At 43.0% G+C, this 57671-nt stretch carries 63 protein-coding genes (2 of these 63 cut by a window edge); 9 read left to right on the forward strand and 54 right to left on the reverse strand.

The genetic code is table 11. The features are described 5' to 3' along the window. Positions 1–817, forward strand: the 3' portion of a protein-coding gene (locus tag SLH55_RS00285) for a glycine--tRNA ligase (RefSeq protein ID WP_219169628.1). 557 nt of this gene lie to the left of the window's left edge; 817 of the gene's 1374 nt are visible here — the last part of the coding sequence; the start codon falls outside the window, past its left edge; its stop codon occupies positions 815–817. Between the two features lie 703 nt (positions 818–1520). On the opposite strand, the gene recO is transcribed toward SLH55_RS00285, so the two are convergent. From recO to rpsU, 15 genes are all read right to left on the reverse strand, one after another. Further along, positions 1521–2273, reverse strand: coding sequence for a DNA repair protein RecO (gene recO / locus SLH55_RS00290; protein WP_219168128.1), 753 nt, complete (start codon positions 2271–2273; stop codon positions 1521–1523). 45 nt (positions 2274–2318) lie between these two features. Beyond that, on the reverse strand, positions 2319–2462 hold the full coding sequence (locus SLH55_RS00295; RefSeq protein WP_082386398.1) for a YqzL family protein: 144 nt from the start codon (positions 2460–2462) through the stop codon (positions 2319–2321). Between the two features lie 106 nt (positions 2463–2568). After that, positions 2569–3489: a GTPase Era gene (gene era / locus SLH55_RS00300; protein WP_219168127.1), complete on the reverse strand. Its 921-nt coding sequence runs from the start codon at positions 3487–3489 to the stop codon at positions 2569–2571. Beyond that, positions 3482–3880 (reverse strand): cytidine deaminase, encoded by a 399-nt coding sequence (locus SLH55_RS00305; RefSeq protein ID WP_219168126.1) that lies wholly within the window; start codon positions 3878–3880, stop codon positions 3482–3484. The genes era and SLH55_RS00305 overlap by 8 nt, the downstream gene beginning before the upstream one ends. A gap of 242 nt (positions 3881–4122) precedes the next feature. Then, on the reverse strand, positions 4123–4515 hold the full coding sequence (locus tag SLH55_RS00310; protein ID WP_226673170.1) for a diacylglycerol kinase: 393 nt from the start codon (positions 4513–4515) through the stop codon (positions 4123–4125). Continuing rightward, the gene (gene ybeY / locus SLH55_RS00315; protein ID WP_219168124.1) at positions 4490–4963 is read right to left on the reverse strand and encodes an rRNA maturation RNase YbeY; all 474 of its coding nucleotides are present in this window, start codon (positions 4961–4963) and stop codon (positions 4490–4492) included. The genes SLH55_RS00310 and ybeY overlap by 26 nt, the downstream gene beginning before the upstream one ends. A 3-nt stretch (positions 4964–4966) precedes the next feature. Next, positions 4967–7123, reverse strand: a complete 2157-nt coding sequence (locus SLH55_RS00320; RefSeq protein WP_219168123.1) for an HD family phosphohydrolase — start codon at positions 7121–7123, stop codon at positions 4967–4969. Positions 7124–7304: 181 nt separating this feature from the next. Further along, positions 7305–8264, reverse strand: a complete 960-nt coding sequence (locus tag SLH55_RS00325; protein WP_219168122.1) for a PhoH family protein — start codon at positions 8262–8264, stop codon at positions 7305–7307. A 3-nt stretch (positions 8265–8267) separates the two neighbouring features. Beyond that, complete coding sequence (gene yqfD, locus SLH55_RS00330; RefSeq protein ID WP_219168121.1) at positions 8268–9455, reverse strand: sporulation protein YqfD; 1188 nt, start codon at positions 9453–9455, stop codon at positions 8268–8270. 11 nt (positions 9456–9466) lie between these two features. Then, the gene (gene yqfC, locus SLH55_RS00335; protein ID WP_219168120.1) at positions 9467–9751 is read right to left on the reverse strand and encodes a sporulation protein YqfC; all 285 of its coding nucleotides are present in this window, start codon (positions 9749–9751) and stop codon (positions 9467–9469) included. A gap of 57 nt (positions 9752–9808) precedes the next feature. Further along, complete coding sequence (locus tag SLH55_RS00340) at positions 9809–10270, reverse strand: hypothetical protein (RefSeq protein WP_219168119.1); 462 nt, start codon at positions 10268–10270, stop codon at positions 9809–9811. A gap of 30 nt (positions 10271–10300) precedes the next feature. Then, positions 10301–11296, reverse strand: a complete 996-nt coding sequence (gene floA / locus SLH55_RS00345; protein ID WP_219168132.1) for a flotillin-like protein FloA — start codon at positions 11294–11296, stop codon at positions 10301–10303. A 27-nt stretch (positions 11297–11323) separates the two neighbouring features. Then, positions 11324–12634, reverse strand: coding sequence for an NfeD family protein (locus tag SLH55_RS00350; protein WP_219168118.1), 1311 nt, complete (start codon positions 12632–12634; stop codon positions 11324–11326). 150 nt (positions 12635–12784) lie between these two features. Further along, complete coding sequence (locus SLH55_RS00355; RefSeq protein ID WP_219168117.1) at positions 12785–13231, reverse strand: GatB/YqeY domain-containing protein; 447 nt, start codon at positions 13229–13231, stop codon at positions 12785–12787. A 14-nt stretch (positions 13232–13245) separates the two neighbouring features. Then, positions 13246–13419, reverse strand: coding sequence for a 30S ribosomal protein S21 (gene rpsU / locus SLH55_RS00360; protein WP_032087602.1), 174 nt, complete (start codon positions 13417–13419; stop codon positions 13246–13248). Between the two features lie 336 nt (positions 13420–13755). Between rpsU and SLH55_RS00365 the strand changes: the two genes are divergently transcribed. Beyond that, the gene (locus SLH55_RS00365) at positions 13756–14688 is read left to right on the forward strand and encodes a Na/Pi symporter (RefSeq protein WP_219168116.1); all 933 of its coding nucleotides are present in this window, start codon (positions 13756–13758) and stop codon (positions 14686–14688) included. A 34-nt stretch (positions 14689–14722) separates the two neighbouring features. Here SLH55_RS00365 and deoC read toward each other — a convergent pair whose 3' ends face one another. The 14 genes from deoC to gpr form a co-directional block, all read right to left on the reverse strand. Continuing rightward, a complete protein-coding gene (gene deoC / locus SLH55_RS00370; RefSeq protein ID WP_219168115.1) occupies positions 14723–15394 on the reverse strand; it encodes a deoxyribose-phosphate aldolase in 672 nt (223 codons plus the stop codon). 169 nt (positions 15395–15563) lie between these two features. Further along, the gene (locus SLH55_RS00375) at positions 15564–17225 is read right to left on the reverse strand and encodes a glycoside hydrolase family 13 protein (RefSeq protein WP_219168114.1); all 1662 of its coding nucleotides are present in this window, start codon (positions 17223–17225) and stop codon (positions 15564–15566) included. Positions 17226–17463: 238 nt separating this feature from the next. Beyond that, a complete protein-coding gene (mtaB, locus tag SLH55_RS00380) occupies positions 17464–18798 on the reverse strand; it encodes a tRNA (N(6)-L-threonylcarbamoyladenosine(37)-C(2))-methylthiotransferase MtaB (protein WP_219168113.1) in 1335 nt (444 codons plus the stop codon). 5 nt (positions 18799–18803) lie between these two features. Beyond that, on the reverse strand, positions 18804–19550 hold the full coding sequence (locus SLH55_RS00385) for a 16S rRNA (uracil(1498)-N(3))-methyltransferase (RefSeq protein ID WP_320322270.1): 747 nt from the start codon (positions 19548–19550) through the stop codon (positions 18804–18806). A 31-nt stretch (positions 19551–19581) separates the two neighbouring features. After that, a complete protein-coding gene (gene prmA / locus SLH55_RS00390; protein ID WP_219168111.1) occupies positions 19582–20523 on the reverse strand; it encodes a 50S ribosomal protein L11 methyltransferase in 942 nt (313 codons plus the stop codon). 23 nt (positions 20524–20546) lie between these two features. Next, the gene (gene dnaJ / locus SLH55_RS00395; RefSeq protein ID WP_219168110.1) at positions 20547–21674 is read right to left on the reverse strand and encodes a molecular chaperone DnaJ; all 1128 of its coding nucleotides are present in this window, start codon (positions 21672–21674) and stop codon (positions 20547–20549) included. Between the two features lie 191 nt (positions 21675–21865). Further along, positions 21866–23695, reverse strand: a complete 1830-nt coding sequence (gene dnaK, locus SLH55_RS00400; RefSeq protein ID WP_219168109.1) for a molecular chaperone DnaK — start codon at positions 23693–23695, stop codon at positions 21866–21868. A gap of 39 nt (positions 23696–23734) precedes the next feature. After that, entirely contained in the window at positions 23735–24298 is a 564-nt protein-coding gene (gene grpE, locus SLH55_RS00405) for a nucleotide exchange factor GrpE (protein ID WP_219168108.1), read from the reverse strand. 118 nt (positions 24299–24416) lie between these two features. Next, complete coding sequence (gene hrcA, locus SLH55_RS00410; RefSeq protein WP_219168131.1) at positions 24417–25451, reverse strand: heat-inducible transcriptional repressor HrcA; 1035 nt, start codon at positions 25449–25451, stop codon at positions 24417–24419. 333 nt (positions 25452–25784) lie between these two features. Next, complete coding sequence (gene hemW, locus SLH55_RS00415; protein WP_219168107.1) at positions 25785–26915, reverse strand: radical SAM family heme chaperone HemW; 1131 nt, start codon at positions 26913–26915, stop codon at positions 25785–25787. A gap of 91 nt (positions 26916–27006) precedes the next feature. Beyond that, positions 27007–28839, reverse strand: a complete 1833-nt coding sequence (gene lepA / locus SLH55_RS00420) for a translation elongation factor 4 (RefSeq protein WP_413787073.1) — start codon at positions 28837–28839, stop codon at positions 27007–27009. A gap of 185 nt (positions 28840–29024) precedes the next feature. Continuing rightward, positions 29025–29360, reverse strand: a complete 336-nt coding sequence (locus tag SLH55_RS00425; RefSeq protein ID WP_219168106.1) for a DUF3679 domain-containing protein — start codon at positions 29358–29360, stop codon at positions 29025–29027. A gap of 19 nt (positions 29361–29379) precedes the next feature. After that, complete coding sequence (spoIIP, locus tag SLH55_RS00430) at positions 29380–30588, reverse strand: stage II sporulation protein P (RefSeq protein ID WP_219168105.1); 1209 nt, start codon at positions 30586–30588, stop codon at positions 29380–29382. Positions 30589–30905: 317 nt separating this feature from the next. Continuing rightward, positions 30906–32015 carry a GPR endopeptidase gene (gene gpr / locus SLH55_RS00435; protein WP_219168104.1) on the reverse strand — a complete coding sequence of 370 codons (1110 nt, stop codon included), beginning with the start codon at positions 32013–32015 and terminating at the stop codon, positions 30906–30908. A gap of 201 nt (positions 32016–32216) precedes the next feature. On the opposite strand from gpr, the gene rpsT reads away from it, so the two are divergent. Beyond that, the gene (gene rpsT, locus SLH55_RS00440) at positions 32217–32468 is read left to right on the forward strand and encodes a 30S ribosomal protein S20 (protein ID WP_034757447.1); all 252 of its coding nucleotides are present in this window, start codon (positions 32217–32219) and stop codon (positions 32466–32468) included. Between the two features lie 41 nt (positions 32469–32509). On the opposite strand, the gene holA is transcribed toward rpsT, so the two are convergent. Then, positions 32510–33538 (reverse strand): DNA polymerase III subunit delta, encoded by a 1029-nt coding sequence (gene holA / locus SLH55_RS00445; RefSeq protein WP_219168103.1) that lies wholly within the window; start codon positions 33536–33538, stop codon positions 32510–32512. A gap of 294 nt (positions 33539–33832) precedes the next feature. On the opposite strand from holA, the gene SLH55_RS00450 reads away from it, so the two are divergent. Continuing rightward, on the forward strand, positions 33833–33967 hold the full coding sequence (locus SLH55_RS00450; protein ID WP_034757445.1) for a YqzM family protein: 135 nt from the start codon (positions 33833–33835) through the stop codon (positions 33965–33967). A 151-nt stretch (positions 33968–34118) separates the two neighbouring features. On the opposite strand, the gene SLH55_RS00455 is transcribed toward SLH55_RS00450, so the two are convergent. From SLH55_RS00455 to SLH55_RS00465, 3 genes are all read right to left on the reverse strand, one after another. After that, a complete protein-coding gene (locus SLH55_RS00455; RefSeq protein WP_320322271.1) occupies positions 34119–36371 on the reverse strand; it encodes a DNA internalization-related competence protein ComEC/Rec2 in 2253 nt (750 codons plus the stop codon). Positions 36372–36387: 16 nt separating this feature from the next. Then, complete coding sequence (locus SLH55_RS00460) at positions 36388–36951, reverse strand: ComE operon protein 2 (RefSeq protein ID WP_219168101.1); 564 nt, start codon at positions 36949–36951, stop codon at positions 36388–36390. A gap of 80 nt (positions 36952–37031) precedes the next feature. After that, positions 37032–37637 (reverse strand): helix-hairpin-helix domain-containing protein, encoded by a 606-nt coding sequence (locus tag SLH55_RS00465; RefSeq protein ID WP_219168100.1) that lies wholly within the window; start codon positions 37635–37637, stop codon positions 37032–37034. A 79-nt stretch (positions 37638–37716) separates the two neighbouring features. Between SLH55_RS00465 and comER the strand changes: the two genes are divergently transcribed. After that, the gene (comER, locus tag SLH55_RS00470; RefSeq protein ID WP_219168099.1) at positions 37717–38538 is read left to right on the forward strand and encodes a late competence protein ComER; all 822 of its coding nucleotides are present in this window, start codon (positions 37717–37719) and stop codon (positions 38536–38538) included. Positions 38539–38645: 107 nt separating this feature from the next. On the opposite strand, the gene SLH55_RS00475 is transcribed toward comER, so the two are convergent. Genes SLH55_RS00475 through SLH55_RS00510 form a run of 8 tightly spaced genes read right to left on the reverse strand, consistent with a single transcriptional unit; the run spans position 38646 to position 43645 of the window. Beyond that, positions 38646–39392, reverse strand: a complete 747-nt coding sequence (locus SLH55_RS00475) for a class I SAM-dependent DNA methyltransferase (protein WP_320322272.1) — start codon at positions 39390–39392, stop codon at positions 38646–38648. Continuing rightward, positions 39393–39746: a ribosome silencing factor gene (gene rsfS, locus SLH55_RS00480; protein ID WP_098353151.1), complete on the reverse strand. Its 354-nt coding sequence runs from the start codon at positions 39744–39746 to the stop codon at positions 39393–39395. 4 nt (positions 39747–39750) lie between these two features. Continuing rightward, a complete protein-coding gene (gene yqeK / locus SLH55_RS00485) occupies positions 39751–40317 on the reverse strand; it encodes a bis(5'-nucleosyl)-tetraphosphatase (symmetrical) YqeK (RefSeq protein WP_219168097.1) in 567 nt (188 codons plus the stop codon). Continuing rightward, on the reverse strand, positions 40310–40876 hold the full coding sequence (locus SLH55_RS00490) for a nicotinate-nucleotide adenylyltransferase (RefSeq protein ID WP_320322273.1): 567 nt from the start codon (positions 40874–40876) through the stop codon (positions 40310–40312). The genes yqeK and SLH55_RS00490 overlap by 8 nt, the downstream gene beginning before the upstream one ends. A gap of 14 nt (positions 40877–40890) precedes the next feature. Beyond that, the gene (gene yhbY / locus SLH55_RS00495; RefSeq protein ID WP_219168095.1) at positions 40891–41184 is read right to left on the reverse strand and encodes a ribosome assembly RNA-binding protein YhbY; all 294 of its coding nucleotides are present in this window, start codon (positions 41182–41184) and stop codon (positions 40891–40893) included. Beyond that, positions 41171–42016 (reverse strand): shikimate dehydrogenase, encoded by an 846-nt coding sequence (aroE, locus tag SLH55_RS00500; RefSeq protein ID WP_320322274.1) that lies wholly within the window; start codon positions 42014–42016, stop codon positions 41171–41173. The genes yhbY and aroE overlap by 14 nt, the downstream gene beginning before the upstream one ends. Positions 42017–42026: 10 nt before the next feature. After that, complete coding sequence (yqeH, locus tag SLH55_RS00505; protein WP_219168094.1) at positions 42027–43127, reverse strand: ribosome biogenesis GTPase YqeH; 1101 nt, start codon at positions 43125–43127, stop codon at positions 42027–42029. Then, the gene (locus SLH55_RS00510; protein ID WP_219168093.1) at positions 43124–43645 is read right to left on the reverse strand and encodes a YqeG family HAD IIIA-type phosphatase; all 522 of its coding nucleotides are present in this window, start codon (positions 43643–43645) and stop codon (positions 43124–43126) included. Before SLH55_RS00510 ends, yqeH begins: the two co-directional genes overlap by 4 nt. 447 nt (positions 43646–44092) lie before the next feature. On the opposite strand from SLH55_RS00510, the gene SLH55_RS00515 reads away from it, so the two are divergent. Together SLH55_RS00515 and pssA are read left to right on the forward strand one after the other, a co-directional pair. Then, positions 44093–44233, forward strand: coding sequence for a sporulation histidine kinase inhibitor Sda (locus SLH55_RS00515; RefSeq protein WP_206850132.1), 141 nt, complete (start codon positions 44093–44095; stop codon positions 44231–44233). Between the two features lie 299 nt (positions 44234–44532). Beyond that, positions 44533–45072: a CDP-diacylglycerol--serine O-phosphatidyltransferase gene (gene pssA / locus SLH55_RS00520; protein ID WP_219168092.1), complete on the forward strand. Its 540-nt coding sequence runs from the start codon at positions 44533–44535 to the stop codon at positions 45070–45072. A gap of 451 nt (positions 45073–45523) precedes the next feature. On the opposite strand, the gene SLH55_RS00525 is transcribed toward pssA, so the two are convergent. After that, on the reverse strand, positions 45524–45667 hold the full coding sequence (locus SLH55_RS00525) for a hypothetical protein (protein ID WP_320322275.1): 144 nt from the start codon (positions 45665–45667) through the stop codon (positions 45524–45526). 196 nt (positions 45668–45863) lie between these two features. Here SLH55_RS00525 and sigK point away from each other — a divergent pair, with 196 nt between their 5' ends. Then, on the forward strand, positions 45864–46580 hold the full coding sequence (gene sigK, locus SLH55_RS00530; RefSeq protein ID WP_044339577.1) for an RNA polymerase sporulation sigma factor SigK: 717 nt from the start codon (positions 45864–45866) through the stop codon (positions 46578–46580). Positions 46581–47058: 478 nt separating this feature from the next. Here sigK and SLH55_RS00535 read toward each other — a convergent pair whose 3' ends face one another. From SLH55_RS00535 to SLH55_RS00560, 6 genes are all read right to left on the reverse strand, one after another. Continuing rightward, positions 47059–47199, reverse strand: a complete 141-nt coding sequence (locus tag SLH55_RS00535; RefSeq protein ID WP_206850137.1) for a YrzI family small protein — start codon at positions 47197–47199, stop codon at positions 47059–47061. Between the two features lie 375 nt (positions 47200–47574). Continuing rightward, positions 47575–47808: a YrhC family protein gene (locus SLH55_RS00540; RefSeq protein ID WP_219166891.1), complete on the reverse strand. Its 234-nt coding sequence runs from the start codon at positions 47806–47808 to the stop codon at positions 47575–47577. 102 nt (positions 47809–47910) lie between these two features. After that, positions 47911–49047, reverse strand: coding sequence for a bifunctional cystathionine gamma-lyase/homocysteine desulfhydrase (locus SLH55_RS00545; protein WP_219166890.1), 1137 nt, complete (start codon positions 49045–49047; stop codon positions 47911–47913). 2 nt (positions 49048–49049) lie between these two features. Continuing rightward, positions 49050–49973, reverse strand: a complete 924-nt coding sequence (locus SLH55_RS00550) for a cysteine synthase family protein (protein ID WP_320322276.1) — start codon at positions 49971–49973, stop codon at positions 49050–49052. A gap of 137 nt (positions 49974–50110) precedes the next feature. Further along, complete coding sequence (gene mtnN / locus SLH55_RS00555; RefSeq protein WP_320322277.1) at positions 50111–50803, reverse strand: 5'-methylthioadenosine/S-adenosylhomocysteine nucleosidase; 693 nt, start codon at positions 50801–50803, stop codon at positions 50111–50113. A gap of 16 nt (positions 50804–50819) precedes the next feature. Further along, positions 50820–51458, reverse strand: a complete 639-nt coding sequence (locus SLH55_RS00560; RefSeq protein ID WP_320322278.1) for a class I SAM-dependent methyltransferase — start codon at positions 51456–51458, stop codon at positions 50820–50822. 185 nt (positions 51459–51643) lie between these two features. On the opposite strand from SLH55_RS00560, the gene SLH55_RS00565 reads away from it, so the two are divergent. Then, on the forward strand, positions 51644–51850 hold the full coding sequence (locus SLH55_RS00565; protein WP_206850163.1) for a DUF2536 family protein: 207 nt from the start codon (positions 51644–51646) through the stop codon (positions 51848–51850). Positions 51851–52136: 286 nt separating this feature from the next. Here SLH55_RS00565 and SLH55_RS00570 read toward each other — a convergent pair whose 3' ends face one another. The 6 genes from SLH55_RS00570 to SLH55_RS00595 all read right to left on the reverse strand — a co-directional run. Further along, on the reverse strand, positions 52137–52847 hold the full coding sequence (locus SLH55_RS00570) for a YrrS family protein (RefSeq protein WP_320322279.1): 711 nt from the start codon (positions 52845–52847) through the stop codon (positions 52137–52139). Positions 52848–52957: 110 nt separating this feature from the next. After that, entirely contained in the window at positions 52958–54715 is a 1758-nt protein-coding gene (locus SLH55_RS00575) for a peptidoglycan D,D-transpeptidase FtsI family protein (protein ID WP_320322280.1), read from the reverse strand. A 100-nt stretch (positions 54716–54815) separates the two neighbouring features. Continuing rightward, entirely contained in the window at positions 54816–55292 is a 477-nt protein-coding gene (gene greA / locus SLH55_RS00580) for a transcription elongation factor GreA (protein ID WP_034760526.1), read from the reverse strand. 171 nt (positions 55293–55463) lie between these two features. Further along, positions 55464–56099, reverse strand: coding sequence for a uridine kinase (gene udk, locus SLH55_RS00585; protein WP_219166884.1), 636 nt, complete (start codon positions 56097–56099; stop codon positions 55464–55466). A 5-nt stretch (positions 56100–56104) separates the two neighbouring features. Further along, positions 56105–57382, reverse strand: a complete 1278-nt coding sequence (locus SLH55_RS00590; protein ID WP_219166883.1) for a peptidase U32 family protein — start codon at positions 57380–57382, stop codon at positions 56105–56107. 34 nt (positions 57383–57416) lie between these two features. Continuing rightward, a protein-coding gene (locus SLH55_RS00595) for a peptidase U32 family protein (RefSeq protein WP_219166927.1) crosses the window boundary here: on the reverse strand, positions 57417–57671 show its 3' end. 675 nt of this gene lie beyond the right edge of the window; 255 of the gene's 930 nt are visible here — the last part of the coding sequence; its start codon lies off the right edge, out of view — the gene reads right to left on this strand; the stop codon is at positions 57417–57419.

A 57671-nucleotide genomic window follows, 5' to 3' on the forward strand; every position in this document is an offset into this window, starting at 1 on the left:
GCGCAAAAAAATGCCATTTGGTATTGCACAAGTAGGAAAAAGCTTCCGCAATGAAATCACACCGGGTAACTTTACATTTAGAACGCGTGAATTTGAGCAAATGGAACTGGAATTCTTCTGTAAGCCAGGAGAAGATCTGGAGTGGTTCTCGTATTGGCGTGAATTCTGTAAAAACTGGTTACTCAACCTTGGCATGAGTGAAGACAACATGAGACTGCGTGATCATGACAAAGATGAATTATCTCACTACAGCAATGCAACAACGGATATCGAATACAAATTCCCGTTTGGCTGGGGAGAGCTATGGGGCGTGGCAGATCGCACGGACTTCGACCTTAAGCGTCATATGGAACATTCAAATGAGGACTTCCACTACATGGATCCACAAACCAATGAAAAATATGTACCATACTGCATCGAGCCTTCACTGGGGGCGGATCGCGTGACCCTTGCATTCCTTTGTGATGCATATGAAGAAGAAGAGCTAGAGAATGATTCACGTACCGTTTTACGCTTCCATCCGGCACTGGCTCCATTCAAGGCGGCTGTCCTGCCACTTTCGAAAAAGCTTTCTGACGATGCCTTCAAAGTATACGAAGAGCTTTCTCAGGATCTGATGATCGACTTCGACGAAACGGCATCCATTGGTAAACGCTACCGCCGTCAAGACGAAATCGGGACACCATTCTGCATCACCTTCGATTTTGATTCCGTAGAAGACGGTCAAGTAACCGTTCGTGACCGTGACACAATGGATCAAGTCAGAATGCCAATCAGTGAAGTAAAAGCGTTCTTGCAGGAGAAAATTAAGTTTTAAAAACCTAAAGCGCAGGCGGCTTGCTCAGCCCCGACAAGCATATCTAAAAAATCCCTGAAGGCGTTTTTTGCCTTTGGGGATTTTTTAGATATGACCTCGAGGGGCTAGCCGCCGGAGCTAGCAGACACCTAAAGCGGAGGCGGCTCGTTCAGAGGCGACAAGCATAAGACGGCCCTGCCGGAAAGGCGTTCTTTGCCTTTTTGGCAGGGTTGACTTATGACCTCGAGCCTCTAGCCGCCGGAGCTAGCAGCCACCTAAAGCGCAGGCGGCTCGTTCAGAGGCGACAAGCATAAGACGGCCCTGCCGGAAAGGCGTTCTTTGCCTTTTTGGCAGGGTTGACTTATGACCTCGAGCCTCTAGCCGCCGGAGCTAGCAGACACCTAAAGCGCAGGCGGTTTGTTCAGAGGCGACAAGCATAAGACGGCCCTGCCGGAAAGGCGTTCTTTGCCTTTTTGGCAGGGTTGACTTATGACCTCGAGCCTCTAGCCGCCGGAGCTAGCAGACACCTAAAGCGCAGGCGGCTTGCTCAGCCCCGACAAGCATATCTGGAAAATCCCTGAAGGCGTTTTTTGCCTTTGGGGATTTTTTAGATATGAACTGAATTCTAGCCTCTAAGCCTCGTAGCTAACAGTAGCCATAAAAAATCAGGCCCATCCACAAAAGTGAATGGGCCTTTCTATATCACAAGCAGCATTTATAAATCCTAGAATAAGTCCTTAAGGTTATCCATTTGGTCTAAAAACCTTCTGGACTTTAATGTTAAACCTGAATTTTCATCGTAATAAGTCCTGATTACCCGTTTTAATTGACGTTTTGTTTCATCTTTCACCGAAATATTCCCCAACCGATTGATATCAAAATAATAAAAAACCCTGAGAAGTTTCACAGTACCTTGCGATAACGGTAAATGATGAGGATCTTCACTTAGACATCGATGACAGATGAATCCATTTTCCTTAAACGAAAACGCAAATTCCCCATCGCTCTCCCCGCAAACGGAGCACCCGTTCAGATGAGGATACAACCCTAATACCGGGAGCATCTTCATTTCAAATATATGCATAAGGATTTCCGGGTCGTAGTCTTCGTTTAGGTAGTGAAGAGTCTTATAAAGCAATTCAAACAGAAAGGGATTAGGCTTCTTGTCCTCGGTCGCTTTATCAAGGAGGTCTACGATGTATGTAGCATATGCCGTCTTGAACAGATCCTCCTTCACATGTCTCAGCGATTCGGCCATCTCTCCCTGTTGCAGGGTACCCAGTCCACTTCCTTTGATAAAAAGGAAATAACCATATGTAAACAATTGTGAAATGGCGGATAGACGGCTATTAGGTTTCTTTGCCCCTCTAGCCATCAATCCAATCTTTCCGAATTCCCTTGTGTATATGGTAACAATTTTGTTCGACTCACCGTAATGATTCGTTCGAATGACAATCCCTTCACATTTCTGCAGCATACAGCCACCTCCCGATATCAATCCACCCGGGTGATGACAAACTTATCACGTTAAAGGGAAATCTACTTCCGCTGTTTCTTCTTCAAAGCTGTAAGGATCTTCAAACGTCTCCTTTTCAAGCTCCTTAAAAAGGAGATAGGTGTCTATACTACCCGTTTGCGAAAAAAATTTCCATGTTAAGTCTAACATAAAAAACCCACCTTTCTGGATTTAAACTAGCAAGACTTCATAAGCTTTCTTGTGATTAGAATGAGCATTTTATCTCTAAAACATGTGGCCTAAATATTGTTAATTATCAATATTCGTCGTCGCTGAAGCCAAAGTCACGAAGGTTCGAGGATCGGTTTCGCCAATCTTTTTGCACCTTCACCCAAAGTTCCAGGTAAACCTTTGATCCCAAAAGGTTCTCAATGTCTACACGGGAACGCTTTCCTACTTCCTTGAGCATGGATCCCTGCTTGCCGATGACAATTCCTTTTTGTGAGTCTCTTTCCACAATGATCGTGGCGATGACGTCAATAAGATCCTTCTCTTGCTTTCTCTCCATCTTATCGATCACTACTGCAATACTGTGGGGAATCTCTTCCCTGGTCAAGTGCAGGACTTTCTCACGGATAAGTTCTGATACAATAAATCGTTCAGGATGATCCGTAATTTGATCGGCAGGATAGAATTGAGGTCCTTCAGGTAATAGGTCCTTCAATAACTGCAGAAGATGATCTACGTTATTTCCTTCCAATGCGGAAATCGGTACAGTCGCCGCAAACGGAAACAGGTCATTGTATTGTTGAATCATAGGAAGTAATTCATCGGGATGGATTTGGTCTATCTTATTAAGAATGAGGAAGACTGGTGTTTTCACACCTTTCAGCTTCTCTATGATGAAATGATCTCCCTTTCCCAATCCTTCTTCGACATTCACCATGAACAAGATGACGTCCACTTCTTTTAAAGTGTTCTGAGCAATCTTCATCATGAAGTCTCCCAGTTTATGTTTCGGTTTGTGAATTCCAGGAGTATCGATGAATATCATCTGGGCATCATCTGTCGTGTAAACTCCCTGAACTTTGTTTCGTGTTGTTTGAGGCTTATCACTCATGATGGCGATCTTCTGACCGATGACCCTGTTCAAGAAAGTGGATTTCCCGACGTTAGGTCGTCCGATAATGGAAATAAAGCCTGATTTGTATTCTTTATTACTGCCTATATTACTCATTTAAATCCTCCGGTGAAAATGCTCCTGGTAATAGTTCTGCTACGGTTAATTCTTCTACATCGCCTTTGAGATTCGTCAGGACGACTTTCATTTCTTTAGGACATAGCTCCGAAATGACTTGTCGACATGCTCCACAAGGAGGAACAGGTCTTGCCGTGTCTGCCACAACCGCAATCATAGAATAGTCTGTATCGCCTTCTGAATAAGCCTTGAATAAAGCTGTTCTTTCAGCACAGTTACACATGCTGTAGGCTGCGTTTTCAATATTACAACCGTGATAGACCTTACCACTTTTTGACAGAAGAGCAGCTCCCACCTTGAATTTACTATAAGGTACGTATGCTTTTTCTCTCGCTAGTTTAGCTTCTTGTATCATTTGTTCTGCATTCATTAATTTAACTCTCCTTTTAACCCTTACACATTCATTTTACTACAATTTTCATAAAAGAAAATGGGCTGTTATCATTTTGTAATAAAATAGTTAGATAATTCAAACTATTTATCGATATTGCACTTTGCTCCACTTATTCTATACAAGTATAAGAACGTTTTCAAATGAATTAAGGGCTGCAGGGCAGAATTCGTAAAAATTCTTTCCTGCAGCCCTTATTTTTCGCTCATAATACCTGTAAATTAGATGATCAAATTCAAAAGCTTTGGAAGAAAGATAATGGTCCCCACAATCGCCGTACATATCGCGAAGAGAAGGACGGCAGCTGACGCCAGGTCTTTCGCAGCCTTGGCAAGTGGATGAAACTCATCAACGGAAAGATCTACTGCCTTTTCAATCGCAGTATTCATCGTTTCAAGGGCAAGCACCGTAAAGACCAGTATGATCAGTACGGCCCATTCCATTGCCGATACCGAAAGAATATAAGCAAGGAAGAAAACGATCACTCCAACACATGCATGAATCCTGAAATTCTGTTCCGTCGCCCAAACGGATTTCATCCCTTCCGCAGCATACCCAAAGGATTTTAAGAACCTGAATAAGCCGAACTTAGTCTCTTTTGAGTCCATATTCATCCAGAATGTCCTTTTGTTTCTCAAACATCTGCTTTTCTTCCTCTTCCTCCATATGGTCATAGCCCAATAAATGGAGGAATCCGTGAAGGGCAAGGAAACCAAGCTCACGTGATACTGAATGATTGTATTCTTCCGCCTGTTCTTTCGTCCGGTCAATGGAAATGATGATATCTCCAAGTACACGCGGGATCTCTCCCCCGATGATTTCGATCTCATCTTCACCCAATTCTTCCAGGGCGAATGAAATCACATCTGTCGGTTGGTCCTTATCCCTGTATTCCCTGTTGATTTCCTGGATCCGTTCATTGGTCACGAAGGTTACGGAGACTTCGCTTTCGTCCTCGATCCCTTCTTTTTCAGCTGCAAAATTCAAGATATTTTGAACCAGCTGTGTTTGTTCGTCTGTCAGTGATTCAGTTTCATCTATAAAGTCGATCAATAATGGCATGCTTTATTCTCCTTTTGCTTGTAGTTCCGGATATTCGATTCTTGGATGAAATATTCCATTTAATGTCTCACACAATGACCTCTTAACTGTTTCCAACTGTTTTAATGATATATCACACTCGTTGAACTGCCCGTCCTGCAGACGGTCTTGTACGATTGAGTGGACGAGCTGCTGAATTTCAGTCTGAGTGGGTGATTTCTTCGACCTGACAGCCGCTTCCACACTGTCGGCAATGCTGATGACAGCCGCTTCCCTTGTCTGTGGTTTAGGTCCTGGATAACGATAATCATCTTCCTTAACATCTTTCCCTTGTTCTTTCGCCTTATAATAGAAAAATTTCAGGAGGGTCGTACCATGATGCTGCTCGGCGATGTCGACGATTTCCTTCGGCAGTTTATGTTTCCGGAGCATCTCAGCTCCATCCGAAGCATGACTAATAATAACATCCCTACTTGTTTCAGGCGAGACCCGATCATGGGGATTACCCATATTCAGCTGATTCTCGATAAAGAAATGCGGTCGTTTAGACTTGCCGACATCGTGATAGTAACACCCGACCCTCGCCAACAATCCATTTGCCCCAATGGATTCACAAGCTGCTTCCGCAAGGTTTGCCACCATCACACTATGATGATAGGTACCCGGAGCGTCGGTCAGCAGTTTCTTTAAGAGTGGCTGTGTTGGACTTGACAACTCTACCAGCCTCATGGAGGACAGGATACCGAAACCTGCTTCAAAGAACGGGAGGAAACCGATTGTCAGGATGGAAGAGCTGATTCCCGATACAAGGGCAAACACAAGGTAATAGACATATTCGCTATTCGAGTAAGACGTACCGCTTAATAGAATTAGGAAGCCCAGGATGAGGATATTGACCAGAGCTACGTAAATTCCCGCCCTCAAAATATTCGAACGCTGATTGCGGTTCATTAGGAAAAGAATCCCCGAGACGCCGCTGAATAAAGTATAAATCGCTATTTCGATGTCAATGGATCCAGAGAACTGTTGATGAAAGACGATGCTCGAACACGCTGAGAGGATGAACACCATCATCATGGCAATCCGCTCATTTAAGAGGATCCTCAATATCATACCTGTAAACGCTGCAGGGAAGATGAAAGCAATATCATTGATCTCAAGCTGCTCGATCAGTCCCACAATCTTCATGATCAAGAGGGAAATGACGAATACGATACTCGTCAGGATCAAGTAATTCTGCTTTCGCTCCTCTGACACTTCGAGGGTATAAAAGAAATAATACAGTGAACTGATCACTACGAGCACAAAGAGGGCCAGCCCGACGTATGGCCTAAAGGAAAATGTATTTTCCACCATTCCCAAAGACTTCAGGATACTGTATTTTTTAGGAGTGATGAGGTCCCCGTCTTCAACGATGACCCCGCCTTCGATGATTTCCACCTTTTCGACGTTTGCCTCGGCGAGCTTCTTTAACTCATCCGTCTTTTCAGCATCATAGTAAAGCGTCGGCTCTAAAGCGACTTTTCCAAGTTTAACGGCAGCGGTTGACAGCTCGCCTTTGAATGAATAATTGGTGATCCGTTGTTCTAAATTTAATTTCGCTTCATTTAGCGCTTCCTCTTTTACGCCGTTTTCCATAATGATCTTCATTTGTGTGGACACGATGGTCTCTACACGGGAGAGGTCGTCTTCTGACGCCTCCAGCAGTGACTTCAACACATCATCACTCAAACTGTTGGTTACATTATTATTTTTATCTTTGGGCAATTTTGCTTTTAGCAGTTTCAGCTGATCATTAATATTCAGATTCGGCGGTGGCTTTAAATCGTCTTCCACCACCTTCTGTTCAGACTCTTTTTTCACTTCAGTAACGCTTTCCATAAGAGAGTGAAGCAGCGATATGGAGTTGTCGATCGCCCCTTCTTTAGGGGTATATACATCCGCCACTTCCGCCTTCGCTTCTTCCTTCTTCTTGGCAGTGGCCTCTTCATCGACAAATTTCTTAGGAGCCCTGATCGTTGTAGGTGCATCTTCATACAAATTAATATCCAGCGTTTTGGGTTTCACATTTCCATATAGTACACCGAACACAATGATACCCAATAACACAAATAGAAGATTGGTAAACAACCGGTAGCTTAGAAAGCTCCTTATCTTAAGTAGAAATGGGTGAGTTTGCATAAAGAACCCCCTGTTATGTATAGACAATTTCGGTTTATTCAAAAACATGTAGCAATTATGTAAAATGATAACAGTTTTTGACTTATTTATCTATGTTTAACCCATTAAAAAAAGATTGATCCAGATACATGCCGCTGCATTTCGGGAGGGCATGGACCTATCGGATCAATCTCTGTTTAGCTTATTTTTCATTTGCTTCATAGGCATCGATAATTTTCGCGACCAACGGATGTCGAACAACATCAGCTTGATCGAGATAAATGAACGATACTCCCTTGACATCCTTTAATATTCTTTCAGAAGATATTAACCCCGACTCGCTTCCCCTCGGCAGATCAACCTGGGAACGGTCTCCCGTGATGATCATCTTTGAATCAAAGCCCAGTCTGGTCAAGAACATTTTCATTTGTGCCTTTGTTGTATTCTGTGCCTCATCCAGGATCACGAACGCATCATCCAGTGTACGGCCCCTCATATAGGCAAGGGGAGCGATCTCAATGGTCCCTCTTTCGATCAAGCGTACGGTATGCTCTGCTCCCAAGACATCATGCAAGGCATCATAAAGGGGACGGAGATATGGATCTACCTTTTCCTTCAAGTCACCAGGGAGGAATCCGAGGCTTTCCCCAGCTTCTACAGCCGGCCTTGTCAGGATAATCTTCTTGACCTGCCCATTTTTAAGGGCATGAACGGCCATGACCACAGCTAAATACGTCTTTCCTGTGCCTGCAGGACCGATCCCGAACACCATATCATGTTTCTTGATGGATTGAATGTATTGCCGCTGCCCAAGGGTTTTGACCCGTATGGATTTACCTTTTGCGTTCTTAGTGATTTCTTCATTGTACAACTCTGTAAAGTATTCAAGCGTCCCTTGTCTGCCCATCTCGATGGCATAGTGGACGTCACGCTGGCCGATATTGATCCCTTTGCGGATCACGGCCACCAGTCGATCAGAAATATCAAGAGCGAGACTTACATCTTCTTCTTTACCCGAAACCAGCAATTCTTCGCCTCTTGTTACAATCGAAACGTGTAATTCCTGTTCTATTAATTTAAGGTGAGAATCTGAAACGCCAAACAAAGCGATAGCTTCATTAGGGTTTTCAAGTTGTAATTTCATTAAGATTTCATCTGACATTCGTTAGTCTCCTTGAATAATTGGTTGTCCTACTGCAATATTTTCGATTACTTTGAAGTGAATGGTTACCCTAACTTTACCATTCTCAACCTTTTCTTGCAAAATTTTTTCGTCTCTGATTTCTGCATCTTCCGGGAGGCTGGATTCAAGGTTACTCTTGGCAAGCTTCTTGGCCGCAATGATGGCTTCTGACTTCGTATAGGTTCTTTCCACATCCTCTTTTTCTTTCATGCTTCTATCCATATAATAAACAGGGAGCTCCCACTTAAGAAATCGGAGGGTTTTTTTATTTTCTTCCACTATAATGTCCTTGAATTCCGTTTTCCCGAATCCCCATATCGGGATATCAAGTGAACCTATCCCCAGATAATGTTTTCTCTTCTCATTGCCACTGAACACGATAAATCGTGACTTTAACGGTAGTTCCACTGACGTCTTATACCATGTTTCCCCCAGAATCTTCGCTTTGGCCGACACACCTTTGGGATCCTTTTCATTCCCGATCAAACCGGAAACAAGGAGCTGACCTTTACTGACGTAGTCATTCACGTTCACCTGTGGATCTCCTTCTTCTACAAACATGTTTGTAATGATAGCTTTCTTTGCTGCGACGATGTGCTGCAGGCCAGTGGATTCAGAAGGCTCTGGTGCGTTCTTCTCCACTACTTGAAAGTGGAAGGTTGTCCCTTGTAATTCCACCCCTACCCACGTAATATTATTCATTCTGAAAGATAATTCCCGTTGAATGTTCTCCACATCGGGTATCGAGAACTGCATCTTCCCCTTGGAAACACCCATTTCCTTCAGTTCCTTCCGTATACTGTGTTCGGTTTGAGGAGACGCACCCTTTATCTGTATGTCCCACACCATATTGGAGAGAAGGAATACGATGACGAAGAATGCCAATCCACCTATCATAAATCCGGAATTCTTTACTGATCGCTTGAATAGAAAAGGGACACCCTGACCCCTTAGAAATGTCGCTTTACACCCTGATCCCCGAACCGCTCTTCTGAAGTTATGTACATCGTCTAAGGATAAGTAAAAGGTGATGGTCTCAGTCCCCGCTCTCCTTACATTCCAAACCGTGATATCGGCACGAAGCAGTTGATTGATGACCCGTTCGGCTAATCTGCCTTCCATTTTCACAAATACCTTTCCCCTCAGAAAGGTAAACCATTGATTCTTCAAATCCGTCCCTCCTATTGTTCTAAATAGATCACTTCTACAATTTTTCCCTGAAGGAGAATTTCTTCCGGAAGAATCATCTTGATGACAAATTGTTCCCCTTTTATCAGCACCTGACCCTGCTTTAACAGAAGCCGCACCTCTCGATCTGTGAAGGTCAAAAGCCCCCGGTGGTTTTCTATATAGATATGAATTTGTCCAATCATTGTGACGCGAGGAAGGTCCATCATGACATCTTCGGGTAAATCCATCTTCTGTGTCATCCACTTACGCATATGGTGTATAAAACTTTTCGCCATAAAAAAAGAACCCCCTTTCATCTCATATTTATGAAATGAAAAGGGGTTTCATCACTGTTATTTTTGATGATGACGTTTTTTTGATCTTGGAGGACCAAATACCTCCGAGTAAATAAATCCTTTTACGATATCATCTTCATTTTTGAAATCAAGTTTGAGGGAACGGCTACCATCGCGAATCTTCGCGGCCCGGGTATGATGAGCTTCAAGCTTCCTTGAATAACGCTCTTCCTGTTCCTTGAGGCTGGTTGATTCCGCCGCCCTCTTCTTATCTTCTAAACGGGCTTGAATAGAGGATACAACCTCTTTCATCGGCTCCCTGGATGATCTGGGCTTATTCTGTCTCGTTCTTTCACGTTCTCTTTCTGTTCCCCTCCCCCGACTATCATGCGCGGGCGGAGAAGGCGGAGAGGCTGTTTGAATCGGTTTCTGCCTCGGCTTATTGGAGGGTGGCTGTTTCACTTTATTGAATATGGATGTGATGAGTCCTATCAATATAGCAATGATCAATGGTTCCATGGAGAAAACTCCTTTCTAAACAAAGGGAGATTACTTATCGTTTTTTGGATCTTTTTTATCCCCTGTCAGTTTTCCAATCGAGTCTCTCATCTCTGTATCAGCATCGATGTTCTTCAGGTTCATATAGTCCATCACACCGATGTTGCCTGATCTTAGGGCTTCAGCCATGGCGAGTGGGACTTCTGCTTCCGCTTCCACAACCTTCGCTCTCATTTCTTCTACCCTTGCTTTCATTTCCTGCTCATTGGCAACGGCCATTGCTCTTCTTTCTTCCGCTTTTGCCTGAGCGATGTTCTTATCTGCCTCTGCTTGCTCTGTTTGCAGTTCAGCACCGATATTCTTACCGATATCAACGTCGGCGATATCAATCGAGAGAATTTCAAATGCAGTACCTGCATCCAGACCTTTTGAAAGAACCGTTTGAGAAATCAAATCCGGGTTTTCCAGTACCTTTTTGTGATTGTCGGATGAACCGATCGTAGATACAATCCCTTCCCCTACACGGGCAACGATCGTCTCTTCACCGGCACCCCCGACCAGGCGGTCTATATTTGCACGAACCGTAATACGCGCTTTGGCTTTCACTTCAATACCATCCATAGCTACACCGGCAATGAATGGTGTTTCGATCACTTTTGGGTTAACACTCATTTGAACCGCTTCCAATACGTCACGACCTGCAAGGTCAATGGCAGCACAGCGTTCAAACGTCAATTCGATGTTTGCACGATGAGCAGCAATTAACGCATTAACGACCCTGTCTACATTCCCCCCGGCAAGATAGTGGCTCTCAAGCTGATTGATCGTGACCGTAATCCCTGCCTTATGCGCTTTAATTAATGGATTGATTACACGACTTGGGATAACACGTCTCAATCTCATCCCCACTAGTGTAAAAATGCTGATTCTAACGCCTGCTGCAATAGCTGAAATCCACAGCATGACTGGTACAAATGTAAATAAAACAGCTAAAACGATAATCCCCACCACAATTGCAACGAGGAGTAAAATCGTACTTGGTCCTATAACCATAATTTCTTACCTCCTAAAGTATTATGAAATGTCTCTTACTACAATCCTTGAACCTTCAACCTTAACAATCTTAACCTTTTCACCTGCTTTGATAAAGCCGCCTTCTGTTACAGCATCAATTCTTTCTTCTTCCACTATCACAGTACCGGATGGTCTTAGAGGCGTTTTCGTTACGCCCTCTTTCCCAATCAAGTCCAATCGATTGGCATTTGAAACATATCCGCTTTCCGTGCTGGTGGAATCGTTTAAAATGATTTTGTTAAAAAATTTCATTTTTTTACCAAACACCTTTACAAAGATAATCACTGTCGCAGCTGCAATCAATAAAGCGATCAGAACCGATATCCCCATCTGCATCATATCGCCCCCAGCCAACATAATACTTCCAAGGATCGCACCTATCCCGAGTCCCCCGGATATTCCGCCAGGCAGGAAGAACTCCGCCACAATCAGAATAATACCAATGACAAAAAGGATAATGGTTTCGTATCCAGCAAGCCCTGCAACCAAGTGTCCATAAAAGAATAATACAAGGGATATCAGGCCGATAGAACCGGCAATTCCAAATCCCGGTGAATACAGCTCTACAATCAACCCAATGCTTGCAAGGGACAGAAGGATCGGTACGACAACAGGATTCGTGATGAAACGGGCGAGTTTTTCCGCAAACGTTTCTTCCACCTGCTTTACAGAGGATTTTTCCACTCCGATCGTTTCATACAATTCATCGAGGTCTTTGACAGTCCCTTCAGAATAACCGATTTCCTTTGCTTCCTTTGAACCCAACGTTAAGAGTTCGCCTTTTTCAATCCCGAGTTCTTCAATGACGATTGACTCATCTGCCATGGCCAATGCATATTGAGGATCTCTCCCATTCGATTCGGCAGCACTTTTCATGGCCGACAGCCAATAGCTTTGAGCCTTCTTATCGGCGGCATTTCCCGCTTGATCTATGACAGCTGCAGCCCCCATTTGTCCGTTGGGCACCATATAGATTTCATCTGCATGAAGGGAAATGAATGCTCCCGCTGAAAGCGCATGATTGTTCACAAATGCAATCGTCCTCGTATCGATGCCATCCATGAGTTGACCGATATCACCGGCGGCATCCACCAATCCCCCAGGTGTATCAATATCAAAAATGATCAGTTCAGCATCGTGGTCTTCCGCATCTTTGATCGCTCTTTCCAAAAATGCATGAAGCCCTCTTTCAACCTCTTTTTGAATGGGAATCACATATACCCGATCCGCATCTTTAGCAGAACCGACAAGCGGCTGCAGAAAGCTGCACCCAAGGATCACGATTAATAAAGCAAGTATACCTCTCCTCAACTTAACCCCCTCGTTTCAGGTAATATTCCTTGATACTCTATGTACGGATGACCTATTAGAAAAGTTTCATCATTTTTGAAAATTTTCATCTTTACTGAAATCGGTTTTAAAAAAACCGGAAAGCATCGAAGCTTTCCGGTTTCTTTAATCTTATGATAGATGTTGAAGAACAAGTTTGTTGACGAGAGCTCCATCGGCTTTCCCTTTTAATTTAGGCATGATTGCCCCCATCACTTTGCCCATGTCCGCTTTAGAAGTAGCACCTACCTCCGTTACCGTCTGTTGGACAATAGCAGAGACTTCTTCTTCTGAAAGCTGTTTAGGCATATATATTTCGACGTAAGTCAGTTCTGTTTGAATTTTTTCAACGAGGTCTTCGCGACCAGCGTTTTGAAATTCCTGGAGGGAGTCTTTCCGTTGCTTCACTTCTCGAGAAAGGACAGTCAACTCTTCGTCTTCAGAGAGTTCCTGTTTCCCATGTTTGATTGCTTCATTTTGAAGTGAAGCCTTTAGCATGCGGATAACGGAAAGCTTCTCTTTTTCTTTATTTTTCATCGCTTGTTTCATATCATCATTTAAACGATTGAGAAGACTCATACTTACACCCTCTCTTAGAACTTACGCTTTCTTGCAGCTTCTGATTTCTTTTTGCGTTTTACGCTTGGCTTTTCATAAAATTCGCGCTTTCTAAACTCTTGTAAAGTTCCTGTTTTAGAAACTGAGCGTTTGAAGCGACGAAGAGCATCTTCAAGCGATTCGTTTTTACGAACAACTGTTTTTGACATCTCTCTTTCCCTCCCTCCGAACACACTACACTTACATGTTCAAGTCAAGAAATGGTTTGTACCAATTTCTCAAGACGCAGGATTACCTGACGTCCCTTTACTTCACCAATAGGTTATGGCTTTGCCCTTGCCTTATTGTCACAAGGGGACAGAAAGTGTATGTCTTTCTTGGATGAATTTCTTTAAGATTACAAAGAAACTCATGTACTTTGCCATTATAATATATGATATGTGTCAGGTCAACAATTTATCATAAAACACTCATATAAATAGGCATGTCTCACTGAATTTCTCCATACATTTATAGTATTCGTACTGGTGTACAGGAGGAATTCAATGCTTTTACATGGGGTCGCCTTTATTTTTTTCATCTTATGTTTCTTATTCGGAATGACCTGGTTGAGATCCGGTTTATTTAATATTGCAAATGAAAAGATCAAGAAGTGGCTTCATTATCTTACGAACACACCAGTTAAGGGAGTCATGACGGGAACGGTCGTCACCGCTTTTATCCACAGCAGTTCTGCCGTCATGGTCCTTACCGTAGGACTTGCTTCTTCCGGGTTAATCCCTTTCCGTCAGACCATCGGCATTATGCTCGGTTCGAATATCGGGACCACTTTCACCCTTGAGATGTTCACACTGGATATGAACTACCTCATTATCCCATCAATGATCTCCGGGTGCATACTGTATTTATTCCGGTCACCTCAGATCAGAAGTACAGGTATGATATTTGTCGGATTCGGATTGATATTCACATCCATCCGGGCAATCCAATGGCTTGCAACCCCTTTGACTACGCACGAATCCTTGCGGGCTTACATGCTACAGGTGAACGAACATATCATTCTTGCCTTACTGATTGGGTGTGTGCTAACCGCCATCATTCAATCCAGTACTGTCGTGACCGGGGTGACGATGGGGTTTCTTGCTGCAGGTTCCATTGACCTTCATGCAGGGATAGCCATCATGCTGGGGGCAAACGTCGGCACATGCATCACGGCCTTTATTGCGAGCATAGGCGGCGGGACACAGGCAAAGCTGACAGCGTACGCTCATATCTGGCTGAATGTAATTGGTGTTGCCATGTTCATCCCATTCATTCCATTACTCGCTACGGTTGTAATGGCGCTTGCAGGCTCTGCGGATTTACAGCTGGCCCACGCGAGCGTCATCTTTAATCTGATCTGTTCCCTTTTAGTCCTCCCTTTCGCCAATCGATTTGCCAGATTGATTGAGAACATCCATCTCTCAAAAAAAAGCTGAACGGGCAACCATGTCCCATTCAGCTTTTTCTCTATTAATAATCTGAATCGCTTGTTAAACCTTGTACAATTTTCACGCCTGAGCTCGCTCCTAATCGAGTAGCTCCAGCCTCGATCATTGCCTGCGCATCTTCCAGGGAGCGTACGCCACCTGAAGCCTTAACGCCAATTTCAGGTCCAACGGTTTTTCTCATTAATGCGATATCTTCTACAGTCGCACCTCCAGTAGAGAATCCGGTTGATGTTTTCACGTAGTCTGCTCCTGCATCTACAGCAAGTTGACATGCTTTCACTTTTTCTTCTTCAGTAAGAAGACATGTTTCAATGATGACTTTAGAAAGTGCTTTTCCTTTAGAAGCTGCAACAACAGCTTCGATGTCACGCTTCACCAAATCGTGGTCTCCGCTTTTCAATGCACCGATATTGATGACCATATCGACTTCCGTTGCACCCTTTTCGATCGCATCTTTCGTTTCGAATGCTTTTGTTTCAGGTGTAGAAGCTCCAAGTGGGAACCCGATCACGGTACATACTTTTACTTCCGTACCGCTTAATAATTCACTTGAATATTGTACCCAGGTAGGGTTTACACACACAGAAGCAAATTTAAATTCTTTTGCTTCCTGGCAAAGTACCTCTACTTGGTCTTTAGTTGATTCAGGTTTAAGTAAAGTATGATCGATCATACTTGCAATGTTCATAGTCATTTAATATCTCTCCTTTAACAGTTGTCCGTACCTCTCTTATCATACCAAAACTATGAGAAAAAGACGAGTACTTTGTAGTATCTCCCAAAATAAAGAAAACCTTTTCATTTTTTTGGATAAAATTAAAAACAACCCCGGTCGATTAGACCGGGGCTCAAGCGAGAAGTGATTATATTCTGTACACTCTCGCTTCGTATGGTTTGAGAATGAATGTGCTCAACTCTTCATGACTGTCTACGTCATAATTGTTCAACAGAAGATCAGATGAAGAGATTTTTAGTTCATCCAGGTCACATACGGCTTCCTTGGTTGAAAGATTGGTGATGACGATCATGGATGTATCTTCCCCTGTACGGGTATAGGCATAGATTTGCTTGTCTTTTTCAAGGAGTAAATCATAGATTCCATACGTGAAGACATCTTCCTGTTTCTTCAGTTGAATCATTTTCTTGTAAAAGTTGAGAATGGAGTTTTCATCCTTTTCCTGCGCCTCTACGTTGATTGTCGTAAAGTTTGGATTCACTTTCATCCACGGTGTACCCGTCGTGAATCCAGCGTTTTGTTCACCTGACCATTGCATCGGCGTTCTGCTGTTATCACGTGAGGATGCCCAAATGATTTCCATGATATCCTGATGAGGGACTCCCTCTTCACGCTTTAGACGATATAGATTTTTAACCGCCACATCATCATAATCTTCAATGGAAGGGAATTGAACATTGGTCATGCCGATTTCCTGGCCCTGATAAATGAAAGGAGTTCCCTGCATGAGGAAATACATGGCTGCCATTGCAGTGGCACTTTCTTTCCAGAATTCAAGGTCGTTCCCCCAAGTGGAAACAACACGGGGTTTATCATGATTCTCAATGAATAATGCATTCCAGCCGTTTCCTTCAAGACCTTTTTGCCAGCGGGTCAGGACCTTCTTTAATTCCACAATGTCTAGATCAGGATTTGTTTCAGCATCCCATAAACCCAGATGCTCAAATTGGAAAATCATATCCATTTTCCCGTTTTCTTTCCCTACCCATAGTTCAGCCTCGTCCGCTTTAACGCCGTTTGCTTCGCCGACAGACATAACATCATAGTTGGCATACGTTCGATCTTTGAACTCTTGAAGGAATGTATGAATTCCCTTTTGGTTCATATGCATGTCGAAGGAAGAAACATATTTTTCTTGCTTTGGGTTCGGCATGTCAGGTAGTCCAGGACGTTTCTTGATATGGCTGATTGCGTCGATCCTGAAGCCGTCAATCCCTTTATCAAGCCACCAATTAACCGTATCATATAGTGCCTCACGAACTTCTTCGTTTTCCCAGTTCAAATCAGGCTGCTTCGTTGAAAAGACGTGCAGGAAATATTGATCTGTTTCCTCATCATATTCCCATGCCGATCCTCCAAAGATGCTTTCCCAGTTATTCGGCTCCTTGCCTTTTTTGGCATCTCTCCAAATGTACCAGTCACGTTTAGGATTTTCTTTAGAGCTCTTAGACTCGATGAACCACGGATGCTCGTCACTAGTATGATTGAGAACCAGATCAATGATCAGTTTCATCCCTCTTTTGTGTACTTCGTCCAGTAATTGATCGAAATCAGCCATCGTTCCGAAGTCTTCCATGATATCTTGATAATCAGAAATATCGTATCCATTATCATCATTTGGAGATTTGTACATCGGACAAATCCAGATCACGTCGATTCCCAATTCTTTAATATAATCCAACCGCTGTATAACTCCCTGCAAATCCCCGATGCCGTCACCGTTAGAATCCTGGAAACTCCTAGGGTAGATTTGGTATCCCACTGCCTCTTTACGCCATGCCTTTTTCATCGTAACACCTCATCAAAGTATAGTAAGATACAAACGCTTACATTTAATGCAATCGTTTGCACTATTAGTTTAAAAAAAAGATCCATTCACTGTATTTGATTAACAATAATAGTTTACAACCTTCTACTGCACTAATCAATAGATAATTTGATTCTGACGAAAAAAAAGAAAGTGGATACAAAGTATTATTGTACAAAAACAAAAAAGGCACCCAACAGTTATCAGGTGCCTTCATCTATTAGATTACAGCTTTTTCATCTGCCTCTTCAAGTACTCGCACAAATTGTCCTTCGTTTATAGGATAACCTGCTTTGGTGAGTTTCACTTTCACCAATTTCCCTACCATGTCTTCCGTTGCAGGAAATACCACTTTCAAATAGTTATCCGTATATCCTACATAGAGATCATCCTTATAAATTTCTTCAGGGATAACCTCGAGCACTTCGTTTTCGAACTCGGAAGCATATTCTTTCGCTAATTGATTTGAAAGCTCAATCAAGCGGTGAACTCGTTCATTCTTGATGTCTTCATCAATCTGATCGTCCATTCTGGCAGCAGGCGTACCTGTACGTTTGGAGTATGGGAACACGTGCAGCTCAGAGAATTTATGTTCTTTGATGAAATTATACGTTTCCATGAATTCTTCTTCCGATTCCCCCGGAAAACCAACAATGACATCGGACGTAACAGCAAGACCAGGTAATGCCTTTTTAAGTTTTTCCAATCGCTCTGCAAAAAATTCCATCGTGTACTTTCTGCGCATTCTCTTCAGGACCGTGTTCGAGCCTGATTGAAGCGGAATATGCAGATGCCTTACTACGATATCGGATTGATCGATCACATCAATGACTTCATCCGTCAGTTGACTGGCTTCAATGGAAGAAATACGGATTCTCTTAAGCCCCTTCACTTTTTGCTCTAAATCCTTTAAAAGCATAGCAAGATTGTAATCCTTCATATCTTCACCGTATCCTCCGGTATGGATCCCTGTCAGGACAATTTCTTTGTAGCCTGCATCGACAAGCTGCTGAGCCTGGTTGATGACTTCTTCAGGATCACGGGATCTCATCAGCCCACGTGCCCATGGGATGATACAGAACGTACAGAAGTTATTGCAGCCCTCCTGTATTTTAAGAGAGGCCCGGGTACGATCCGTGAATGCCGGGACATCCAGTTCTTCGTAAACACGGTTCTTCATGATATTCGTAACGCCATTGATTGGCTGGCGCTCTTTTTTGTATTCTTCGATATACGTAAGCATTTTCCTGCGATCCTGAGTACCTACTACGACATCGACGCCGGGGATGGCCATGATTTCGGCAGGGGACGTTTGGGCATAGCACCCCGTTACACAGATGACACCGTCAGGGTTCTTCCGAATGGCACGGCGAATGACCTGCCTGCTCTTCTTGTCCCCTGTATTGGTTACCGTACATGTGTTAATGACATAAACATCTGCGATGGAGTCATACTCTACACGTTCATATCCTTCTTCTTTAAAAAGTTGCCAAATGGCTTCTGTTTCGTAGTGGTTCACTTTACACCCTAGAGTGTGAAACGCTACTGATGGCATTACAATCACCTCATAAGTTCTAATTGATAGCTGACGGCTGAGAGTACATATAACGGAGCCGTTTCCGTCCTCAGAATCCTCGGGCCAAGCCCGCAAGTAAGAAACCCTTCGCTCCTCAACAGCTCTATTTCTTTTTCCGATAATCCGCCTTCAGGGCCGAATACGACCAGGATACTCTGTCCAGGCTCAATAGAGGTTAGCACCTTAGAAAGGTTCCCCTTTTCACCCGCTCGTGCATCTTCTTCATAAGCGACAAGTTTATATTCGAACGGTTCTTGAATCAATTGTTTGAGTGAAACGGGCGCAGATACTTCAGGGACAAGCAGTCTATGCGATTGTTCAGCCGCTTCCTTCACAATCTTCTCCCACCGCTCCGTTTTTTTCTTTGCTTTTTTATCGTCCCATTTCACAATGGAGCGATCCGCATTAAAAGGGATAAATCGAGTGGCTCCAAGCTCTGTACCCTTTTGGAAAATCAACTCCAATTTATCCCCTTTCGGCAGTCCGCTCGCAATGGTTACTTTAATTGGTAATTCTTTCGTCGATGTTTCCCATTGTACTATTGATAGCTCGACTGCGTCACTGGAAATCGTTTCAATACGGGTGATCGCTGATGCCTGATCCTTGAAGACGACGAATACTTCATCCTCTTCCTTCATTCTCATCACACGCACCATGTGATGATAGTCGTCTCCCGTTATGATAATCGGATCATTTTCTCGATATAGGCTGTTAATAAAATATCGTTGCATTCAGGTTCAACTCCACCGTTTTTACTTTGTTTTACTGGGGTTTCAATGCGATGATCGCAACCCAGTCTTCCATGACCATGATTTCCTCTATCTTGAAACCTGCAGCCTCCAATGAGTCACGCACTTCCTGCTTTTTGGGCTGGATGATCCCCGATGTGATAAAATATCCACCCGGTTTCACAAGCTCATAGGCATCTTCTGTAAAACGAAGGATGATCTCAGCCAGGATGTTCGCCACGATCACATCTGCCTGTCCGGTCACACCATTCAACAGGTTATTGGCATCCACCGACACCGTACTCTGTACTTTGTTTAGCTTCACATTCAATCTCGCTGATCGGACAGCCACTTCATCCAGATCATATGCCCTTACTTTGTCTGCTGCTAAAAGAGCGGATGCAATGGACAATACACCTGAACCAGTGCCGACATCGATGACCGAATCGTGTTCCTTTACGATTCTCTCGAGAGCTTGGATACACATGACTGTAGTGGGATGCGTCCCTGTTCCAAACGCCATTCCCGGATCCAATTCAATGATGAGTTCGTCACTATGAACGGGAGTATAGTCTTCCCAAGTAGGGACGATGGTGAACTTATCGGAAATTTTAACAGGATGATAGTATTTCTTCCAGGCTGTAGCCCACTCTTCTTCATTCACTTCTGAGATTTCCACTTTGTTCTCACCGATATCGATATCATAGGTCACAAGATTCGTAATTCCCTGCTTAATCTCATCTACTGTTTCTCCGAGGAAACTATTGACCGGTAAATATGCCTTAACCAAAACTCCGTCTGTCGGATAATCGTCAGGATTGAGTTGGTAGATCTCACCAAACATATCTTCTCTTTCCTTAATTAACTCGGCAGGATCTTCTATGACCACACCGCTTGCACCTGATTCATGAAGAATGTTTGAAATCGGCTCAATCGCTTCATTCGTCGTAAGAATACTGATTTCTGACCATTTCATTGATCTACCAACTCCGTTCTGAGTTATTCGCCTTTAAAGGCTTTTTTCACTTTATCGAAGAAACTTTCATGCTGTTCATCAGGGATTTGTCCGCTGATGTCAGCAAATTCTCTTAATAATTGCTTCTGCTTATCCGTCAGCTTGGATGGAGTGACCACCTTCACTTGTACATGCTGGTCTCCAGTACCATATCCACGCACATTCGGTACACCTTTTCCTTTTAGACGGAATCTTGTACTCGTCTGGGTTCCCGCAGGTACCTTCAGCTTCACTTTACCATGCAGTGTCGGTACTTCTATCTCATCACCCAGTGCCGCTTGAGCAAACGTCACAGGCATTTCGCAATAAATATCATCTCCGTTACGCTCGAAGAAATCATGTGAGCGGACATGGAAAACAACATATAAATCACCGGCAGGGCCGCCATTTATACCTGGTTCACCTTGACCAGTCACACGCAATTGCTGTCCATCATCGATACCTGCCGGAATTTTGACAGAGATTTTTCTACGCTTCTGGACCTTACCATCTCCACCACATGTAGAACATTTTTCCTTGATTTGCTTACCTGTACCATTACAGTAGTGACAAACCCTTCTGTTCACGATGCGGCCGAATGGTGTATTCTGCTCAACATTCAATTGACCCGATCCATTACAGTGAGAACATGTATTGACCTTCGTGCCAGGTTTCGCTCCTGAACCTTTACACGTGTCACATTCTTCCTCTCTCGGAATCTCAATTTCTGTTTCTTTACCGAATACCGCTTCTTCAAATGTCAGTGACATCGTATATTGAAGATCCGCACCTTGTCTAGGGGCATTCGGATCTCTTCTGCGACCTCCGCCGCCTCCGAAGAATGTATTAAAGATGTCTTCAAAACCTCCGAAGCCGCCTCCGCCAAAGTCAGCACCGCCACCAAAGCCCTGGTTAGGATCTGTATGTCCGAAACGGTCATATTGGGCACGCTTCTGATCATCACTTAAGACTTCATAAGCTTCCGATATTTCTTTGAACTTTTCATCCGCATCCGCTTCTTTATTAATATCCGGATGATATTTTTTGGAGAGCTTGCGGTATGCTTTTTTCATTTCGTCTTTCGAGGCATCTTTTCCGACCCCAAGAACCTCATAATAGTCCCGTTTACTCATTAAAACACCACTCCCGAATCCTTTGCATAAAGGTTATTTTAACATTGAGCTTCAACTATTATCAATAAAAACTCAACATTCCTTACAATAGTTTGTGTCTGTTAGATGAATGAACATCTTCTGCTTCTTCAATCATAGAAAAAGTCAAAGCCAAGAACCGCCCTGACTTTGACTTTTTCGTTCAATCTACATTATTTCTTGTCGTCGTTTACTTCTTCGTACTCAGCATCGACTACATCGTCATCTTTCGAAGCTTCCCCTTCAGCTCCTTGAGCCGCTTGTGCTTCCGCTTGGGCCTGCTCATAAAGCTTCATCGTTAAACTTTGAACGATTTCCTGCAATGCATCTTTCTTTTCGCGGATAAGATCAAGATCATCTTTCTCGATCGCTTCTTTCAGTTCTGCTTTCGCATCTTCCGCATTTTTCACTTCTTCTTCTTCAACTTTGCCTTCAAGATCTTTTAGCGTTTTTTCCGTTTGGAATACAAGTTGGTCTGCTTCGTTGCGAAGTTCGACTTCCTCTTTACGCTTTTTATCTGCTTCGGCATTTTCTTCGGCTTCTTTCACCATGCGTTCTACTTCGTCGTCTGAAAGGCCTGTTGAAGATTTGATCGTGATGTTTTGCTCTTTACCTGTTCCAAGGTCTTTCGCACTTACATTCACGATACCGTTTTTATCGATATCGAATTTCACTTCGATTTGTGGTACTCCACGTGGTGCTGGTGGAATGTCCGCTAATTGGAAACGACCAAGCGTTTTGTTGTCGGCAGCCATTGGACGCTCACCTTGTAATACGTGAATATCAACAGCTGTTTGATTATCAGCAGCAGTTGAGAATGTTTGGGATTTAGATGTTGGGATCGTTGTGTTACGCTCGATCAGCTTCGTTGATACGCCACCCATTGTTTCGATACCAAGTGAAAGTGGTGTAACGTCAAGAAGAACAACATCTTTCACATCTCCAGTAAGAACTCCACCTTGGATCGCTGCACCCATGGCAACAACTTCGTCCGGGTTAACGCCTTTAGAAGGTTCTTTACCAGTTTCTTTTCTGATTGCTTCTTGTACAGCAGGGATACGAGTTGATCCACCAACAAGAATGATTTTATCGATTTCGCTTGCAGAAAGACCAGCATCTTTCATTGCTTGACGAGTTGGTCCCATTGTACGCTCGACAAGATCAGAAGAAATTTCATCGAACTTCGCTCTTGAAAGATTCACTTCTAAGTGAAGAGGTCCTGCTTCTCCAGCCGTGATGAATGGAAGTGAGATTTGAGTTGAAGTCACTCCAGATAAATCTTTCTTCGCTTTCTCAGCTGCGTCTTTTAGACGTTGAAGAGCCATTTTATCTTTAGAAAGATCGATTCCGTTCTCTTTCTTGAATTCAGCAACAAGGTAATCGATGATGACTTGGTCAAAGTCATCTCCACCAAGACGATTGTCACCGGCAGTAGAGCGTACCTCGAATACTCCGTCACCAAGTTCAAGGATTGATACGTCGAATGTACCGCCACCAAGGTCATATACAAGGATTGTTTGATCTTGGTCCATTTTATCAAGGCCGTAGGCTAATGCAGCAGCAGTTGGCTCATTGATGATACGTTCAACTTCTAGACCTGCGATTTTACCAGCGTCTTTTGTAGCTTGACGTTCTGCATCGTTGAAGTAAGCAGGAACTGTGATGACTGCTTTCTCCACTTTTTCTCCAAGATAATCTTCTGCATATGATTTTAAGTGTTGAAGAATCATAGCTGAAATTTCTTGTGGTGTATATTCTTTTCCTTCTGCTTCTACTTTGTGATCTGTTCCCATGTGACGTTTCACTGAGATAATTGTGTTAGGGTTTGTGATTGCCTGACGCTTTGCAACTTCCCCAACTTGCTTTTCACCATTTTTGAACGCAACAACCGAAGGAGTCGTGCGGTTTCCTTCTGCATTCGCGATAACTTTAGGTTCTCCACCTTCAAGTACTGATACACATGAGTTTGTTGTACCTAAGTCAATACCGATAATTTTACTCATAGTAAGAAACCTCCCTATTTTGTATATGTAATGTCTATTTTATTGACTGACCTTCACCATGGAAGGACGAATTACTCTGTCTTTCAGCTTATATCCCTTTTGGAATTCCTCGACAACGACATTGCTGTCGAAATTTTCATCTTCCACCTGCATGACTGCCTGGTGCAAGTGAGGGTCAAACTCCTGACCAACCGCTTCAATTGGTTCCACTCCCTCTTTCTTAAGGGCATCAACAAGACTTCTGTGAACCATTTCCATTCCTTGAAGCAATTGTTTCGTTTGTTCATTATCAGCTTCTATATTTAAAGCACGCTCGAAATTATCGAGTGCCGGCAATAGTTCCGTAATCAATCCTTGAGCACGATATTTTTCCTTCGCTTCATTTTCAACATTTACGCGACGGCGGAAATTATCGAAATCGGCTCTTAGACGAAGATAACGATTTTCAGATTCATTCAGCTTTTCCTCTAATTGTGAAAGCTCATCTGATACTTGCTCTTCCGCTGTTTCTTCGACTTGAGGCTCTTCAGCGAACACTTCTTCCACTACTTCGCTGTTCTCCTCTTTCGCTTCCTGCTGCTCTTGTTTCGTTTCTTCAGACATAACATTCACCTCCTTAAAAAAATATGAACATGTCACTTTGATCTCGTTCATTTGAAGCCACGGAAGCGCCTTAAAAGACTGCTTCCGGAGCCCTTTTTTCCTTTATACAATATGTCCACTAATCCCCACTTTGATACAGCTTCGTCAGAACCTTGGACATATCGTTCGAGAAGAAATTAAGTAAACTTACGACCCGGGAATACTCCATCCGGGTGGGCCCGATGATCGCTATGGAACCTAATTGTTCTTTACCAATTGAATAAGTAGCGGTTATGAGACTGCAATTCTCCATGGCGAGATGATCGTTTTCTTTCCCGATCTTAATGTTCACCCCGGTAGCAGATGGCCGGATCAGATTATAGATGCTTTCTTCCTGTTCAATCATTTCAAGAAGCATGCGAACCTTTTGCACATCATTAAACTCGGGTTGATTCAGGATATTGGTCTTTCCTCCAAAGAACAGCTTATCCGTGACCGATGGATTGAAGGAGTCCGTTAGGGAATGAAGGATAAAATCATAATTCTGAATATGCTCTTTGAGTAAAAGAGCGACTTCTTTAAAAATCTTATCGTTCAATTCACTGATCGGTACGCCAGTCAGACGGTCGTTAAGAATATGCACAAGCTTCTCAAGCTCAGATGCATCCATTGTCGGCGGGATATGGAACAGTTTATTTTCAACATGTCCGTTATCCGTGACGATAATGGCGATTGCCGTATCCTTGTTAAGAGGAATCAGCTGGATCTTCTTCAGCTTGTTTTCCTTTAGATCTGGTCCCAACACAATAGTTGTATAATTGGTCAGCTCTGAAAGGATCTTCGCCGATTTCTGGACCACTTTCTCAAGTTCGTACATCCGCTCTGTAAAAATGGAGCGTAATGCATGAACATCATTCTTTTTAAGTTTTTGCGGAGAAAGTAAATGATCCACATAGTATCGATAACCCTTCTCTGACGGAACACGTCCAGAAGATGTGTGTGTTTTTTCAATAAAACCCAATTCCTCCAAATCAGCCATTTCATTCCGAATGGTAGCTGAGCTGAAAGATATCTCATCCTTCTTGGACAAACTTCTGGAACCGACAGGCTGAGCTGAAAGAATAAAATCATCAATGATCACTTGAAGAATTAGAAGTTGTCGATCTGTTAACAACATTCATCACCCCTGTTAGCACTCTAATAAGATGAGTGCTAAATCTAATTAATAAATTATCAAATCAGAAAAGGGATGTCAATATATTAGATCGGGTGTTTTCATTAAGCCTTTTGACTGGCCGTTTAAAATAGTGAGTGCTGGTGATTTCCGCTACAGGTGCTCGCTTTCCGCGGGGCGTGAGTTGAGCTTCCTCGGGCTAAAGCCCTGCGGGGTCTCAACTTTCACGCATTTCCCGCAGGAGTCGAGCAACTCCGCTCCAATCAACTGTCTGAGTAACAGTTGTATATTACAAGACTAAATATACACACCTATACTAAGTGATTTGACCAATTAGATTACCCCAAGGAATGATTGGAATACCTCGTTGCCTAAAAAGCGCCCCTGCTTTGTAAGGGCTACCCGATCATCAGTTACCGAGAGCAGCCCTCGCTTCTCCATTTCATCGATGGATGAACCAAAGACAGAGTCGATACTGCAATCAAATTTCTGCTGGAATATGGTTTTACTTACTCCTTCTACTTTACGTAAGCCGAGGAACATTTCCTCTTCCATCATTTCTGCCTTGGTGACTTCATGCTGCTGGATCGTCGGCAGGGATCCTTGTGATATCGGGTCCATATATTTCTTTAGGGGTCCGTAGTTTGAATAACGTACTCCGTTTATATATCCGTGAGCACCCGCACCTAAACCATAATATTCATTATTGTCCCAATAAACGAGATTGTGTTTGCTTTCGTATCCCGGTTTGGCAAAATTACTGATTTCATATTGATTGATCCCATATTTCTCCATCGTTTCAATCAGGACTTCGTACATGGCTGCTTCCTGGTCCTGAGAGGGAAGGGACAACTTACCCTTTCTCATCAAATTATAGAAAACCGTCTTCGGCTCTACGATGAGTGAGTAAGCAGAGTAATGAGGAAGATCGAGATCCAGGGCTTTCTTTAAGGTATCCCGGAAATCTTCTTCTGTTTGTCTTGGGAGACTGTAAATCAGGTCGATGCTGATGTTAGAGAACCCCACTTTTTGAGCGGTCTCAACTGACGTATAGACATCCTTGCTCTTATGCGTCCGCCCGATTCCTTTCAGAAGGTCATCATTGAAGGACTGCACTCCAAAACTCAACCGATTCACACCGTGATCTTTTAAAACGCGGAGTTTATCTTCGGTTAAATCACCAGGATTCGCTTCAAAGGTGAATTCACCCTGCTCAAACGGCAAATGGGTCGTGATGGATTTACATAACATTTCCAACTGGTTTGCATTCAAGGAAGTTGGTGTCCCTCCACCGACAAAAATCGTATCGAGATTGTCCCGGGACAAGACTCTTTGCTTCATTTCATTTCCTAAGCTGATCAAGTATTCATTTACGGGCTGACCTTCTAGAAAGACTTTATTAAAATCACAATAGTGACAAATATGTTCACAGAAAGGGATGTGGATATAAGCTGATTTGACCATGTGTTTCCCTCCTTTTGAGGCATTCATAGAGAAAAGGGGGTAAGTAATGCTTGCATAACAAGCCACTTTTCCCCCTTTATGTTCATGAGCATTATTTTTTATCTGTATCGTCCATTTTCAAGACGGCCATGAAGGCTTCTTGCGGAACTTCAACGTTACCAACGGACTTCATACGTTTTTTACCTTCTTTTTGTTTATCAAGAAGTTTACGTTTACGTGAAATATCTCCACCATAACATTTAGCCAGAACGTTCTTCCGGATCGCTTTGATCGTTGATCTTGCAACAATCTTCTGTCCGATCGCTGCCTGTACGGGCACTTCGAACTGCTGTCTCGGAATTAACTCCTTTAACTTCTCAACGATCAGCTTACCACGTTCATAAGCGAAGTCACGGTGAACGATAAAGCTTAAAGCATCGACATTTTCACCATTTAAAAGGATATCCATCTTCACAAGCTTGGATTCCTTATATCCAATAAGCTCATAATCAAATGAAGCGTACCCTTTTGTATTCGACTTCAATTGATCGAAGAAGTCATATACGATTTCAGCAAGCGGGATTTCATAAACGATGTTCACTCGGGTATCATCCATATACTGCATGTCGATGAAATTACCTCGTTTACCTTGGCAAAGCTCCATGACGGCACCGACGTAGTCGTTCGGAACCATGATCGTTGCTTTCACATATGGTTCTTCTACATGATCGACTTTTTGCGGATCCGGCATCATGGACGGGTTGTCGACCTTGACTTCTTCGCCATCTGTCAAATTCACATGATAGATAACGCTTGGCGCTGTCGTAATCAGGTCGATTTTGAATTCACGTTCGATACGCTCCTGAATGATCTCCATATGAAGAAGGCCAAGGAATCCACAACGGAACCCAAATCCTAATGCCTGTGATGTTTCAGGCTCATATTGAAGCGCGGAATCATTCAATTCAAGCTTCTCGAGTGCTTCCCTCAAATCGTTATAACGATTTGAATCAATCGGATATAAACCACAGTAGACCATCGGATTCAATCGACGGTACCCAGGCAGTGCTTCCTCGGCAGGATTGTTCGCTAGGGTGATGGTATCACCGACACGGGTATCCCCTACATTCTTGATTGCTGCCGTCAAATAACCAACATCGCCGACGGTCAATTCTTTCTGACCCGTCGCTTTCGGTGTGAAGACACCGATCTCGGTCACTTCAAACTCTTTGCCAGTTGCCATCATACGGACTTTATCCCCTACTTTGACGCTTCCTTCCATCACACGGATGTAGGCAACGACCCCTCTGTAGGCATCATACAATGAGTCAAAGATCAGGGCTTTCAATGGTGCATCTGGATCTCCTGTAGGAGCAGGGACCTTTTCCACTACCTGCTCAAGGATTTCCTCGATTCCGATTCCGGCTTTGGCTGATGCAAGGACAGCTTCCGATGCATCCAGACCGATGACATCTTCTACTTCCTGACGAACCCTTTCAGGATCAGCTGCAGGAAGGTCGATTTTATTGATAACTGGAAGGATTTCCAAGTTATTATCCAAGGCAAGATAAACGTTTGCAAGCGTCTGGGCTTCGATCCCTTGAGCGGCATCCACTACAAGGACAGCTCCTTCGCAAGCAGCTAAACTACGGGATACTTCGTATGTAAAATCTACGTGCCCCGGTGTATCAATGAGATGGAAGATATATTCTTCCCCATCCTTGGCCTGATACTTTAATTGTACAGAGTTCAATTTAATGGTGATTCCACGTTCTCTCTCAAGATCCATTGAATCTAGCAATTGCGCTTTCATTTCACGCGCAGTCAGTGCTTTCGTCTTTTCTAGTATCCGATCAGCGAGGGTAGACTTTCCATGGTCGATATGAGCAATAATGGAAAAGTTCCTGATTCTCGACTGTCTCTCTAATTTCTCTTCACGGTTCATTATTCGTTCAACTCCTGTTATTTCCACACATGTACACTATTTTGAATTATAGCAGTAGACAATATATTATTCAATGTAAACTAAAAGGAGTGGGATGAATTGTAAGATTCCCTTCATTTTTCAAAGAATCCGGTCATCCATATAACAATAAAAAGAGTAGACCGTAATGGCCTGCTCTTTTATCTTTATATCAATGAAGCGATCACATCGACAATCTTATTGGTGATACTTTCAATCGTATCCGCTATCACTTTACCGATGGATGAAAAGACGTTGAAGGCTTTCATCTCTTCTAATTTCTCTTTCTTCTCACTCAAGGTTTTGGCATCCACCTCATTCCCGAGGAAGGATGCCTCTACATTCCCTTCCCCGTTCTGACTGACTCCGACGGGAGAGGTGAACTTTTGTTGATCATGACCCTTCATTTCTACAATTCCTTCATTGGCGTATTGCATCCCGATCAACACCCCGATGAACAATGCAGCTATGAGAAGTGAACATTTCAAAAAAAATTTTGTCATGGTTTCATCCATCCTTTTATTACTGACTTACAGCTGGAGTAATCGGTGCGTGATCCACCTTTTCTGCCTGCCAGTAGTAATCCGCGAATACTTCAGCGAACGCCTCCGCGGTTCTCTCAAGCTCTTCAAACGTATTATCCACCCCGCCAAACTCTATGAGCATGGCGTTCCCGGAAAGATCCTGGTTGAATTTCCCGTTCGTCCCGCTTCCTTTTTTGGCAATGACACCGCGTGAAATCCCCTTAAACTTCGATTCCAGTCGTCTATGAAGTTCTGTGGCCACTTGCAGGTTTTTCTCATAGTTGGGATGCTCTTCTCCTACCACAAAGGCAAGCTTCGCATATGATTTTCCATTGATCGTTCCGGTCGTAACATCTCTTCTCTGGGAATCCCGATGAATATCGACCATATACAGTAAATCTTTATTACTGGTCATCGCTGCCTGCACGAGCGGTCTCGATTCCTGATAAGCCGCCCAATAATCGAGACCTTTATTATTCAGATTCTGGATGACATCCGTTTTATCAATGCTCGTACCGATCCCGAGATCCTCCAAATCCTGCTTCACCATATCCCCTACCCTGGTTACATTGATTTTAGAATGCATGGCAGAATCGGGATTCGTGACTCCCTCCAAGTAAGGTAAATAGGATTCACGTGTATGAGTGAAATAAAGAAGGACCGTCTTTTTCTTTCCGGTGGATAATGGCGGTGCCACGTCACCGCTTTTTTGATTGGTTTCTTTCAAATCGCTTACATTCTTGAGCGGGGCTTCATTTCCTGATTCCAGAGCCTCAGGAGGCGGCACAGATTCAATCGGCATATTCGTAAAATCCGTCCCCTCTCCTGCCACCATGATGTCCCCATCGAAAATCGAGAAGCCGGGAAGCTCACGACCAAGGAAGCTTCGCGGGTCTTCAAAGCTTACGTTGGTTGCCACCTGAAACAAAATAGAAGACAGTCCGGGTAAAGCCCGCTCCTCTTCTGGAAAAACCTGATTGAAAGACCGGTTTTCCATTGCCAATATCTTATATAAAACCTCACCCTTCACATTGGAAGCAGCTTGATTGAGAGAGTTCGACGTAATTCTGTACTCAGGGTTCAAGGATGTGAGGATACCTGTAACCGAAAAAATCGAAAGTAATCCCACCACAAAGATCAGCATCCCTTTCAGTATCGTTGACATATTTATCGCGATAACATAGTTAGAGGCTTTATATGATCTCATTTTCCCACCCTTTCTTTTTCTTTACTCTAGTACAATCTATGAATTTGATAGAGATAGTAGAACTATATTTAGTAGTCATTATGAGATGATTGGGAGAAAGTTAAACGGGGGGACCTATTATTTTTTGCGGTGGGTGGGGATTGCCGGTTAGAACACGGGATTCTACTGTCTTTGGGATGGGGCAGTCAATAAGACATTCAGGGAAGATATCCGCGATATTCCATATTTATCAGTGAAACGTCTTACCACGCTAAATCTGAAAACCAAAAACGCCTCAAGGTCTGGACTCCCCTCAAGGCGTGATCATCAATCCTCATTTATCTCGTCTGATACCCCGTATTCTCCTGATCCACTGCATCATGCAGCGCCGCATTAAGGCCGCTCGCGATCAGATTCGCCATGTCCTCCATGAATACATCCACTTCTTTCGGTGTTACCATCAGGTTATGACCGATTGGGGCAAGGACCTCATGGATCAGCTTCCGTTTCTCCTGATCCGGCAGTGTCCCAACAATGCCCATAAAGGTTTGTCGGTGCTCTTCCTCAGGCAGGTCCTCCTCTGTTAATTTCCTTCTCTCACCGAAGCTTAATCCTGCAGGAGCAAGGGATCTTGACGGACGATCGCCTTCTCTCATTTCTTTTCCAAAATGTTTTAATAGGAAATCCACCGTATCACTGACGATCGTTACAGCATCCAGTACGGTAGGGACACCGATCGCTATGACCGGGACACCAAGCGTTTCCTGATCGAGGCCTTTTCGTTTATTCCCCACTCCCGATCCCGGATGGATACCTGTGTCTGAGATCTGGATGGTCGCATTGACGCGTTCAATGGAACGGGAGGCCAAGGCGTCAATGGCTATGATAAAGTCCGGCTTTGATTTTTCGACTACTCCGAATATGATATCGCTCGTTTCGATCCCCGTCAGTCCCATGACACCTGGGACGAGGGCACTGACCGGCCGATACCCCTCTTCCACTGATTCAGGCTGAAGTTCAAATAAATGCCTTGTCACAATGACATCTTCACATACCCGTGGTCCCAGAGAATCAGGAGTCACATTCCAGTTTCCCAACCCGACAATCAGGCAGCTTGCATTTTTGCTGATCTTATTATTAATCAAAAATTGGCTAAGTTCATTGGCGAATACCTTTTCAACCCGTTGTTGGAGCTCTGTATTTTCTTCACGTATACCGTGAGCCTCGATGGTCAAATAATTTCCCGGTTTCTTGCCGATTTTTTCTTCCCCTTCAGGTGTCACCGTGACCAGGGAAACTTTCACTCCGTCTTCTTCTCTTTCTTTAATCATGACACCCTGTATGGATGACGTATTTTCCGCTTTATCTGCATCCACCATTTCTTTTGCTTCCACGGCAAGATCGGTACGGATGGAATATTTACTTAGATCGATTTCTTCTTTTTTCATTTCGACTTACCTCCAGGCTTGGGATATTATCCAGTATTTTTTTATGTTTACCTTTTTGGGAGGTGTTCATTCACTTGTTTAATTTCACTTCATAGTATTGCAATATCACTGACCGTTTGATAAAATATCATTTGTTCTTATTGTTTAGGAATTTAAATCGAGTCACATAGAATCTCGATCCTTTTATAGGAGGTGACAGGAATGCCAAATATCAAATCAGCTATCAAACGCGTAAAAACTAGCAACGAGCGTAACGCTCAAAACGCTGCAGTAAAATCTACAATGCGTACTGCTATCAAGAAAGCAGAAGCAGCTGCGACTAACAGCGCTGATAACGCGAAAGATCTAGTAACTGAAGCGGTACGTCAATTAGACAAAGCAGCTCAAAAAGGTCTTATCCACAAAAACGCTGCAGATCGTCAAAAGTCTCGCCTAATGAAAAAAGCGAACTAATTGAAAAAAACCACCCTGCCAAAACGGCCGGGTGGTTTTTTTTACGTAAAACTTTGATCATGAAGCTTAAATAGAAACATTTCTATCATCAGTTCTTTTTTGATCTTGCCTGTTTTGATTTCATAGTCCCCCTGTGAAAGTAGATCAATAATAATGGCCAGCTGTTTATCATTGAAGTGCTTTGCCTGTCCAGCTGCCAGTTTCACCCTGAACGGGTGCACCTTTAAGGTGGATGCAATCTTTTGTTGACCATATCCTCTTCGAGACAGCTCCTTGACACCGTAGATCAAGCGGAATTGACCAGCCAGGATCGCAAGGATTTTTAAAGGCTCTTCATTTTGCTTGAGGAGATCGTAATAGATCCTTAATGCCTCATCGATTCTCCTGTGAACAACTTTATCCACCAGGGTGAAAATATTTTGTTCCAGCGATCTGGCGGTTAACCGCTCTACTACTTCTATATCGATCCTGTTCGTGTCACTTGCATATAAAGAGAGCTTATCCAATTCCTGAGTGAGCATCATCAGGTTTGTTCCTGCAAGCGTGAGCAATAATTCAACGGCATCTTCATCGATCTGAACATTATTTCCGGCTGCCCTTTCCCTTACCCAGGATTTCAGTTCATGCTCATTCAATTTTTTGGCTTCCACTACTTCCGCGAGTTTTTTTAAGGACTTGGTGACTTTTTTACGCTCGTCCAATTTCTCGTAATTCGCGGTGATTACAAGTATCGTGTATGGTGCAGGTGATTGTATGTATTGTTCAAAGCGCTTGATATTATGCTCTACCTTTTCTTTTGTTTTTTCAGCCGTTAAAAAAACGGGATTCTGAAGAATGACTACTCTTTTTTCTCCCATAAAGGGAAAGGTTTCAGCATCTTCAATCGCTACTTCTATCGGCGTCTCCTCCAGGTCATAGCTGGAAAAGTTAAAATCCATTTCTTCCTCTGAAATGGCGCTTGAGACAATCCTTTGTTTCGTTTCATTAATAATAAATGACTCATTTCCGTAAACTAAATATATAGCGGCAAATTGAGACTTCTCTATTTTTTTCCATGTATCGATAACCAAATCAGCACTCTCCATTAAGTCTTTTCTCTACTCTATGGTAAAAAAGCTTTTTGGTTTTGGCAAGGGGTAAAGGGGACATCCCTCATATAGGACACCCCCTATATCTATATTAACGTTGACGGATAAGACCTAGGAACCTAATCCGTCAACGGTATTTCCTTTGTATTGATTAGTGTCACCACACATCCATGAACTTATGGGTGACAACTCTTGTCAGTAAAGGAAAAAGTAAAGGGAAGTATAGATTTTTCAGTAGCGTTGTTCTATACTAGAATAGAAATAGGAGGGGTAATTGTGAACCAATTTGAAAAGAATGTACAATCAAAAAGAAATGATGCAGTAGATTCAGGTGTAGCCTTCGGTGTTTCTTTTGGATTCTTTGCATTAATGTTCATTATTGCAACAGCGATCAAATTAATTGGATCTTAATGAAAAATAGGAGGCAGACCTTAAAGAAACCGGTTACTTCAACTTCCATATATGGTACTTTCGGTATCATAAAGATGGTTTGAACGCCCTGATTCTTTGGAATAGGTCTGCCCCTTTTTTTCATTAGCGCTTAATTTGTTTGTTCTACATCCTATGGCAGTTGGGCAGAAAACGTTCCTCTTTTATCCCAAAATCGATAGGTGATTGCCCCGTTCATTGCTGTGTTATAAATGGTCATTCCCCTTGTTGTCAATCGCTCTACTACGTCAGGATGAGGATGGCCGAATCGATTGGTTTCTCCTGCAGAGATGACTGCGACGTCTGGATTCGTTTCTTCAAGAAATGGCTCTGTACTACTTGTGTTACTGCCATGGTGACCGACTTTTAACACATCGACGGGCAGATCGAATGTCTTCATTAACCCACTTTCCCCTTCCTCCTCCAAGTCGCCTGTAAACAACCACTTTCTCAATCCGATTTCTCCATAGATGACAATGGAGTCATTATTCCCTTCATATGCTTCATCCAGGGGAGAAACGATATGTAATCCTTCCTCATCACCACGCCAACCGCTCGGAAACATCGCCTCTCTAACGGAAACCCTTTTGTTCTGTGCCTTTTCAACAATCTTTTCCATTTCGACTTTTTCCCTGCTTCCGGGACTGATCAAGATTTCCGTTACCTCCACTTCGTTTAACACAGCCTCTGCCCCGCCTACATGATCGAGATCCCCATGAGTTAAAATCAACGTATCGATACGCGTGATTCCTTTGCTTTTTAAAAATGGAACCACAATGTCCTCTCCTACAGAGAAAGAGCTGCTTTTTTCCTCCCATTTCTCTTTAGGGAACTGAATTTCCCCTCCTGTATCGATTAAGTAGGTACCACGGTTATAAGGAAGGTCGATCAAGGTTGCATCTCCTTGTCCCACATCAATGAAAACGACTTCCCCATAAGGATGAAAATTGTTCCAAAGGAGATGAAGGAATCCCAATAAAATCAACAGTACACCCGAAAAGTATTTCCTCCTTTCAAAACCGACAAATGCGTAATAGATCAGAATAAGATAACAGAGTAAAACAAGAAAATGAGGTCTTCCCATCACCAAAGTGCTGAGAGGAAAGGAAGATACCGCAGAAGATAGCCATTGAATTCCTTCCAACAGGGTTTCATAAGGAACCATTACCCATCCGGCAGTTACAATTGACGATAGAAAATACATGATGATGGCCATCGGAAGGACGATAGTGGAAAAAAGGGGGACATATAAGAGATTCGTCAGAAAACCGATTAAGGAGAATTCGTAGAAATGATAGATCACGATGGGAAGTGAAGATAATTGGGCGACGATTGTTACCATGAGCATTTGCCTGAGGGAGGATGCATCCTTTAATATCGTCCGAGAAGAAATAACCAAGGAAAAACTGACCACGAACGACAGTTGAAAACCTACGTTAAAAACCGAGAATGGTTCGTATAAGACAAGAATTAGAAATACTACGGTCAAACTATCGAATACCCTGATATTCAGGGATGTTTTTCTGACCAACAGAAGGACGATCAACATAGAAGATGCCCTGACAACAGAAGGTGAGCCGCCTGTCAGTACGATGTAGCAAAGGAGAAATGAAATACCCATCCATGATGCAGCTTCCCGGGTTACACCCGCCCTTAATAAAAAATGATGAAGAAACGCAAATAACATACCCACATGAAGACCTGAAATGGCGAGAAGATGAACAACACCGAGCTCTCTGAATGACTTCATCGTGTCCTCTTCAATCATCCCTGTCTCCCCGAATAATAATGCCTGAGTCACTCCGACAGTGGTAGGTGGAAAGCTCTCTTCAATGTTTTTTAAACCAGTGAATCTCAGCGTAATCAAGATATCCTTCCAAGAACTTTTACTTTCACACCCCTCGAATTCCTTTATATCCAGGAACCAATAAACCCCTTGATGATAAAGAAATTTTTTATAGTTGAATAAGTTCGGATTTTTATTTGGAGGGGGTTCAGTAAGTTCCCCCTCCACTTCGCATACAGCACCTGGTTTCAATTGTTTAAACGCTCGCTTTTCTTCTTCTGAAGTGAAATAATAGCGTGCCAGGATTTTTTCACCGCGTATTGTCGCCAGGGAAATGAATGAATTGCCATCTATGGACGGGATGTCTTTTATAGTCAATTGAATGGTATGAGCACTAGCTTGTTGGGAAAGTATTGTTTTCTGAAGAGTTTGGTGTAAATGGGCATTGAAGAAAGAGAAAATGATAAAGAAAAAAACAAGCAGGATGGTGGTGAAGGGGCTTTTTCTGAAGTATAGAGAAAAGAGGAGAAGGACAAGGATGCCAGCACCCCAATAAACCTGAAGTGCCAGCAAAGTCCCGGATAGAACCGCCAAAGCCATGTAGAGATATAACCCTCTACTCATTGAAAAGCTTTATGTATTCCTGTTCATAGTGGTGAAGTTTCTCCTCTGAAACTCCCTCTTGTCTGAGCTCCTGAATCAATTGGGTCATCAAAGATGCTTTTTCCTTATGTTTCACGTCGATACTGCTTTCTTGAAAAGGTACCTTCTCAACATGAACATCTGCCTTAGCAAACAGTTCTATTGCATATGGATGATTTTTGTAATCTTTTGCATAATAAACCGTCTTGATTCCCGCTTGTATCAGCGCCTTACAGCATTGAAGGCAAGGAAAGTGAGTGACATATATGTCCGCATTTTCCGTCCCGACACCGAATTTTGAACATTGCAGAAGGGCATTCATTTCTGCATGAATGGTCCTTACGCAGTGATTGTCGATGACATAACATCCTTCATCAATACAATGATCCCCACCGGCAATGGAGCCATTATAGCCCCCTGCAATGATCCGCTTGTCCCTTACGATGGTTGCACCCACTGCCAGTCTTGTGCACGTACTGCGGAGGGCAAGCAGTTGACTTTGAGCCATGAAATATTGATGCCAAGCTATTCTTTCCATCCCCATTCCTCCTTCTGTTATTGCGCGGTGTATTCTTCATGCTTGTTTAAGTGTATAAAGATTTCCTCTGTTTCGTCAATTCATTGAACAAAAATATGCTCTTTTAATTTTTCGAATGTCTTTTCTCCGATGCCGGATATGTTTGTAATCTCTTCAATTGCAGTAAACGGTCCATTCTCATCGCGATACTGTACAAACGAGGCCGCTTTGGATGGCCCGATTCCAGGAAGGCCCTCAAAGTCCTGTTGGGAAGCCGTGTTGATATTGAGTTTATCCTGCCCTGATTCAGCACCAGAAGAAGGAATAGGAAGATCCAGGCGTTCCATTTCACCGACTTTCGGGACGTATATCATCATTTCGTCCGATACCTTGACAGCTAAATTTATCATTTTCCGATCGGCATCTTCCGTGAAACCGCCTGCCCTGTCAATGACAAACTTCAACCTGTCCCCCTGCCTCACCTCATAAAGTCCAGGGTTCACGACTTGTCCTTTTACATCTACATATACGTTCTCCGGAGGTTTCGCCGGTTCAGACTCCTCTTCTTTTTTCACCGGTGCTGCTGTAAAGGAAGATTCCTCAATGGACGGCTGGAATGCATTTTTCAATATATAGGCAATCAGGAAAACACTACAAATTAAAACCATGACCAGAATCGTTCTGTACTTTTCAATTATGGATCGCACGGAAATCACCTCGGGTGGAATAATCATTGCAAGGGACTCATAAGTTTTAGGAGAGACTGTGATAGAAGGAGGGCTGAACATGAAAGTAGGTATCATCGGAACAGGAAACATGGGGAAAATCATCATTGAGGCTCTCATTGAATCCAATGCGATTTCTCCTTCGCATCTTCATATTACGAATCGTTCAATTAAGAAAGCTGAGGATATAAAGAAGAAATTCAATAAAGTCAATGTAGGCTATTCAAATGGAGATGTGATTTCTGCATCTGATCTCATCTTCATCTGTGTAAAACCACATGATGTGTATGATGTGATTCAGGAGAATAAGCAGAGCTTCACGAAGGGAAAATGCGTTGTTTCCATCACCAGCCCGGTTAGTGTCGGTCAATTAGAGTCATTATTAAGCTGTTCTTGCGCCCGATTCATCCCAAGCATCACAAATCGCGCCTTGAGCGGAGTGTCCCTTTTAACATTTGGTGATCAATGTTCAGATCATTGGAGGCGGGATTTAACTACCCTTGCCCGAAATATATCCACACCTGTTGAAATTGATGAAAATGTGACACGGGTGGCTTCTGACATCGTAAGTTGCGGGCCGGCTTTTTTCAGTTATGTTACTCAACAATTCATCAATGCAGCTGTGGAAGTAACGGAAATAGATCAGGAAACCGCGACGGTCCTTGCATCTGAAATGCTGGTTGGCCTTGGAGACTTATTAAAGAAAAACATTTATACGTTACCGACTCTTCAAGAGAAAGTTTGTGTAAAAGGAGGAGTGACGGGTATAGGGATTTCTGTAATGGAAAGAGAATTAGGAGATGTTTTCGAGAAGTTATTCGAAGCCACACAAGAGAAATTCGTGGATGATATTGAAGGGACAAAATCACAATTCGGGGTTTAGGAAAACTCCTTAAAGTTACTATTTCGACACGAATTGTTTTTTTCCTTCTTTATTTTTATTTTTTTCACGAATAAAAGCCGGACCGCCTTGTGGCAATCCGGCTTTTATTATTTCTTTATGCATGCAAAGAAGATTCTCTCACTCTGTTCGTTTGGAGAGTCACCGGAAAAGTCTGCGGTGATCTTCACTACTTCAAACCCGCTTTCCAAAAGCCACTCATTTAACATCAGAATGGGATAGGTACGCTGTTTGTGGAGCTCTTCCACTCTCTCATACTGTCCGGTTTCATCATCCTTCACAAAAAAGGTTAGTTCATGTTCCACACTATTGGGAACAACTCCCGGGAAGCAATCCCAGATATAGGAGACGTGTTCATCATTTAAGGTGAAGGTTTGATTCGTGAATATTTGTGACATCTTGAATATGGAGTGGACATCAAAAAGGAATAATCCCCCTTGTTTCAAGTGAGCGTAGACGCTTTTAAACGTATGTTCCACGTCACTCTCGTCTTCCAGGTAATTCAATGAATCACAAAAAATCGTAATAATATCATATTCACCAAGGGAATCGAGCTTTGACATATCCTGTTGGAACAGTTGAATCTGAAGGTTTTGGGCCTCTGCCTTTTCCTTGGCAACCATCAACATATCACTGGATAAGTCGACACCCGTTACATCGTATCCTTCCCGCACAAGCCTCAGGGACAATTCCCCAGTTCCACAAGCGATATCTAGTATTCTTTTCCCATGAATAGAACATTCTACTGCCTGTTGATTGACATACTCCAACCAGCCTTCATATGGGACGTCCTGCATGAGATAATCGTACACATAAGCAAAACGTTCGTAACTCATTTAGAGGTTCTCACCTTGTCCGACTTCCACGAATGACGCGTCTCCCCACAGGCGTTCAAGGTTATAGTAACCTCTTTCTTCTTTATGGAACACGTGAGCGACAACGTCACCCAAGTCAACTAAAATCCATCTTGCCTGATCAAATCCTTCTAATCGTTTGACCGTATAGCCTTTTTCTTCTGCTGCGTCTTTCAGTTCACGGGCGATTGCCTGTACCTGCTTGTCCGAGTTTCCGTGGCAGATCAGGAAATAGTCCGCAATCAACGAAACACCTTTCATATCCAATACAACAATATCCTCAGCACGTTTGTCATCAGCGGCTTTATACGCTAATTCTACTAAATTCTGTTCCATTCCTTCATCTCCTCTGATTTAAAATTAATTCATTATAAAAGCGAAATGTATCAGGATAGATCGCTTGATTTTTTTTCATTAGAAACGTCATCGTATTCTGAAGAGCCTTTATAAGTGCAGCATCCAATGATTCTTTAGCAAGCTCCCTCACTTCTTCCACACCTGGAAACCCGCGATTCGGCTCGATATAATCGGCTAAATAAATCACCTTGTCAAGGATCGTCATCCCCTCTTTACCTGATGTATGGAAACGGATGGCATCCAGGATTTCCCCGTCTTTTATCCCTATCTCACGTTCTACCAGCAGTGCCCCGACAGGCGCATGCCATAGCTCGCTATTATAAAGCAACAGCTCCCCTGATAGATTCTCTTCTTCAATGATCGCCTTCATTTCTTGTTTATCCCGAAACTTTGCATAGTCATGAAATATGGCAGCTGTTTCAGCTTTCTTTTTGTCCGCTCCATACCTATGCGCAAGTTCGATGCTTGTTTCCATGACACCGCATGTGTGAATATAGCGATGCTCGGTCAGATGTCCCTTTACGATTTCCAGGGCTTTTTCTTTATTCATACAACTTCTCCTCCTTTATAATTCGATACACATCATCTGGAACTAAATACCGAACGGAATGTCCCTTATTTACTGTGTCACGAATGTAAGAAGAAGAAAGATCTATTGCCGGGACATCAATCAATTGCACATCAAAGGAAGTCTCATGGGTATACATAGGACGATTCACCCCAATAAACTTCACCATCTTCTGTAGTTCATCGATTTTATACCATTTTGGAAGATACTCAATCATATCCCCTCCAATGATAAATGAAAATTCGGTGTCCTCTTCTCTTTCCATCAAGAGCTTGATGGTGTCATATGTGTAGGATGCGCCTTGTCGTTCGAGTTCGATCCGTTCAATGGAAAAACGGGGATGGCCCTTTATCGCTGCCTGCAGCATCTGTAGTCGTTGATTCACCGATACAGTATCATCAATCTGTTTATGTGGGGGCACATGATTCGGAAGAAAACGGATTTCATCCAAGTCTGCCTTCTCAAGCACCTGTTCCGCAATGACCAGGTGACCCATATGCGGAGGGTTGAATGTGCCTCCCAGAAGTCCAACCTTCTTCATGATTGTATCAATCCTTATCTTGGGAGGATTAATTGCTTGTTTTCTTTTGATTCTTTGTAAAGAATGATGGTGTTTCCGATGACCTGGACAAGTTCAGCGCCGACACCCTTCGATAGCTGTTCTGCCACCTCAGTTTTATCCATATCACAATTTTGAAGGATGCTGATTTTCATCAGTTCCCTTACTTCGATTGCTTCGCTTATTGTCTTGATCATATTATCATTGACTCCGCCTTTTCCTACTTGAAAAACCGGATTTAAGTGATGTGCTTCAGAACGTAAAAATCTTTTTTGTTTACCTGTTAACATGTTGACCTCCTAGTTGTTGTAAAACGATGTTTTTCATTATGGAATGGGCAGGGAAGATCCCTGTCCATTTCTCAAATGAGAGCGCCCCCTGAAACACGAACATATCGAGTCCGTTTTGAGTGAGTGCCCCTTTTTGTTTAGCTTGCTTTAATAGTGCTGTTTCTAATGGATTATAAATAATATCGCTGACGATGCTTCCCTGCTTTAACCTGCCGATTTTCAAAGGACTTTGATCGATATGAGGGTACATACCTATAGACGTCGTCTGGATGATGACATCATATTCTTGCAGTACGTTCTCAGCATCGTCCAAAGTCAGGAACACAGATTGCAATGCGAAGGGACATGTTTCCATCATCTTCTCCGCTCTATCGGGCGTCCGGTTGGTTACATCTATTCTACCCACTCCCGATGAGGCAAGGGTATAATAAATGGCCTTGGCAGCACCGCCTGCTCCAATGATCAGAATCGATTTGTTTTTAATTGAATCCCCGGCTAACTTCTTCAAACCCTCAACAAAACCAAGGCCGTCCGTATTATAGCCGATCAGCTTTCCATTGTCATTCACGATCGTATTGACAGCACCGATGGCCTCCGCCAAAGGATCAATTTCATCCAATAGAGGCATGACCTGTTCCTTATGAGGAACTGTTACATTCACACCTTTAATGCCTAACGCTTTAATCCCGAGGATCGCTTCGGGGAGCTGTTCCTTCTTCACGTGAAACTTCACATATTCTGCGTCGATTCCATTTTCTTTAAATGCACTGTTATGCATTAAAGGAGACATGGAATGAGCAATCGGGTCCCCAATTACACCATAAAGAGCCACAGAATCCCTCCTAGATCAAAGATTTTCTCAAAAAGACGCTTACGCCTTTCGGAACATGTGCCGCAATGGTCGCACCTGCATCATTCACGGTGATCCATCCGAGCCCTGAGAAAACGATATCCGTTTTCGCTTCTTTGATCTTGAATTCATGTCTCACAAGCTGAGGGAACGAATCCATGTCATCTTTTCTTGGCGGCTGCAATAACTCACCTGCATGGTTTTTATAAAGTTCATCCGCTTTTTCAACCTTCGTACGATGGATAGACAGCTCATTAGAGAAATAGCAGGTAAAGGGCTGACGTTCCCCTGCCAAGAAATCAAATCGTGCCAACCCGCCGAAGAACAACGTTTGCTCAGGATTCAACTGGAACGTCCTCGGCTTGATCTCTTTTTTCGGCGTGATGATTTTCAAATCCTGTTTATCTACAAAGTGAGCCATCTGATGATGATTGATGATCCCAGGGGTATCAATCAGTGATTCCTCATCATCCAATGGTATCTGAATCATATCAAGAGTCGTTCCAGGGAAGTGGGAAGTCGTGATGACATCCTGCTCTCCCGACACATGTTTGATAATGCGGTTAATGAACGTGGATTTTCCTACGTTCGTACATCCTACCACATATACGTCTTTACCATTCCGATATTCTTCAATCGCTTCAATTGCTTCGGCTATCCCCTGACCTTTGGCAGCGCTAACCAGTTGAACATCGATTGGTTTTAATCCAAGCTGACTCGCTTCATGCTTCATCCAATGAATCAGCTTAGAGTGCTTGACGGACTTCGGCAGAAGATCGACCTTGTTTCCAATCAGAAGGATCGGGTTGGATCCCACGAAGCGGTGCAGTCCCGGAAGCCAGCTTCCATTAAAGTCAAAGATGTCTACAACCTTGACAATCAAGCCTTCAGAGTCACCAAGTTCGTTTAATATTTTCAGGAAGTCATCATCGGTCAATGGAACATCCTGAACTTCATTATAATGCTTTAATCTGAAACAGCGTTGACAGATGATCTCTTCCTTTTGAAGAGCCGAAGGAGGTGCATACCCCATACCTTCTTTATTTTCCGTCTGGATTTCAACGCCACAACCTATACAAACAACTTCACTCACTGTTTATCCTCCCACTCAAGCATGCCTTTACGCTTGAAAAACTTCATGATCCTGCGTTCTACTTGACGATTGAATTTCGTAAAGAAACCATCCGATTGGGCCACAGGGACAACCAATATTGTATGAAAGCCGCTGCGATTCCCACCCAGTACGTCCGTTAATAGCTGGTCCCCGATGACAACCGCCTCTTCCTTCTTTACGCCCATTTCCTTTATTGCTTTCTTGAATGCACGTCCCATGGGCTTTCGTGCCTGAAATATAAATGGAACACCTAAAGGTTCAGCGAATGCCCCGACACGGCTCTTGTTATTGTTGGATACAATGGTCACAAGAATCCCCTGTTCCTGCATCTCTTTGAACCACTGAATTAATTTCGGGGTGGCGTTGGGTCTGTCCCATTCCACTAACGTATTATCCAGGTCTGTGATAATTGCCTTGATTCCCTTTTCCTTTAGATGATCCGGGCTGATACTGAAAATATCCTGAACCTGCTCATTTGGTAAAAACTGTTTGATCACTCGCTACACCTCAAATTTCTTTTACAATTATATAGATAACTGCTTTCAATATTTTCTTTAGTTGTACATTCTCTAATAACAAAATGATTTCTTTCTTATACCTTTAACCTATAACAGATTAATGATAACCAATTTTACATACAGATTCAAAATAAATCATATATATTACTGGAAATCCAAACATATTCTTAAAACAAATAAATATTTTTCGACAAATTTCCAGTTTCATTCAGAATTGTGGATAACCTTATTCACATTATACAGAACACAAACATCGCTTATTTACCAGTTATATACAAGATAGTCACAACTTATCCACCGTGAACTGTGGATAACGGAACGCTTGTTCTGAAAAAATATATTTGGTAAAGTTTAATTACTACTTGAAAACGTACTTACATTAAGTTTTGAAATACAAAAAGTTGATGATTATTGGAGGTGGCATTAATGAGGAAGTTATCGGACGAACTGTTAATTGATTCTTATTTCAAAGCAATCGAGCTGAAGCTCAATACAGAATTCATTCGCCTCATCGAAATGGAAATTCACCGTCGATCCCTTACGAATAAAATAAAAGCTACTTCGTAGAATAGTAACATGAAACGGGACGGATTAGTTTACAATCCGTCCTCTTTTTTATTAAATGTATTCCCCGATATTTCATCTGCTGTCCAACCTAAAGACTTAGAGTTCCTCAAAAAATCCTGCGTAATTTCAAAAAACGATTAACTTTAGCAGTTTCATAAGTATATAATAAAATATTATTATATACTATATTAATAAGAATCTTTTTTCACTGTGTGCCATTACAATCATTTCTTTAAGCATCTTCAGCCATGATTCATGTTCAACAGTGAACAAACTTTATTAAAAGGAGTGAGAGCTGATTGTTTCTCTCCGGCGTCCTCGATCAAACGTTCAAGAAGATTAAAGCACAAACAGCCAACCTGATTACCCTGACCAATTTATCCTTGGGTGGCTTTGCCATTATTTCCATTCTTCATAACCAATTACATTTAAGCTTGATCCTTATTTTCATCGCCGCCTTAACGGACCGGTTTGATGGGATGGTAGCGAGGAAATTAAACATCGAGTCAGAATTAGGAAAGCAACTTGATTCCATGAGTGACATCATTTCCTTCGGAGTGGCCCCGGCGTTGCTTATGTATACGTCCGCTCTCAGCCAATTTGACTTACCCGGCATGTTTTTCACCATTTTATATTTAGCCTGCGGCGCCTATCGTCTGGCACGCTTCAATATCTCTGATAATGACGGCTACTTTACCGGCCTCCCGATTACCGCTGCCGGCTGTTTACTGACCATCTCCTATTTCGCCATTCCCTTTGTTTCAAGCGTACTGATGGTATGCATGGTAATCGTTCTGTCGATATTAATGATCAGTCCGTTTACCTTGAAGAAGATGTAATATTGAAAAGAACCCGATTCTCCGGGTTCTTTTTTGTTGTGCTTGTAGGGCAGTGCGAGCCGCCTCCGCTTTTCTCTTGTCCAGCTGCGGCGGCTTGGCCCTCGAGGTCATAAGTTAAATCGACCAAAAAGGCAAAGAACGCCTTTCCGGTCGATCCAACTTATGCTTGTCGGGCCAGTTCGAGCCGCCTCCGCTTTTCGTTTGTCCAGCTGCGGCGGCTTGGCCCTCGAGGTCATAAGTTAAATCGACCAAAAAGGCAAAGAACGCCTTTCCGGTCAATCCAACTTATGCTTGTCGGGCCAGTTCGAGCCGCCTCCGCTTTTCGTTTGTCCAGCTGCGGGGCTTAGAGGCTCGAGGTCATAAGTCAAACCTGACAAAAAGGCAAAGTGCGCCTTTCCGTCAGGTTCGTCTTATGCTTGTCGCCTCTGGGCAAAGCCCCTCCGCTTTTCGTTTAGCAATTGGTGTAGTACCACCAGCCACCGAATAGGAAAAGTAGGATGAGTAGTACGACGACGAGGGCGAAGTAGAAGCCTCCTCCACCGTAGCCGTAGCAACCTGGATAGACTGGACCGTAACACGGATATCCGTAAGGCATGACCATACCTCCTCACTCACTTTTACTATCAGTATATGTATATAGGGAAAGAGCGTATAGGCAGTTCACATCTTTATTACGGAATTAACGTTGGAAAAAATGCTCATTTTCCCGATTACTTTCCCTGGACATGCAAGGACATCCCCTCCTTATCATATGAATGATTATAGGCTTAAGTCCTAATGGAGGTGGAAATATGTCTGGAGTCCTAACAGCGCTGGGTTATTTCTTTAAGGAGTTAATTTTTCTCGTTTCTTACGTAAAGAATAATGCATTCCCCCAACCATTATCTGCTGCTGATGAACGAAAATATTTACGGCTGATGGCAGAAGGTGATGAACATGCCCGCAACATGCTCATCGAACATAATCTCAGATTAGTTGCCCATATCGTCAAGAAATTTGAAAATACAGGCGAAGATCCAGAAGATCTGATTTCCATCGGGACCATCGGATTGATTAAAGCTATCGAAAGTTATTCAGAAGGAAAAGGAACGAAACTTGCCACATATGCCGCACGATGTATAGAAAATGAAATCCTCATGCATCTCCGTGCCCTTAAGAAGACCAAGAAAGATGTCTCCCTCCACGATCCCATCGGCCAGGATAAAGAAGGAAATGAAATCAGCTTGATCGATATTTTAAAATCGGAAAGCGATGACGTCATTGATACCATTCAATTGAGCATGGAGCTCGAAAAGGTCAGAAAATACATTTGCGTACTGGACGAGAGGGAAAAGGAAGTAATCGTAGGTCGGTTCGGACTGGATTTAAAAGAAGAGAAGACCCAAAGGGAGATTGCAAAGGAATTGGGAATTTCGAGAAGCTATGTCTCACGGATCGAGAAACGTGCCCTCATGAAGATGTTTCATGAATTTTATCGTGAAGAAAAAGAAAAGCGGAATAAATCCTAATAAAGAAAAGCGGTCCATTGGCCGCTTTTCTTTTCATATTCACTACTCTACGCTTACCTCAGCGGAAATGATCAAACCAATCACAGATGTCAGGATAAGCCCCATTATCATTGAGAACATCGTCATCCCTCTCCCTCATTAAACTGAACTTCTTACTATTAATGTATCACGAAATAACGCATATTCCCCTCCGATTCGTGAACAACTTATTACTAAAGATTGACAGATATGTGACTGGTGATTCCCCTATGACAAAAAAGAGGATACCCCTTTGGGAAGGGCATCCTCATCATCGTTATTGGCTCACCCGCTTCTTTCTTTTATGGAAGAAAGCCGACCAAAGTACAATATTCAAAAACATCTTTCCACCACCTCCTGTATCGTTAGGCAGTATCCTTCTCTACCCATAGCGCATTCAGCATTTTCACCTGTACATAAATCATCATTCATTCTCCTCTCCATTAGTTGATCTTATGTCTTAGAACAATTGCGACATATAGTGCTGCTTTGTTTTCGTTTCTTCATAACTTTTTGAAACCGTTTCATTATGAGAAGCTTCTTCAAACGATTCTTGCTTCTTATTAAAGGTTACCGTAATAAATAAAAGATTCAGTGTCATACATATCACCCCTTTCACAGTGCCTGCTTATAAGCAGAGCATAATAAAAAGCCACAAAGAGACCGACCCTTGTGGCACAAAAAAGCCACAGGGATCTACATTCTCCCTGTGGCTATCATTTAATGGAATTTAAATTAAGCTAAAGAACTCCCACAAGCGGTCGAATGATGAAAACAATATGAAGTTGTGTCTTTTTTTCCAATTAGCACGAACATTTTCTTCGACCTCCCTTTTGAGATTTTTTCCTTACATTGGTTAGTATATCCAATTCTCACATGAAAGTAAACTCTTTTCTTTATTATTTTTTCTACAAATTTCCACATTCACTAACAAAGTAGAAAAGCGGACCCTCATTTGAGAATCCGCTTTTCTTATCTATTCATCCGCTGACTGCAGATCTTTTTTATATTTGATTGCTTTTGTAAAGAAGTATAGTGACAGCCCGAGTAAAACAACGGTCCCTGTCATGAGGGGGACCATTTTACCTGGTGTGGCCGCTACTGTTGGAATGATGACGCCTAAATACATAAAGACACTAAGTGCAAGTAACGTAAAACCAAATCGCTTGAAGTCAATGATCTTATGTTGAATGGTCTTTTTGTTATCCATTTGCATTCACCTACTTTAGAACTAGTAAACTCTCATTCTATGGTAACATATGAATGCACGGAGTCTGTCATGTAATTGATACCAGTTCTTCCACTGGTTCCTTTACTTGGAAAGGGCGTTGTTGATGTCTTCTATCAAGTCCTCTACATCTTCAAGGCCGACAGAGATCCTAACAAGACCATCAGTGATTCCGAGTTCATTACGACGTTCTGCCGGAATGGAGGCATGAGTCATGCGGGCAGGAACGGAAATAAGACTTTCTACAGCACCAAGGCTTTCTGCCAATGTAAAGAATTTCGTATTGGTTAATAGTCTGTCGGCATTTTCTTCGCTTCCTACATCAAAGGAAACCATGCCACCAAATCCTGATGCCTGCTTTTTAGCAATGGCATGATTCGGATGGGTTTCTAATCCTGGGTAATATACCTTTGATACTTTCGGATGAGAAGAAAGAAACTCGACGATCTTCTTTGTATTTTCTTCATGTTCTTCCATTCGAAGTCCCAATGTTTTGATACCACGAATTAATAACCACGAATCCTGTGGACCGAGAACCCCTCCTGTGGAATTCTGTACAAAGAATAATTCTTCCGCAAGCTCTTGTGAGTTCACCACAACCAGACCTGCCACAACGTCACTGTGTCCGCCGATATATTTTGTAGCACTGTGAAGGACAATGTCGGCTCCCAGGCTGATCGGGTTTTGCCAATATGGAGTGCTGAACGTATTATCTACGATGGTCAATAGATTGTGTTTCTTGGCTAATGAAGCTGCTGCCTCGATATCGGTGATTTTCAATAGTGGATTGGTAGGTGTTTCGATGTATACAGCCTTAGTATTCGATTGAATCGCTTTTTCGATATTGCTGATATCACTTGAATCAACAAATGTGGATTGAATTCCAATGCGGTTTAACACTTTGGTCATGACACGGTACGTGCCACCGTATACATCATCCGTCATCACGATATGATCTCCGCTATTGAACATCATCATGACTGCCGTGATGGCCGCCATTCCTGATCCAAATGCAAATCCTTTCTCTCCGCCTTCCAGATCTTTGATAAGCTCTTCCAAAGCGTGGCGGGTAGGATTTCCTGAACGGGAATATTCGAAGCCTTTATGCTTTCCTACTTCATCCTGCTTATACGTACTCACCTGATAAATGGGAGTAGATACGGCACCAGTTTGAGGATCTGTCGGGATACCACCGTGAATTAATTGTGTTTTCTTTTTCATGATTAGATTCCTCCTTGATATATTTTCTTACTTAAATATCTCTCACTTGAATCCGGGAAAATTGTGACGATATGATGACCCGGTTCAGCCTTTTCTGCTTCCAGTAACGCTGCATGCAGGGCAGCCCCGGAAGAACTGCCTACGAGCAGCCCTTCTAATAATGCAAGTTCCTTTACCCTTGTGAAGGCATCTACATCAGTGACGGTATGGATGCTGTTAAAATAACTTGAATCCATATATTCAGGCAGGAACTCCATCCCGATACCTTCTGTTTTATGAGGTCCTGATTCTCCCCCATTCAGGATCGATCCTTCAGGTTCAACGATCACTGTTTTAATCGTCTCCTTCATTTCTTTAAGATAGCGGGCAGTCCCCATAAAGGTTCCGCCTGTCCCTGCACCGGCGACAAAGGTATGAATGTTCCCGTCCATCTGCTGCCAGATTTCAGGACCCAACGTTTTGTAATACGTATTCGGATTGGCAACATTTCCAAATTGCTGCGGGGAATACGAGTTAGGGATTTCATTCACCAATTCGGCGGCTTTCGCGATGGCACCCTTCATGCCTTCTTCAGTAGGGGTATGAACGATCGTCGCACCCAGCGCCTTCATAAGCTCCTGTTTTTCCATACTGAATTTTTCCGGTATGCAGAATATGACTTTGTAACCTGAGTTCACTGCAGCCAATGCCAGGCCGATCCCTGTATTTCCTGCCGTTGGTTCAATGAAGGTCCCCCCGGGCATAATCTTACCGCTCGCGACGGCCGTCTTTAATAACTCCAGTCCCAATCGATCCTTTACGCTGCCTCCAGGGTTAAAAAACTCCAGCTTGGCAAAAAGGCGGACACCTTTCTTCAGCGGGAAATGTGTCAGTTCAACGATCGGTGTATTTCCTATCAGGTCGTGTACACTCTTATAAACGTCCATGTCTTCAATCCCCCTTTAACCAAAAACAGACCCATGTACCAATTCGTTCTCATAACGGTTGAATTAACGGCTCTTGAACACGTCCGGTATCCATCGATGAGGGAAAAGGTGCCTGGGTCAGCTGTATGATCCTTGTATTAAACAGACTTTACAATGCTCATGACCATTTTCGCAGAGTGAAGTGCTGCCTTTTCTAAATATTGATCAAAGGAAACATCCGATTCCTTACCGGCAATATCCGATAGAGATCGAATGATGACAAATGGGACCCCGAATTGATGTGCCACTTGTGCGATGGCTGCCGCTTCCATTTCCACTGCCTGCAGGCCGGTGAACTTATCACGGATCGCTTCCACTCGCTTGGGATCATTCATAAAAGAGTCTCCAGTAGCAATCAAGCCAGAAACCACCTGTACGTCCCCTAACTCCCTCACGCTGTCGATGGCCGTTTGCTTCAACTTCTCGTCTGCCGTAAACGCTGCAGGAAGCTGAGGAACCTGACCATATTCATACCCAAAAGCTGTTACATCCACATCATGATGTCTTACTTCAGTTGAAATGACAACATCACCTACATTTAGCGAAGGATCGAATCCTCCTGCTGACCCAGTGTTGATGATGAAATCCGGTTTGAAGTGCTGCAATAGAACAGCTGTCGACATCGCTGCATTCACTTTTCCGATTCCGGAACGAAGTAAAATCACTTCTTTGTCGTTCATGGTACCACTTGTATATTCACACCCTGCGATCGTTTCTACTGCAGGGCTTGAAATGTTCTCTCTTAATAAGGCTACTTCTTCTTCCATTGCTCCGATGATGGCGATTTTCATTGGTTAATACCTCTTTCTACTTTTTAGTCGCCTCCATGATCCACACGAACGTATTCACTTGATGAAACGCAACTGAAAATCCATTCTGGGTCAATAACTCCCTTAATACATGTAAGGTGGTGTAATATTCCCTTTTTAAATCTTCAGCCAGATTGGAATACTCTTTTTTTAATGCTTGGGATATGGCGGCTTGATAATGCTGATCCGTTTCAAACATTGTATCAGCAAATACTATTTTACCACCTTGTCCTAGAAGCTTTCCATAGATGCTGAAAGCTTTTCCCTTTTCTTTATCGGTTAAATGGTGAAACGCATATGAACTTACGATGGAATCGACATGCCCTTCTAAAGAAAAATCAAGGAAATCGCCATCTCTGAACGTCACATCTTTCCCTAGCTTCTGCATACCGACCGCTCTCATTTCAGGAGACGGTTCATATGGAATGACCTCAAAGCCCGCATCCAGCAATCTCTTCGTAAGATTCCCCGTACCCGGACCAAATTCAACGACTCTGCCTTTGGATCTGGAAACCACTTCATCAAGAATCCTGTCATACTGTTCAAACACTGCTTGGTATTCCACGTCTTTCCCGGTTACTGTATCATCATAGGAATCTGCCCAATCCTGAAACAGATCCAAAAATTCTCTACCCATGGTTAAGCACCTCTGCAACATTAAGTTTATAATTCCTATAAACATACTATGAATTAAAATTAAAACTGTTATTAAATTATCATATTCTCCTGACTTATTCAACAAATTTTATTTGTCAAAAGGGAGAAAGGGCTCTAAAATAAAGGGGCAACCCATCCAGATCAAGGATAAGAAGGAGGTCCCCCATGAATATTTCATTTGATTTAATTGAAGATAAAGTGGAATTTTTTGAAGCAGACAATTTACGGACATTGGAGAAAAAGGTAGATGAACAGATTCAGCATAATAAAGCCATCATGCTCTCGGTCCATCATGTGGATCATGCGGTTTCCATCGATGAGAACGGGAGAAGATTATACAGCGCGATGGTGCATTTTAAAGTAAAGAAATGATTGATGGAAAAAGACCCTTCGAAGTTGGGAGGGCCTTTTTTGTATTTATCGGATAGGAATCATGTGCAGAATATTGAATATTCATCTTGGCTTGGAGGAATCCAGCCGAAATGGTGCTGAATCCAGCGGTTTATGCAAAAAATCTGGCGTAGAACATCCATAATCCAGCCGGTTTCAGTGAAAAACCAGCCGATCCTGCAATGAATCCAGCCGATTACCTTTATTTGTAAAAAATTTACCGATCCAACTACAAAAAAAAAGAGAGCCCCTCAGGACCCTCTAATCATCAGTCTTTATCATTTTCCTTTAACTCCTGTACTTTCGTCGGCTGCCATCCTTTTCCGTCGACCCACTGCAGATATACGCGGTAAGGCGTCTTTATATCTTTGGCTGTCACGGTAGCCATGGATTTCTGTGGTCCGCCGTTTCCTTCCATCCACCAAACGGTCATATTGTCTTCAGAAATGCCCGTTGCATACGATACGGCCTTGATTTTTTCCTGCCAGTCGGTTGTGCCGGTTTCATAGGAAGATACGTGGTCACCGGACTGTTCAGTCCCAATCGGCTTCCAGTCGGGATGAACCATGGTTTTCTCCACATTATCTCCATCGCCTTCCTCGACTTTCATCTTACTGTCGTCCAGAGCGACACTTTCATTATTGTCAACAGAGGTTTCGTCCTTCTTTTGTTCATCCTCTTTCTTTTTGTCATTTTCTTTTTGTTCTTCGTCTGCTTTATCCTCAGTATCGCTATTTTCTTCCATAGACACGGATTTATCGCTGTCTTGTTTTTCTTTTGCGCTTTTATCGCTTTTGGCATCCTTGGTTTCTGAATTCTTCGGAGCGTCCGTCGTCGCTTTTTCATCGCCACCGCCGCCGAATACGATGGTGCCTCCGACAACGACAATCAATAGAAGTACTACTGCAATCATTATGTTTAAAATTTTATTTGTATTCTTTTTGGATCGCTTGTCTAATCGAGATTGGTATTTCGCCATTTTGTTCCCTCCCTATTATCCTACACATTTTAACATGATAAGAGGAAAAGAATAAAGCGAAACATTATCCAGCCGGGCGACAAAGGGAAAAAGGTCACAGAAATACCTTTTTACTGATGATCAAGGCGGTAAATGGCATCGACGCTGTCTTTGAAGATAGGGTAGATCCCCCCTTCGCCGATGGTCACATCCATATTGACGGCAACAAGGGCGTATTTTGGGTTTTCGAAGGGAAAGTAGCCAGCGAACCATTTATTATATAATTCGTTCGCCTTCACCTCTTCTCCCCTGTATTTCCCTGTTTGTGCTGTCCCGGTTTTCCCGGCGATCGTATAAGCGGCGGTCTGCAAGTATGGTGCCGTTCCTTCTGGAGAATTGACCACTCCCCTTAAATATTGCTGAAGCTTCATGGCTGTAAAGGGGGTGATTGTCTCTCCCTCGATCTTCTGCTTAGGAAACGAAAACATGGCGGTCCCATTTTGATACTGTACTTCTGATACGGCGCTCACCTGAAACTTCTCTCCGCCCCTCGCAATGGTGGCCATCATATTGGCAATGCCGAGTGGGGTGACGCGGACCTCCTGTTGTCCAATGCCTGTCTGAGAAACAAGTTTAGGTTCACCCCGGTCCCCATCTGACGAGAAGATCCTTCCTTCACTCACCTGGAGCTGAGGAAAGCTTCCGTAATGAAAGACGTCACCTTTCCAGGCAATGTCACCGATCAGCCCAATTTTTCCGGCATATTCATCGAGGATATGATCATCTTTCTCAGTAAGTTCTTTTGCCAGGTCCGCAAACGTCCGGTTACAGCTGACTGCGATGCTTGTTTTGATGTTGATGTTGCCGTGTGGCTTTTCTGCCGGTCGGCCATTGATGCCCTCATCACAAGGAAATAACCTGCGTTCATCCACGATCCCCTCATCCAGGGCCGCAGCCGCCACTACGGTCTTAAATACAGAACCCGGAATCAGCGCTTTCAGCATGTAGTTTGTCGCTCCCCCACTGAAGGGATCCCTGTTCTTCATGGCAGGTTTTGAAACACTGGCGAGTATTTCACTTTTTTCAATATCAAGAAGTAAGAGCCCACCCTTCTCGATATGATATGTATCCGCCACTTCTTCCAGGGCAAGCTGCATCTTCTCATCGATCGTCGTTTTCACGTTCAAAGGGTAAAATGGATTGGCAGGGGCCAGATACTTTACATCTACACCAAATAACGGGCCCCCCCTGGCATCCACATGGTATATCAGCTTTGCTTCTTCTTCCGCAACCAGCCACTCATCGAAGTTCTCTTGAAGTCCTGAGACCCCGATCTGCTGGTTCGCTCCCTTCACTCTTTCTGGATACCGCTTGTGAAATTCCTCTGTGTTTTCTCCCGTGACCCCGATCAGCTGTGAAGCAGGCACAACGTCGCTCTTAAACTTCTTCGTAAGGGCGAACACTCCCTGGATTTTAAGAGAATTGATTTCCTTCACCTGCTCTTCCGAAAGGCTAAATGGCTCTTTTCCACCAAAAACGATCGGTCCTTTTGCTTGCTCCACCTTCGTTTGAATCGTTTCCGGAGGTACGTGGAGAACGGCTGCCACTTTTTCCACCGGCCATTCCATTTGTTTAAGGAAGGGGAATAGAACAAGGACATTTTTTTCTGTAAAGGTCAGGGGGGTTCCGTTCCGATCAAGGAATTCCCCCCTTCCTTCATCGATCACCAATGCTTGCGTCCGTTGAGCTACACTCTCCTCGAGCAGATTGATTTTATGACTGGAATATGATTCTGTCTGGAATAATTGCAATTGCATCAATCTACCTGAAAGGGCAAGGAGAGCCAGTAATAATACGATACTGAGAATTCTGATCCGCTTCCGTTTCATTTTGTCACCTCGTCCCCATTGTTGACGAGATTCCTATGAAATAATCTTTTTGCACACAAAAAAAGAAGAGACTCACATTGTGAGCCCCTTCTAAACAAAATCAGCTTACTTCTACAATCTTAACGCTCATTTCCCCGCCTGGAGTCTGAACATTCACTTCTGCGCCTACTTTATGGCCAAGAAGGCTTTTCGCGATCGGTGAATCATTTGAAATCTTTCCTTCAAATGGATCCGCTTCTGCACTACCTACAATTGTATATGTTTCTTTATCTCCATCAGGCAGTTCCACGAATGTCACTTTTTTACCTAATTGTACTGTATCTGAATTCATGTCATCTTCTTGAATGATTTTCGCGTTGCGAATCATATTTTCTAATGTGGAAATACGACCTTCGACGAATGCTTGTTCATCTTTTGCTGCGTCGTACTCAGAGTTCTCGGATAAATCTCCGAAGCTGCGGGCAATTTTGATGCGCTCAACGACCTCTTTACGTTTAACCGTTTTCAAATTCTCCAGTTCTTTTTCTAACTTTTCTTTACCTTCTGCTGTCATAGGAAATACTTTTTCTGTACTCATGACCCTCTTCACTCCTTTTCTCTCTAAGAGCTTTCCCGTACTCTATATGTAAATGTGCTACGTATGTAAAGGGAGGGAATGGAGGGAGAATCTCTTCTCACTCCATTCCCTGCTTCTTTACAATGTGGGAAAATGTAATCTCGCCTATATGTCTTTATCTATGCTATCGTATTACAAAAATGACTTTTGTTCAAGAATTGTTTGAATTTTTGTTACCATTAAATCGATCGCCACGTGATTATGACCGCCTTCAGGGATGATCACATCGGCATATCTCTTTGTCGGTTCAATGAATTGATTGTGCATCGGACGAACGACTGTAATGTATTGATCGATGACGGAATCGATAGAACGGCCGCGCTCTTTAATATCGCGGAGCATTCTTCTGATGATTCTGAGATCTGCATCTGTATCTACATATAACTTAATATCCATTAAGTTACGCAATCTTTCATCTTCTAATACTAAAATTCCTTCTAAAATAATAACATCCTTCGGTTCAACTAGAATCGTGTCCTCGGAACGGGTGTGCATTTTATAATCATATACCGGTTTATTGACGGATTGATGATCTAACAGGCCGTGCAGATGCTGAATCAATAGATCATTATCAAAGGCTAGCGGATGATCGTAATTCGTTTTCAAACGTTCCTCAAATGGTAAATTGGACTGATCTTTATAATAATAATCCTGTTGCAGCATTAAAATTGAATGACCTTGAAATTGCTCATAAATGGCTTTGGTGACACTTGTTTTACCAGAGCCTGATCCTCCTGCTACACCGATCACAACGGGTTTCTGCTTCATAAGTATTAGGTGTTCTCCTTTCGCATCATGTTATCAGGATATACTCTCTGATGAACCTTGAATTTCACAATTTGTAACGGGTGACGGGCTACTTTGAGTTCATTACCCCGCTCATCCCACATTTCTTCTATTACCTGAGTAAAGTTGGAGATTTCAGGACCGAAAAATTCCACTTCCTGTCCGGTCTTAAAATGGTTCCGTTGCTGCAGTGTGACGATTTGAGTTTCTTCATTGTAGTCTAACACAAGACCGACAAATTCATAATTTGTGTTCTTCTTGTTATGGACCCCGAACATCTGCTCCTTGAATCCAGGTACCCCCTCAAAAAATGCCGGGGCAGTGTCACGATTCGCACATTTCTCCAGCTCCTCCAGCCATTCTTGTTGAATGACGAAGTTGTCTGGATCTTTACAATATTCATCAATCACTTTGCGGTACACACTTACGACAGTGGCCACATAGTGAATGGACTTCATGCGTCCCTCAATCTTCAAACTGTCAATTCCCAATTCGATCATTCCCGGTATGGATTCAACGAGCTTCAAATCTTTCGGGCTCATGGCAAAAGGAGCATCATTTTCATTATAAAGAGGATTTTCTTCTCTGCCGTTCAATTCATATAAATCATAATCCCAGCGGCATGATTGACAGCAGCCTCCTCGGTTAGAATCCCTGGCCGTCATATGGTTACTTAACGTGCAGCGTCCTGAATAAGCAATACACATGGCTCCATGAATAAAGGTTTCAATCTCGATATCCACCTTTTCTTTCATTTCCTGTATTTCTCTTCCACTGGCTTCACGGGCAAGCACAACACGATCAAGCCCTTCTTCTTTCCAAAACTGAACAGCTTTCCAGTTGGAAAGGGACTGCTGTGTGCTTAAGTGCACTTCCACTTTCGGTGCCACTCTCCTGCAAGTCTCAATGATCAGTGGATCCGCTACAATGATTCCAGCCACTCCAGCTTCCTCTAATCCACGGAGATATTCTTCGAGTCCATCCATATTTTCATTATGGGCATAGATATTCGTAGTCACATAAATCTTTGCACCATATTTCTTTGCAAACTCCACGCCTTCTTTCATATCATCAAGTGTGAAATTGCCGGCATTTGAGCGCAAACCATATTCCTGTCCGCCGATATAGACAGCATCTGCCCCATAATGGACAGCAATCTTCAATTTTTCCAGATTTCCGGCAGGAGCCAGTAATTCAGGTTTCTTCACAATGACACGCTTTCCGTCCACCTGTTTCGATATGGGCTTTTTTACAACCGTGGTCATCATAACGCCTCCGTTCTGACATCTTCATGTGTACTTAATACACGGTTTCTTTAAAGAAAAATCCTGTATCCAAGGGACGATTTTCAGGTTGCAGGCTTTTCGCTTCTTCTAAAAACCCGTCTTTCTGATCATCATATTGATCTTCATCATCCGCACACAAATCTATGGCCTTACGATACAGTTTTGTTATCTCAATAATATATTGAGGGGATTTCATCACCCCATCAATTTTGAAGGAATCGACACCTGCTTCCATCATTTCACCAAGTTCATCAATAATGCACATATC

The sequence above is a fragment of the Rossellomorea sp. YZS02 genome (assembly GCF_033963925.1).
GTDB lineage: Bacteria > Bacillota > Bacilli > Bacillales > Bacillaceae_B > Rossellomorea.

Coding starts and splice junctions, on each gene's coding strand:
- rpsT (WP_034757447.1), top strand. CDS start 32,217: ATGCCAAATATCAAATCAGCTATCAAACGCGTAAAAACTAGCAACGAG.
- SLH55_RS00550 (WP_320322276.1), bottom strand. CDS start 49,973: ATGGACGTTTATAAGAGTGTACACGACCTGATAGGAAATACACCGATC.
- SLH55_RS00425 (WP_219168106.1), bottom strand. CDS start 29,360: ATGACAAAATTTTTTTTGAAATGTTCACTTCTCATAGCTGCATTGTTC.
- SLH55_RS00320 (WP_219168123.1), bottom strand. CDS start 7,123: ATGCAAACTCACCCATTTCTACTTAAGATAAGGAGCTTTCTAAGCTAC.
- dnaJ (WP_219168110.1), bottom strand. CDS start 21,674: ATGAGTAAACGGGACTATTATGAGGTTCTTGGGGTCGGAAAAGATGCC.
- hemW (WP_219168107.1), bottom strand. CDS start 26,915: ATGGTCAAATCAGCTTATATCCACATCCCTTTCTGTGAACATATTTGT.
- gpr (WP_219168104.1), bottom strand. CDS start 32,015: ATGAAAAAAGAAGAAATCGATCTAAGTAAATATTCCATCCGTACCGAT.
- SLH55_RS00570 (WP_320322279.1), bottom strand. CDS start 52,847: ATGGCGAAATACCAATCTCGATTAGACAAGCGATCCAAAAAGAATACA.
- SLH55_RS00305 (WP_219168126.1), bottom strand. CDS start 3,880: ATGAATGCAGAACAAATGATACAAGAAGCTAAACTAGCGAGAGAAAAA.
- SLH55_RS00525 (WP_320322275.1), bottom strand. CDS start 45,667: ATGCCTTACGGATATCCGTGTTACGGTCCAGTCTATCCAGGTTGCTAC.
- yhbY (WP_219168095.1), bottom strand. CDS start 41,184: ATGTTAACAGGTAAACAAAAAAGATTTTTACGTTCTGAAGCACATCAC.
- SLH55_RS00565 (WP_206850163.1), top strand. CDS start 51,644: ATGAATATTTCATTTGATTTAATTGAAGATAAAGTGGAATTTTTTGAA.
- deoC (WP_219168115.1), bottom strand. CDS start 15,394: ATGACTATGAACATTGCAAGTATGATCGATCATACTTTACTTAAACCT.
- yqeK (WP_219168097.1), bottom strand. CDS start 40,317: ATGAATAAAGAAAAAGCCCTGGAAATCGTAAAGGGACATCTGACCGAG.
- SLH55_RS00590 (WP_219166883.1), bottom strand. CDS start 57,382: ATGACCACGGTTGTAAAAAAGCCCATATCGAAACAGGTGGACGGAAAG.
- SLH55_RS00515 (WP_206850132.1), top strand. CDS start 44,093: ATGAGGAAGTTATCGGACGAACTGTTAATTGATTCTTATTTCAAAGCA.
- mtaB (WP_219168113.1), bottom strand. CDS start 18,798: ATGCCATCAGTAGCGTTTCACACTCTAGGGTGTAAAGTGAACCACTAC.
- dnaK (WP_219168109.1), bottom strand. CDS start 23,695: ATGAGTAAAATTATCGGTATTGACTTAGGTACAACAAACTCATGTGTA.
- mtnN (WP_320322277.1), bottom strand. CDS start 50,803: ATGAAAATCGCCATCATCGGAGCAATGGAAGAAGAAGTAGCCTTATTA.
- prmA (WP_219168111.1), bottom strand. CDS start 20,523: ATGAAATGGTCAGAAATCAGTATTCTTACGACGAATGAAGCGATTGAG.
- SLH55_RS00310 (WP_226673170.1), bottom strand. CDS start 4,515: ATGAATATGGACTCAAAAGAGACTAAGTTCGGCTTATTCAGGTTCTTA.
- SLH55_RS00355 (WP_219168117.1), bottom strand. CDS start 13,231: ATGAGTCTTCTCAATCGTTTAAATGATGATATGAAACAAGCGATGAAA.
- udk (WP_219166884.1), bottom strand. CDS start 56,099: ATGAAGCAGAAACCCGTTGTGATCGGTGTAGCAGGAGGATCAGGCTCT.
- era (WP_219168127.1), bottom strand. CDS start 3,489: ATGAGTAATATAGGCAGTAATAAAGAATACAAATCAGGCTTTATTTCC.
- ybeY (WP_219168124.1), bottom strand. CDS start 4,963: ATGCCATTATTGATCGACTTTATAGATGAAACTGAATCACTGACAGAC.
- SLH55_RS00375 (WP_219168114.1), bottom strand. CDS start 17,225: ATGAAAAAGGCATGGCGTAAAGAGGCAGTGGGATACCAAATCTACCCT.
- lepA (WP_413787073.1), bottom strand. CDS start 28,839: ATGAACCGTGAAGAGAAATTAGAGAGACAGTCGAGAATCAGGAACTTT.
- grpE (WP_219168108.1), bottom strand. CDS start 24,298: ATGTCTGAAGAAACGAAACAAGAGCAGCAGGAAGCGAAAGAGGAGAAC.
- yqfC (WP_219168120.1), bottom strand. CDS start 9,751: ATGGCGAAAAGTTTTATACACCATATGCGTAAGTGGATGACACAGAAG.
- SLH55_RS00295 (WP_082386398.1), bottom strand. CDS start 2,462: ATGTTAGACTTAACATGGAAATTTTTTTCGCAAACGGGTAGTATAGAC.
- sigK (WP_044339577.1), top strand. CDS start 45,864: ATGTCTGGAGTCCTAACAGCGCTGGGTTATTTCTTTAAGGAGTTAATT.
- SLH55_RS00545 (WP_219166890.1), bottom strand. CDS start 49,047: ATGAAAAAGAAAACACAATTAATTCACGGTGGTATCCCGACAGATCCT.
- SLH55_RS00535 (WP_206850137.1), bottom strand. CDS start 47,199: ATGACACTGAATCTTTTATTTATTACGGTAACCTTTAATAAGAAGCAA.
- recO (WP_219168128.1), bottom strand. CDS start 2,273: ATGCTGCAGAAATGTGAAGGGATTGTCATTCGAACGAATCATTACGGT.
- SLH55_RS00560 (WP_320322278.1), bottom strand. CDS start 51,458: ATGGGTAGAGAATTTTTGGATCTGTTTCAGGATTGGGCAGATTCCTAT.
- rsfS (WP_098353151.1), bottom strand. CDS start 39,746: ATGGAACAGAATTTAGTAGAATTAGCGTATAAAGCCGCTGATGACAAA.
- comER (WP_219168099.1), top strand. CDS start 37,717: ATGAAAGTAGGTATCATCGGAACAGGAAACATGGGGAAAATCATCATT.
- SLH55_RS00455 (WP_320322271.1), bottom strand. CDS start 36,371: ATGGCTTTGGCGGTTCTATCCGGGACTTTGCTGGCACTTCAGGTTTAT.
- greA (WP_034760526.1), bottom strand. CDS start 55,292: ATGAGTACAGAAAAAGTATTTCCTATGACAGCAGAAGGTAAAGAAAAG.
- rpsU (WP_032087602.1), bottom strand. CDS start 13,419: ATGTCAAAAACAGTTGTTCGTAAAAACGAATCGCTTGAAGATGCTCTT.
- spoIIP (WP_219168105.1), bottom strand. CDS start 30,588: ATGAGATCATATAAAGCCTCTAACTATGTTATCGCGATAAATATGTCA.
- SLH55_RS00460 (WP_219168101.1), bottom strand. CDS start 36,951: ATGGAAAGAATAGCTTGGCATCAATATTTCATGGCTCAAAGTCAACTG.
- SLH55_RS00340 (WP_219168119.1), bottom strand. CDS start 10,270: ATGGAACCATTGATCATTGCTATATTGATAGGACTCATCACATCCATA.
- SLH55_RS00385 (WP_320322270.1), bottom strand. CDS start 19,550: ATGCAACGATATTTTATTAACAGCCTATATCGAGAAAATGATCCGATT.
- SLH55_RS00575 (WP_320322280.1), bottom strand. CDS start 54,715: ATGAAACGGAAGCGGATCAGAATTCTCAGTATCGTATTATTACTGGCT.
- SLH55_RS00540 (WP_219166891.1), bottom strand. CDS start 47,808: ATGGATAACAAAAAGACCATTCAACATAAGATCATTGACTTCAAGCGA.
- SLH55_RS00365 (WP_219168116.1), top strand. CDS start 13,756: ATGCTTTTACATGGGGTCGCCTTTATTTTTTTCATCTTATGTTTCTTA.
- SLH55_RS00475 (WP_320322272.1), bottom strand. CDS start 39,392: ATGAGTTACGAACGTTTTGCTTATGTGTACGATTATCTCATGCAGGAC.
- SLH55_RS00490 (WP_320322273.1), bottom strand. CDS start 40,876: ATGAAGAAGGTTGGACTTCTGGGAGGCACATTCAACCCTCCGCATATG.
- SLH55_RS00325 (WP_219168122.1), bottom strand. CDS start 8,264: ATGTCAGATGAAATCTTAATGAAATTACAACTTGAAAACCCTAATGAA.